Origin of the sequence: Desulfohalobium retbaense DSM 5692 (assembly GCF_000024325.1) — a bacterium.
GTDB classification, from domain to species: Bacteria; Desulfobacterota; Desulfovibrionia; order Desulfovibrionales; family Desulfohalobiaceae; genus Desulfohalobium; species Desulfohalobium retbaense.
Genome location: NC_013223.1, coordinates 1901707 through 1958602, shown reverse-complemented (window position 1 = coordinate 1958602; position 56896 = coordinate 1901707). Strand labels below are relative to the sequence as shown.

55 protein-coding genes (2 of these 55 running past the window's edge) are annotated in these 56896 nt (G+C 58.4%); 38 read left to right on the top strand and 17 right to left on the bottom strand.

The genetic code is table 11. From position 1 onward, the window contains the following. From DRET_RS08480 to DRET_RS08470, 3 genes are all read right to left on the bottom strand, one after another. Position 1, bottom strand: partial view of a bifunctional ADP-dependent NAD(P)H-hydrate dehydratase/NAD(P)H-hydrate epimerase gene (locus DRET_RS08480; RefSeq protein ID WP_015752129.1) — a 1-nt sliver only. Its footprint begins 1550 nt before the window's first position; only 1 of the gene's 1551 nt is visible here; the start codon is cut by the window's left edge — 1 of its three bases falls inside, at position 1; the stop codon falls past the left edge of the window. Positions 2-99: 98 nt separating this feature from the next. Beyond that, positions 100-483: a holo-[acyl-carrier-protein] synthase gene (locus DRET_RS08475; protein WP_015752128.1), complete on the bottom strand. Its 384-nt coding sequence runs from the start codon at positions 481-483 to the stop codon at positions 100-102. Positions 484-811: 328 nt separating this feature from the next. Continuing rightward, positions 812-1537, bottom strand: a complete 726-nt coding sequence (locus DRET_RS08470; RefSeq protein WP_015752127.1) for a pyridoxine 5'-phosphate synthase — start codon at positions 1535-1537, stop codon at positions 812-814. Positions 1538-1837: 300 nt separating this feature from the next. Between DRET_RS08470 and DRET_RS08465 the strand changes: the two genes are divergently transcribed. The 7 genes from DRET_RS08465 to DRET_RS08435 all read left to right on the top strand — a co-directional run bounded on the left by DRET_RS08465 (position 1838) and on the right by DRET_RS08435 (position 9981). Then, positions 1838-2308 carry a GspH/FimT family protein gene (locus tag DRET_RS08465; protein ID WP_041281971.1) on the top strand — a complete coding sequence of 157 codons (471 nt, stop codon included), beginning with the start codon at positions 1838-1840 and terminating at the stop codon, positions 2306-2308. Between the two features lie 3 nt (positions 2309-2311). Further along, complete coding sequence (locus DRET_RS08460) at positions 2312-3211, top strand: PilW family protein (RefSeq protein ID WP_015752125.1); 900 nt, start codon at positions 2312-2314, stop codon at positions 3209-3211. Next, positions 3184-3600, top strand: a complete 417-nt coding sequence (locus tag DRET_RS08455; RefSeq protein WP_015752124.1) for a type IV pilus modification PilV family protein — start codon at positions 3184-3186, stop codon at positions 3598-3600. Before DRET_RS08460 ends, DRET_RS08455 begins: the two co-directional genes overlap by 28 nt. A gap of 71 nt (positions 3601-3671) precedes the next feature. Beyond that, positions 3672-4244, top strand: coding sequence for a hypothetical protein (locus tag DRET_RS08450; RefSeq protein WP_167317799.1), 573 nt, complete (start codon positions 3672-3674; stop codon positions 4242-4244). 20 nt (positions 4245-4264) lie between these two features. Beyond that, positions 4265-4600 (top strand): hypothetical protein, encoded by a 336-nt coding sequence (locus DRET_RS13815; protein ID WP_015752122.1) that lies wholly within the window; start codon positions 4265-4267, stop codon positions 4598-4600. Positions 4601-4625: 25 nt separating this feature from the next. Further along, positions 4626-8516, top strand: coding sequence for a pilus assembly protein (locus DRET_RS08440; protein WP_015752121.1), 3891 nt, complete (start codon positions 4626-4628; stop codon positions 8514-8516). Between the two features lie 127 nt (positions 8517-8643). After that, positions 8644-9981, top strand: coding sequence for a UDP-glucose dehydrogenase family protein (locus tag DRET_RS08435; protein ID WP_015752120.1), 1338 nt, complete (start codon positions 8644-8646; stop codon positions 9979-9981). 339 nt (positions 9982-10320) lie between these two features. Here DRET_RS08435 and DRET_RS08430 read toward each other — a convergent pair whose 3' ends face one another. Then, positions 10321-10557: a hypothetical protein gene (locus tag DRET_RS08430; protein ID WP_015752119.1), complete on the bottom strand. Its 237-nt coding sequence runs from the start codon at positions 10555-10557 to the stop codon at positions 10321-10323. A gap of 651 nt (positions 10558-11208) precedes the next feature. Here DRET_RS08430 and mfd point away from each other — a divergent pair. From mfd to rpsT, 7 genes are all read left to right on the top strand, one after another. Beyond that, entirely contained in the window at positions 11209-14670 is a 3462-nt protein-coding gene (gene mfd, locus DRET_RS08420) for a transcription-repair coupling factor (RefSeq protein WP_015752118.1), read from the top strand. A gap of 111 nt (positions 14671-14781) precedes the next feature. After that, positions 14782-15717, top strand: coding sequence for a SurA N-terminal domain-containing protein (locus DRET_RS08415; RefSeq protein WP_015752117.1), 936 nt, complete (start codon positions 14782-14784; stop codon positions 15715-15717). Positions 15718-15813: 96 nt separating this feature from the next. Continuing rightward, a complete protein-coding gene (locus DRET_RS08410; protein ID WP_015752116.1) occupies positions 15814-16842 on the top strand; it encodes a helix-turn-helix domain-containing protein in 1029 nt (342 codons plus the stop codon). 65 nt (positions 16843-16907) lie between these two features. After that, entirely contained in the window at positions 16908-17666 is a 759-nt protein-coding gene (recO, locus tag DRET_RS08405; RefSeq protein ID WP_015752115.1) for a DNA repair protein RecO, read from the top strand. Positions 17667-17882: 216 nt separating this feature from the next. Then, entirely contained in the window at positions 17883-18755 is an 873-nt protein-coding gene (gene glyQ, locus DRET_RS08400; RefSeq protein ID WP_015752114.1) for a glycine--tRNA ligase subunit alpha, read from the top strand. A gap of 44 nt (positions 18756-18799) precedes the next feature. Beyond that, a complete protein-coding gene (gene glyS, locus DRET_RS08395; RefSeq protein WP_015752113.1) occupies positions 18800-20890 on the top strand; it encodes a glycine--tRNA ligase subunit beta in 2091 nt (696 codons plus the stop codon). A gap of 234 nt (positions 20891-21124) precedes the next feature. Further along, positions 21125-21388, top strand: a complete 264-nt coding sequence (gene rpsT / locus DRET_RS08390) for a 30S ribosomal protein S20 (RefSeq protein WP_015752112.1) — start codon at positions 21125-21127, stop codon at positions 21386-21388. 122 nt (positions 21389-21510) lie between these two features. On the opposite strand, the gene DRET_RS08385 is transcribed toward rpsT, so the two are convergent. From DRET_RS08385 to DRET_RS08375, 3 genes are all read right to left on the bottom strand, one after another. After that, positions 21511-22365: a menaquinone biosynthetic enzyme MqnA/MqnD family protein gene (locus DRET_RS08385; protein ID WP_015752111.1), complete on the bottom strand. Its 855-nt coding sequence runs from the start codon at positions 22363-22365 to the stop codon at positions 21511-21513. A gap of 120 nt (positions 22366-22485) precedes the next feature. Next, positions 22486-23160 carry an adenylate kinase gene (locus tag DRET_RS08380; RefSeq protein ID WP_015752110.1) on the bottom strand — a complete coding sequence of 225 codons (675 nt, stop codon included), beginning with the start codon at positions 23158-23160 and terminating at the stop codon, positions 22486-22488. Positions 23161-23249: 89 nt separating this feature from the next. After that, positions 23250-23627 carry an NFACT RNA binding domain-containing protein gene (locus tag DRET_RS08375; protein WP_015752109.1) on the bottom strand — a complete coding sequence of 126 codons (378 nt, stop codon included), beginning with the start codon at positions 23625-23627 and terminating at the stop codon, positions 23250-23252. Between the two features lie 74 nt (positions 23628-23701). On the opposite strand from DRET_RS08375, the gene DRET_RS08370 reads away from it, so the two are divergent. Next, complete coding sequence (locus tag DRET_RS08370) at positions 23702-24559, top strand: pseudouridine synthase family protein (protein WP_015752108.1); 858 nt, start codon at positions 23702-23704, stop codon at positions 24557-24559. 197 nt (positions 24560-24756) lie between these two features. Here DRET_RS08370 and ftsY read toward each other — a convergent pair whose 3' ends face one another. Further along, a complete protein-coding gene (gene ftsY, locus DRET_RS08365; protein ID WP_015752107.1) occupies positions 24757-26091 on the bottom strand; it encodes a signal recognition particle-docking protein FtsY in 1335 nt (444 codons plus the stop codon). A gap of 169 nt (positions 26092-26260) precedes the next feature. Then, entirely contained in the window at positions 26261-27088 is an 828-nt protein-coding gene (locus tag DRET_RS08360) for a Smr/MutS family protein (RefSeq protein ID WP_015752106.1), read from the bottom strand. Positions 27089-27420: 332 nt separating this feature from the next. Between DRET_RS08360 and DRET_RS08355 the strand changes: the two genes are divergently transcribed. The 7 genes from DRET_RS08355 to DRET_RS08325 all read left to right on the top strand — a co-directional run bounded on the left by DRET_RS08355 (position 27421) and on the right by DRET_RS08325 (position 34383). Then, entirely contained in the window at positions 27421-28377 is a 957-nt protein-coding gene (locus DRET_RS08355; protein ID WP_015752105.1) for a GGDEF domain-containing response regulator, read from the top strand. Next, the gene (locus tag DRET_RS08350) at positions 28374-29990 is read left to right on the top strand and encodes an MBL fold metallo-hydrolase RNA specificity domain-containing protein (protein ID WP_041281967.1); all 1617 of its coding nucleotides are present in this window, start codon (positions 28374-28376) and stop codon (positions 29988-29990) included. The genes DRET_RS08355 and DRET_RS08350 overlap by 4 nt, the downstream gene beginning before the upstream one ends. A gap of 285 nt (positions 29991-30275) precedes the next feature. Further along, the gene (gene rsmD / locus DRET_RS08345) at positions 30276-30836 is read left to right on the top strand and encodes a 16S rRNA (guanine(966)-N(2))-methyltransferase RsmD (RefSeq protein ID WP_015752103.1); all 561 of its coding nucleotides are present in this window, start codon (positions 30276-30278) and stop codon (positions 30834-30836) included. Next, positions 30821-31318, top strand: coding sequence for a pantetheine-phosphate adenylyltransferase (gene coaD / locus DRET_RS08340; protein ID WP_015752102.1), 498 nt, complete (start codon positions 30821-30823; stop codon positions 31316-31318). Before rsmD ends, coaD begins: the two co-directional genes overlap by 16 nt. 30 nt (positions 31319-31348) lie before the next feature. Continuing rightward, entirely contained in the window at positions 31349-32293 is a 945-nt protein-coding gene (miaA, locus tag DRET_RS08335; protein ID WP_015752101.1) for a tRNA (adenosine(37)-N6)-dimethylallyltransferase MiaA, read from the top strand. 211 nt (positions 32294-32504) lie between these two features. Then, positions 32505-33431 carry a hypothetical protein gene (locus DRET_RS08330; protein ID WP_015752100.1) on the top strand — a complete coding sequence of 309 codons (927 nt, stop codon included), beginning with the start codon at positions 32505-32507 and terminating at the stop codon, positions 33429-33431. 10 nt (positions 33432-33441) lie between these two features. Next, on the top strand, positions 33442-34383 hold the full coding sequence (locus tag DRET_RS08325) for a hypothetical protein (protein ID WP_015752099.1): 942 nt from the start codon (positions 33442-33444) through the stop codon (positions 34381-34383). A gap of 380 nt (positions 34384-34763) precedes the next feature. Here the strand turns inward: DRET_RS08325 and DRET_RS08320 are convergent, their stop codons facing one another. Next, complete coding sequence (locus DRET_RS08320; protein WP_015752098.1) at positions 34764-35003, bottom strand: twin-arginine translocase TatA/TatE family subunit; 240 nt, start codon at positions 35001-35003, stop codon at positions 34764-34766. Between the two features lie 294 nt (positions 35004-35297). On the opposite strand from DRET_RS08320, the gene DRET_RS08315 reads away from it, so the two are divergent. The 13 genes from DRET_RS08315 to DRET_RS08255 all read left to right on the top strand — a co-directional run bounded on the left by DRET_RS08315 (position 35298) and on the right by DRET_RS08255 (position 48183). After that, positions 35298-35672: a hypothetical protein gene (locus DRET_RS08315; protein ID WP_041281964.1), complete on the top strand. Its 375-nt coding sequence runs from the start codon at positions 35298-35300 to the stop codon at positions 35670-35672. Between the two features lie 481 nt (positions 35673-36153). Further along, positions 36154-36948, top strand: coding sequence for a hypothetical protein (locus tag DRET_RS08310; protein ID WP_015752096.1), 795 nt, complete (start codon positions 36154-36156; stop codon positions 36946-36948). A 137-nt stretch (positions 36949-37085) separates the two neighbouring features. Then, positions 37086-37652, top strand: a complete 567-nt coding sequence (locus DRET_RS08305; RefSeq protein WP_015752095.1) for a helix-turn-helix domain-containing protein — start codon at positions 37086-37088, stop codon at positions 37650-37652. Between the two features lie 55 nt (positions 37653-37707). Next, positions 37708-39357, top strand: coding sequence for an AMP-binding protein (locus tag DRET_RS08300; protein ID WP_015752094.1), 1650 nt, complete (start codon positions 37708-37710; stop codon positions 39355-39357). Positions 39358-39373: 16 nt separating this feature from the next. Next, complete coding sequence (locus DRET_RS08295; protein ID WP_015752093.1) at positions 39374-40084, top strand: HAD family hydrolase; 711 nt, start codon at positions 39374-39376, stop codon at positions 40082-40084. Positions 40085-40211: 127 nt separating this feature from the next. Continuing rightward, a complete protein-coding gene (locus tag DRET_RS08290) occupies positions 40212-40511 on the top strand; it encodes a YggT family protein (protein WP_015752092.1) in 300 nt (99 codons plus the stop codon). A 50-nt stretch (positions 40512-40561) separates the two neighbouring features. Then, a complete protein-coding gene (locus tag DRET_RS08285) occupies positions 40562-40879 on the top strand; it encodes a DUF167 domain-containing protein (RefSeq protein ID WP_015752091.1) in 318 nt (105 codons plus the stop codon). A gap of 11 nt (positions 40880-40890) precedes the next feature. Then, on the top strand, positions 40891-41121 hold the full coding sequence (locus DRET_RS08280; protein WP_015752090.1) for a DUF465 domain-containing protein: 231 nt from the start codon (positions 40891-40893) through the stop codon (positions 41119-41121). Between the two features lie 2 nt (positions 41122-41123). Then, positions 41124-42818 carry a biosynthetic-type acetolactate synthase large subunit gene (ilvB, locus tag DRET_RS08275; protein WP_015752089.1) on the top strand — a complete coding sequence of 565 codons (1695 nt, stop codon included), beginning with the start codon at positions 41124-41126 and terminating at the stop codon, positions 42816-42818. Between the two features lie 37 nt (positions 42819-42855). Beyond that, the gene (gene ilvN, locus DRET_RS08270) at positions 42856-43344 is read left to right on the top strand and encodes an acetolactate synthase small subunit (protein ID WP_015752088.1); all 489 of its coding nucleotides are present in this window, start codon (positions 42856-42858) and stop codon (positions 43342-43344) included. Positions 43345-43514: 170 nt separating this feature from the next. Beyond that, positions 43515-44504 carry a ketol-acid reductoisomerase gene (gene ilvC / locus DRET_RS08265; protein WP_015752087.1) on the top strand — a complete coding sequence of 330 codons (990 nt, stop codon included), beginning with the start codon at positions 43515-43517 and terminating at the stop codon, positions 44502-44504. A gap of 499 nt (positions 44505-45003) precedes the next feature. Beyond that, entirely contained in the window at positions 45004-47361 is a 2358-nt protein-coding gene (locus DRET_RS08260) for a GspE/PulE family protein (RefSeq protein WP_015752086.1), read from the top strand. Between the two features lie 3 nt (positions 47362-47364). Then, positions 47365-48183, top strand: a complete 819-nt coding sequence (locus tag DRET_RS08255; protein WP_015752085.1) for a glycerophosphodiester phosphodiesterase — start codon at positions 47365-47367, stop codon at positions 48181-48183. Positions 48184-48343: 160 nt separating this feature from the next. Here the strand turns inward: DRET_RS08255 and DRET_RS08250 are convergent, their stop codons facing one another. The 6 genes from DRET_RS08250 to DRET_RS08225 form a co-directional block, all read right to left on the bottom strand. Beyond that, positions 48344-49057 (bottom strand): energy transducer TonB, encoded by a 714-nt coding sequence (locus DRET_RS08250; RefSeq protein ID WP_015752084.1) that lies wholly within the window; start codon positions 49055-49057, stop codon positions 48344-48346. After that, positions 49054-49482: an ExbD/TolR family protein gene (locus tag DRET_RS08245; protein WP_015752083.1), complete on the bottom strand. Its 429-nt coding sequence runs from the start codon at positions 49480-49482 to the stop codon at positions 49054-49056. The genes DRET_RS08250 and DRET_RS08245 overlap by 4 nt, the downstream gene beginning before the upstream one ends. Then, positions 49469-50125, bottom strand: coding sequence for a MotA/TolQ/ExbB proton channel family protein (locus DRET_RS08240; RefSeq protein ID WP_015752082.1), 657 nt, complete (start codon positions 50123-50125; stop codon positions 49469-49471). Before DRET_RS08240 ends, DRET_RS08245 begins: the two co-directional genes overlap by 14 nt. Then, entirely contained in the window at positions 50115-51557 is a 1443-nt protein-coding gene (locus tag DRET_RS13035; protein ID WP_015752081.1) for a MotA/TolQ/ExbB proton channel family protein, read from the bottom strand. Before DRET_RS13035 ends, DRET_RS08240 begins: the two co-directional genes overlap by 11 nt. Further along, positions 51557-52390, bottom strand: coding sequence for a DUF3450 domain-containing protein (locus DRET_RS08230; protein ID WP_015752080.1), 834 nt, complete (start codon positions 52388-52390; stop codon positions 51557-51559). The genes DRET_RS13035 and DRET_RS08230 overlap by 1 nt, the downstream gene beginning before the upstream one ends. 65 nt (positions 52391-52455) lie before the next feature. Further along, positions 52456-53619 carry a tetratricopeptide repeat protein gene (locus tag DRET_RS08225; RefSeq protein ID WP_041281962.1) on the bottom strand — a complete coding sequence of 388 codons (1164 nt, stop codon included), beginning with the start codon at positions 53617-53619 and terminating at the stop codon, positions 52456-52458. A gap of 227 nt (positions 53620-53846) precedes the next feature. Here DRET_RS08225 and DRET_RS08220 point away from each other — a divergent pair, with 227 nt between their 5' ends. Further along, a complete protein-coding gene (locus DRET_RS08220; RefSeq protein WP_015752078.1) occupies positions 53847-54224 on the top strand; it encodes a pyridoxamine 5'-phosphate oxidase family protein in 378 nt (125 codons plus the stop codon). A gap of 154 nt (positions 54225-54378) precedes the next feature. On the opposite strand, the gene DRET_RS08215 is transcribed toward DRET_RS08220, so the two are convergent. Next, positions 54379-54849, bottom strand: a complete 471-nt coding sequence (locus DRET_RS08215; protein WP_015752077.1) for an SRPBCC family protein — start codon at positions 54847-54849, stop codon at positions 54379-54381. A gap of 371 nt (positions 54850-55220) precedes the next feature. Here DRET_RS08215 and DRET_RS08210 point away from each other — a divergent pair, with 371 nt between their 5' ends. Both DRET_RS08210 and DRET_RS13030 read left to right on the top strand, forming a co-directional pair. Then, positions 55221-56045, top strand: a complete 825-nt coding sequence (locus tag DRET_RS08210) for a DUF169 domain-containing protein (RefSeq protein WP_015752076.1) — start codon at positions 55221-55223, stop codon at positions 56043-56045. A 723-nt stretch (positions 56046-56768) separates the two neighbouring features. Then, positions 56769-56896: the start of a PAS domain S-box protein gene (locus DRET_RS13030; RefSeq protein ID WP_015752075.1), read on the top strand. Its footprint extends 3403 nt past the window's final position; the window shows 128 of its 3531 coding nt (coding positions 1-128); it begins with the start codon at positions 56769-56771; its stop codon lies off the right edge, out of view.

The window sequence follows — 56896 nt, the reverse complement described above, 5'->3', positions numbered from 1 at the left end:
TAGTCAAAGACTCCTTGTCTGACCGCTGGAGCAGTTCCGGAACAGAGGGGTTTGAGCCATCGCACCGTCAGAATCACGGCATGTCGAACACAATCGGGGTTACGGCGATGTCTTCGTTTCTAAAACCACCACAGCCACAGCGTTGTCGCGGCCATGCGTCATGCTGACATGGCAGGAGACCACACCGAGGACGTCGGCCTGAATACGGGCCGGACCGAAAAAGGCTATCTGGGGCTTTCCGTGCGCGTCGGAAAGAATTTCCAGGCACTTCGGTGTGATGCCGTGACTGAATCCTGTCCCGAGGGCCTTGACGCCGGCCTCTTTGGCCGCGAAACGGGCGGCGAGCGCCGGAACAGACGGCGTGTCCAGGGCGTGTCGCTCTTTTTCGGTGAGGATCTTTCGGGTGAAATGGTCACCGAACCGATTCCAGATGCGGGCGATGCGGTCGGTTTCGACAATATCAATTCCTAACCCGACGATCATGACGTGTCCTTGGCAGCTAGCGAATGGTGCAGCAAATTGCTGATACAGAGCCCCGGCAGGAGCAAGGGGCAAAACCCTCGGACGCTCACGTCTGGGAATATACCTTCGCAGCAGGAATAGCGCGCTGGGAAAGGTTCCCGGTCGTGGTCTCCCTCTCGGGACCGTTTTTTGTCAGGAATCGGGATGGTTTGAGGTGCAACCGGTTCGATACCGATCCTTCTGGCCAAACGCAATCCAAAGGGATTTCAGGGTTACCGGGAATTGTATCGTTATGCCGCAGCCTTTGAGGTTTTTGGGCGGTCTGCTTTGGGAGTGACCATTGTACCGCTTAAGGGGCAAAGGTCTTGATAATGGAGACCATATCCCGGACTGCCCGGTCCAATCCGCTCAATGCCGCCCGGGCGATGATGCTGTGCCCTATGGAAAATTCGTGAATTCCCGGGACAGTGGCAAACCCATAAATATTCGTGTAATTCAGGCCGTGGCCCAGATTGACTTTCAAGCCGAGATCCTGGGCTTGGCGGATGCCTTCGAGCAGCCGGGTCAATTCCTGCTGTTGCGCGGTCCTGCTCGTGGCGTCGGCAAAATGCCCGGTGTGGATTTCGACATAGGGCGCCTGGATCGCAGCGGCGGCCTTAATTTGTTCGGGTTCGGCGTCGATAAAAAGGCTGGAGAGGATCTCGCGTTCGTGGATGGGGGCCAGGTAGTCCCGCAATTCGGTCTCCCGCCCCCGGAGATCGAGACCGCCTTCAGTGGTAAGTTCCTGGCGCTTTTCCGGGACCAGGCAGACCATGTGCGGGGCGGTATTCAGGGCGATCTTCTGCATTTCCGGGGTCGCGGCCATCTCCAGATGGAGATTGGTCTTGACCGTCTGGGACAACAGAGCCACATCGCGGTCCTGGATATGCCGCCGGTCTTCGCGCAAATGGACGATGATTCCCTCTGCCCCGGCGAGTTCGGCCATATGGGCGGCTGTAACCGGGTCCGGTTCGATACCGAGACGGGCCTGGCGCAGGGTGGCTATATGATCGACGTTGACAACGAGTTTGGGCATTTTTTTCTCCTTAAATTTGAAATTCTTGATTGGACTTAGCTGTAAAGTCAAGGCTTGGGAAAAGGTTCACGAGCTATCTGTCCAGGCCTGTTTGTTTTTTTGTGGCAAGTTTGGTGGTCGTTGTTCAACTTGCCGGAATTGTATGGAAAATAGATTTGAGAAAAAAACTTGACCAAGTACAACGTGACAGGTCATGTAAGTATTGTACTTTAATGAAGTTTTGTTTTGATGGTTTGAAAATGTTCACGTTGCGCGAAGTCTGAGGTCGTTATTTGCAGATATTTTGCCGAGGAATGCCGAATGCCATGTTTGGATCAAAGTAGCGGAAAGGCCTCTGGCCAGCATGGGCTCACTCTTTTAGAGGTCCTTGTTGTTGTAGGGATAATTGCTGTTATCTCGGGTATAGGATTTGCGATGATTTCGAGTCAGGGTGCTGAACTCCGTTCAGCTGTACGCTCCACTCGTTCCCACCTCATGCAGGCTCGCCTTGAGGCCTTGAAGCGGTATTCGACCATCACCTTTTCTTTGTCCCAGAATGGTTATAATGCTACTAACAGCGATGGCAATGTGTTATTGTTTTCAAAAAAATTTCCACGAGGCGTCTCAGCTGTTGTAAGTAGTGAGAATGAGGAATTTAATTTTACCCCTTTAGGGGTAGTTAAGAATAAAAATGGAAGAGCAAAAAGTTTCGTTTTTGATGTTAAAAATAATAAAAATGACTCGGTTAGAATGCGCATAAGCGCTGCCGGAAATATTAAAGTGATGGATTAGCTCATGAGCGAAAAAGGTTTTTCTCTTATTGAGATGCTGGTTTCTATGTTTTGTGTCGTGATTATTATGGTTTCGGTTTATGATGTTTTTTCAAGGCAGTCCGGGATAAATACTGTAGAGCAAGGCATATTGGATTTACAGCTTAATAGTCGCATCGCTATCGATAGATTGGATTTTTTGTTTTCTCATGCGGGGTTTGGGTGCGCTGATTCTTTTGCGGACGGAGATAGTTTACAGGGTGAGGATGATGTTGGGGACTCTGTTGTTATTGAGAATGCTATCAGTACGATCGTCGATTCCAATGCATCAGCAGGATCAGACTCCGTTGTCGTAAGCTATGGATTCCAAAAGGTGGGTGAAATTGAAGATATGCCTTCCTCGACCCAAATAAATGTGGAAAATGAAAAGGGTCCTTCTGTAGACGAAAATGCAAATTTTAAAAATTATATTTCCTTCTATCCGGATATAGCAGGAAACGTTTTTTATGAAGTCGGTGGCTCATCAGAGCCTTTTTCTGTGGATAGGAGCTTGGATACCATAGCTAAAAATGGGACTGTAAGTATATATATGGTTGGCCCTGTAAAAGTTTTTCTGGAAAATAGCGTTTTGCAATTTCGAAATTATGCATACAACAGTACTGCATGGAATGCCACAGAGCATGTGGAAAGAATTCAGTTTGAGTATAGCACTGATGGGCAGTCATGGGAATCGAGTCCTACCGATTTAGAAGATATACAAGCTGTTCGTGTTTTTCTTCTAAGTCGTTCGTCACGAAAGGATCCAGGGTATACCGACACCAAGACCTACGATATGGGGGATGCGACGGTTGGGCCATTCAATGACCAGTATCATAGAGATTTAGCCAGGAAAACCATATGGATTCGCAGTCAGTTAGAAGACTAGATCGTGGCGCCGGGTTTACATTGTTAGAGGTGTTGGTCGCCATCGTGATTCTGTCCGTAGGTATTATGGCCTGGGCCCTGGCGCAAAATCAGCACATTCAGGGGCGTGCGTTGAGTGGCGGACTGACCAAAGCGACGGAACTGACCCAGTCTGTTCTCGAGGCGAATGCCACAGAGGTTGCCGGCTGGGATGCGAGCCGTTCCAGCACCAACGGAACCGTACAGTATACATTCGCCAACCTCACCTTCACAACGTTTTGGGAGGTGATTGAAGGGTCTGCTCCCTTCGGGAGCGCGAATCTTTCGACATGGCAGGTTCACTGTGAAACGACATGGACGCAATACGGGGAGCACCGGGTTGCAATGGAACGCTTGGTGGTGGGGCAATGAAATCTTTGTCGCGTATGTGGAAGTACCGTAAGAGCCCGTTTTTTGGAGCATCTGGCGTGTGCGAGCGCGTGTTGTCCACGTCGTGTTGGACCCGGACCCGGTCTCGATCTGAATCTGGGGCTGTGCTCGTCCTGTCGCTGATCGTTCTGGCTGTTTTGAGTATCCTCATAGCTGGGTTTGGCCAGGACACGAAGGTCGATCTCTTTTTGTCACGTAATCTGCGGTTGAAAAATATCGCTCACAATTGGGGAGAAGCGGGGCTGGATGTCACCCGCGAGGTCATCGCCCACGCCGGAGATACCCGTGGCGGGGATGCCAACGCCACGTTCCCCATCGTTATCGACGGGGAGACATTTAATGTCGAAAATCCCGGCGACACGCTTTTTTGGGGCAATGGAACCGTCTTGCTCAGCGACGCCGAAGATACCTTGCGGGCCCGAAGCCGGGTTCGCTTCCAGGGGACGCAGCAGCAAGAAGGGAATTCGATAATTATCGCTGCTGGTTACGAAGGGATCGGCAAAGGCGCCGGTTCTGGAGGGGCTTTGGCCCTGATCTATTCCATCCAAACGAACAGTACAGCACCAGACAGCAACGCCCGTCAGCGGATGGCCGAGATCTACCGCTTCGCCTTCGGGGGGATGTGAGTTTGCTACAGGAGCCGAATATGAATGTAACGTTCCAGCAGTTCGGAAGAGTGTTTGCCTTTCTAGTTGTCCTTGTTTTTTTAGCCCTTCCTGCAGGGGCTTTGGACGATGAAAATGGGACGTCTTCTCCGTGCCAAGGCTCCTGGGAGTTGGTCAAGGAGGGTGACTGGTATATTGAGCAGGGAGATGTCCAATTGCCGGTAAGCGATGCTGTCCGTATTCTTGGGTGTACCGGAGATGCGATCAAGCTGAGTAAGGAACTGCACGGTGTAGATGTCCAGGTCAAATGTCGCGTTATTCAACGTGGCGAAGAGAGAATACGAGAAGTTGTCCAGCTACATCTCATCTGTTGGTAACTGGTGGATGGATAAGGAGATGGTTATGTCATTGCCCTCGATCGTTTTTAAAGCATCGCGGTGGACAATAGTCTTTGCATTGTGGGCTATGATTTTAGGTTTCGCCTCGGTTGCTTTTAGCGACAATGGCGATCCAGAATTGCTGTGTTCCAATTACGAAGCCAACCCTCCGTTCATTGCCTCCGGGGTCATGCCCTCGACGCATATTATTCTGGATAATTCGGGTTCTATGCATGAGTTTGCGTACCAGGAAGAATTGGCCTGGTTTGATTACAGTTCAACCACTAGCTTTGCGGCTCGGTCCGGATTCAACGCGACCCAAGCGTATACGGGCTATTTTGATCCGTACGAGTATTACAGTTACAATTCCACGGAAGGGTATTTTTCCGTGGACACCCAAAATGGCCCCTGGAGTGGGAACTTTTTGAATTGGGTGTCCATGCACCGGATCGATATTGCCAGGCATGTCATGACCGGGGGGAAATACAATTCCACCACAAATACCCTCGAGGTTCAGATTTCGGATTCCTCCGATAGGGGCCGTTTCAAGGTTTTCGACGATAGCGAAACACGCCTCGATTTGAATGGGCAAAACCGGCATATGACGCCCCACACGGAAGAGATCGTTTTCAGTTTGCCGGTTAGCGGCATCCATACCGATTGGTATGTATACAGCGCTACCTCATCAGGAGATGACTGGTCCAATGATGGTCATATTGCCACGTACGAGCATCTGCAGGTACACCAGGCACAGGCACCAAAAGGTGTGCTGGATAATATTAACGACCGCATGCGTTTGTCCTTATTTGTTTTTGACCGTACCGGGGACACCAAGGACGGGGCGCATATGCTAGAACCCATAGGGGCCAACGCCACGGCAATAAAAGAAGCGATCAATGGGATATATCCGAGCACATGGACGCCACTTGCCGAATCGTTACGCACTGTGGTGGGGTATGTGCAACAGTCTGACACCGCCACCGCAAGCACCGGACCATACTATGAAGGCGACGATAGTTACAGCCTGAGCCCTGAGGACGATCCGTTTTATTTCCCCTCCGAGGCGCAGGACATCTATTGCTCCCAACAAAACGTCATCCTCATCAGCGATGGCGAGTCGACCATGGATGAGCAAATCGCTGAGAATTTGCATGACTATGACAGCGATAACAATGATCCGGGCGACTATCTCTCCAGCGGCACCGATTACCTCGACGACGTGGCCCTGTGGGCGCACACCACGGACTTGCGCTCGGATCTGGCGGGCAATCAGACCGTGGATTTGTATACCATTTCCATATTCGGCGGCGGGGAAGACCTGTTGCGCGACGCAGCCGTGAACGGTGGCTTTGTGGACCTGGACGGCGGTGGCCAGCCCACGGCCTCGAGCAATGGGACCTCCGAATTCGATCGGGACGGCGACGGCGAGCCGGATCATTTTTTCCGCGCCGAAACCGGGGAGGAGTTGGAAGGGGCCTTGATCCAGGCCTTTTCCTCGATTTTGAACCGATTGTCCTCCGGCTCCGCTGCTTCCGTTATTTCAACGTCCCGTAAGGGAGGAGGGGCTATCTTCCAGGCGGTGTTCTGGCCGAACCTGATCGACGAGGAAGGCAACCAGGTCTCCTGGGTGGGTGATGTCCATTCGCTCCTTGTGGATGATTACGGCAATCTCTACGAGGACGACGGGTCGGTTGAATTCGGTCTTGATGACGGGGACTCGTCCGTTATTTTGTACTACGATCCCAATGCTGAAAAGACCAGGGCGTGCTCCGACGGCAAAGTGCTTAACGGCATCTGCAACGGCACGGCCAAAGACATCAACGAAGTGGAGTTCTTGTGGTCGGCCATGGATTGGCTCAATCGGGGCGGAACGCTCTTTGATGCTGTGAATCAGCGAACGGAGTATACTGTCGACAGTACAACCGACAATGAGCGGCGGTATATGATGACCTGGGTCGACGCAGATACCGATGGTGTTGTCGATGACGGAGAGTACCAGCCTTTCACGACTGACCTTGATGTGGATTATTGCAGCAATGCGACTATCAATTGGGTTCGCGGACTGGACCAGGACGGTTTGAAAAGCAGAGAGTTCTGGTTCGATACCAACAACGACGGGGTGGCGGACGATCTTGGGACATGGCGTCTCGGCGATGTGGTCCATTCCTCGCCCACCGTGGTCGGTCCGCCCATGGAAAATTATGATTTTTACTGGGGGGATCGGTCCTATTCCGAGTTTTACGGAAAGTACCGCGACCGTCGTTATATGGTCTATTTTGGCGGCAACGACGGCATGCTTCATGCCGTGAACAGCGGATTTTACTCCTCCAACGACAAGACCTTTTATAAATCCCACAATCCCGGGACCGATTCCTATTCCCAGTCCGGCGCTGCGGCTGATCTTGGTGCTGAGATGTGGTCCTACGTACCGTACAATTTGCTGCCCCATCTCGAATGTCTGACGAAAGACGACAGCAATCATGAATATATGGTCGACCTCCGGCCACGGGTCTTCGACGTCAAGATTTTCTTTGATGAAAACGGCGATCCCATTGACGCCGATCACCCCGGCGGATGGGGAACGATCCTTGTCAGTGGTATGCGCTTTGGCGGGGCGGGCACACCGACCGAATTCGACCAGGACCGTTTTTTCGGGTCTTCGTATTGTATTTTTGATATCACTAACCCGGAAAAAGCCCCGACATTTTTAGGTGAAATCACCTACGATGGAGACGACAGCCTGGAAATGGGCTACTCCATTACCACCCCGACGGTGGTACCGGTGAAAAGTGGTTCTGGTCTGCAGTGGTATCTCATTCTGGGAACCGGACCGGATAGCCTGGAGGGGACGAGTGAAGAAAGTGCCCGTGTTGTCGTGATTCCCCTGTTAGAAATCGTGGATAACAACGGCGGACCGGATTCCGATTTTTCCTGGCAATTGCCCGGATGCTCCAGTTGTGATCCCAGCCCCACAGAGGCTGGCTTTATCAAGGTTACGTCCCAAGGGGGGGCCGTCGGGACCGATTTTGTCGCTCTGGACTATGATTTCGACTTTTTTACCGATATTTTGTATTTCGGGACTGTCGAAGAGAAAAAAGGGGATTGGAGCGGCGGCCTTTGGCAATTGAAAATTGAAGATGAGCCAGACCCCGGTAAATGGGAAGATAAAGAAAAAATCCATGTGGACAGTCCAATAACAGGGGCTCCAAATATTGGTTTTTATGGCGAGAACGTCTGGGTCTATTTCGGAACAGGAAAGTTCTGGAATGTAGCTGATAAAACAGATACCGATACAAATGCGTTTTACGGCATCATAGAGCCAAAGCAAACAACAGGTCCTGCTTATAATTTTAGCACTATTACAGATTCAGGACTTGTGGATGTGACTGATATACGTGTTGAAAATGGGTCTTCAGATTTATTGTGCGTTGATGGTTCTACAAACTGCCTGCCAAACAATGGGGCCACCGACACGTTTTACGAACTCGTTGACCATATTACAAATACGAGCAATGTGGATGGATGGAAGCGCACATTGACCGGTGATGGGGAGCGAGTCATTGGTCAGCCCACGCTTCTCGGTGGAGTTGTGACCTATTCGTCGTATTTGCCGAATGATGATGTCTGCCAGGCGGAAGGAAGAAGTAATCTTTATGCCCTGTATTATTTGACAGGGACTTCTTGGGTTGAAAATGTCTTTGGTGATCAGGATCCCAATGAGCCATATATTGGGTTTATCAAGAGCCTGGGCAAAGGCATGAGTATCACGCCGAATCTCCACCTGGGGAAAGAAAAGGGGACGAAGGTTTTTGTCCAGTCGAGTACCGGAGAGATTCTCGAAATCAATCAACCGAACCTTCCGATCAAGGATTTTCGCTCCGGTTCCGGGGGCTGGCACACCCATGATCTGGAATAGGGTCTGGCGTCACCAAAGCGTCGATTGACGGCCTGATTGTTCGCCAGTACAGTTTGCTCGGCCTGGGGCCGCTTTTCCGCCAGGGGAAAGCGGTCCTCTTTTTGTATTTTTCTTTCAAGGAGCGGATATGAATATATGTATTGTCGGAACAGGGTATGTCGGGTTGGTTACCGCGGCCTGTTTCGCCGAGATGGGCAACCATGTGACCTGCGTGGATATCAACGCCGAGGTCGTCTCCAACCTGCGCCAGGGGCAGGTGCATATCTACGAACCCGGTCTGGAAGAGATGGTCACCCGGGGGACGGCTGAAGGGCGGTTGCAGTTTACCACCGAACTGTCTGAAGGGCTTCAGGACGCGCTGTTCGTCTTTAATTGCGTCGGCACGCCGCCCCGCGAGGACGGCTCCTGCGATTTGGGCTTCGTGCACCAGGTGGCCCGGGAAGTCGGCCAGCTCATGGACGGCTACAAGATCGTGGTCAACAAATCCACAGTCCCGGTGGGCACAGCGGACACGGTCCGGCAGCTCATCCAGGAGGCATTGGACCAGCGTGGCGTCGATCACGAATTCGACGTGGTTTCCAACCCGGAATTTTTGAAGGAAGGCGGGGCAGTCAACGACTTCATGAAGCCCGACCGCGTCGTGGTCGGAACGGACAACGTCCGCACCGCCGAACTGCTCAAGGCGTTGTACGGCCCGTTCGCCCGGAGCCGGGACAAGATGATGGTTATGAGCGTGCGTAGCGCGGAGATGACCAAATACGCCGCGAACTGCATGCTGGCGACCAAGATTTCGTTTATCAACGAAGTGGCCAATATCTGTGAAGAAGTCGGCGCAGACGTCCGTGAGGTGCGCATGGGCATTGGGGCCGACCACCGTATCGGCTACCAGTTTATCTACCCCGGGGTCGGCTACGGCGGGTCCTGTTTCCCCAAAGACGTCAAAGCGTTGATCAACACCGCCAAGGAAAGCGCCTATACGCCGCAACTGCTTGAAGCCGTGGATGAGGTCAACGATCGCCAAAAGCAGGTGTTGGCCAGGAAAATCCTCAGCTATTTCGATCCACAAGGTGGAGTCGCCGGCAAGACCCTGGCTTTGTGGGGCCTGGCTTTCAAGGCCAATACCGACGATATGCGCGAGGCCTCTTCACTCGAAGTCATCCGGGAACTCACGGAGCAGGGGATGCGCATCCGCGCCTTTGATCCGGTGGCCGGAGAGAAGGCCAAGGAATTGCTTGCGGACAACGATCTGGTGGAGGTGGTCGACGACCAGTACGCGGTCCTCGACGACGCGCAGGCCTTGGCAGTGGTCACAGAATGGAATCAGTTCCGCAATCCTGATTTCGAGGGTATCAAAGCCAAGTTGACCGCTCCGGTGCTGTTCGACGGACGGAATCTGTATCCCCCGGAACTGCTCGGCCAAAGCGGTTTTGCCTATTTTTGTATCGGACGCCAGAGCGCTTCGTAGTCCGCTGAAGATTCTCCACTGGCAGCAAAACGGCAAAAAAACAGACACCTTTTAGACTAAGTGCCTGTGTTGTTGGTTTTTTTGTGTCTGCGAACTGGTGTGCGGGCTGTTGGCGACAGCGGCCGTTCGCTACCAGGGCCGCAGGACAATCCAAACATAAAAGGCATTGTCCACAGGTTTATCGGCACCCAGAAGGGGCACGTGGGGGAGGCGGGACGAATCGGGCAAGGCAATACCGAGAGGAGTGGAAACCTATGCCGGTTCTCGTGGACGTGGTCTTGCCCCGTGAAGAGATGCTCAAAAAAAAGCCCCGCCGAAAGGCGGGGCTTTGCATCCGTGTCAGTTTGCCGCTGGCGCTTGCTTGCTCAAGCTTCCCTGGCAACTCCGAAGTTGGAGTTCTTGGAGAATGGCTCGTTCATATTGCATGGACGGAGGAATAGAAGCGGGTTCTTGCTCCTGTACGGCGGAGTCGATGACATGGGCTTCTTCCCAAAAGTCGAGCAATTCGTCGTTGCCCAAGGTCTTGATTTGTTCTTCCAAGGCCAGGCCATCAAAATAAGGCGCAAATCGGGCCATAGATTGGTATCCCTCCTTGATATGGTTCCGTTTGGCTCGGTAATTGAGAGTATGGTATAAGGTTGCCTATTTTGCAAGTCCGGGACCAATTGGGGTTCAGACCGTGGCAAAAGCCGGCAAGCGCCTGTTTTTTTTCGATCAGTCGCCTCAGAGAGGCCGGGGGCAACCGCGACGGGGACTGGGCGATTCCAAGAAAATGGTGACTGACCCGTCAGTCTGTAATTTCACAATGGATTCCGGGGCCGGTTTTCTCGTGGGATTTGTGTTCCAGGGGATTGACTCCAGCGGTCCGCGGCCCCACATGTTTCCTGTATTCGGGCACGTCCAGCGCGCTATTTGACCGCGCTGCCGACCCGGCTTATGGACCGTCAGGGCTTCAAGCCTGTTTGCAACAGGGGCCAGGAAATCACGCATTGAGCGCCGGACGTCTTGGAAAGCCGCCCCGTCGTATTGAAGGGGCGGCTTTCGGTGTTGGGGAAAGCACCGAGCTTTCGGCTCCCGGTTTTAGGGCCGGCTGAATACAATGCCTGCCCTCCAGACTATGAGGCCCCGGGGCAAGTGATTGTTGTGGGCCTGCCCATACCTGAGTCAGTTGGGGACCAGTTTTCATAACCAAGTGGTGCGGTGCTACGTTGCCCAGAGGAAAAATACGTGCGTATTCCAAAGGAAATCCAATCTTTTTTAGCTAGTGATAAACGGGCCCTGCAGGTCGGAAAAAGCGGTATCGGCTCCCAGGCCTGTGTGGCGCAGGGGATGCTGGCCAAAGGCCGGAACGTGGTCGCCGTGTTTCCCGGCCAGAAAGAACTGGACCGGTTCTGGAGTCTGGTCACCCTTTTTTCCGGCCAATCCGAGCAGGAGGGGGTGTTGTGGGAGCGGCCGTGGGTCAAGCTGGACGCGTTTCGCCCCGGTTCGACCCGCACAGAGCAATGGGGAGCGCGCTGGGCCGCCTTGTCGCGTTTGAAATTGGGGAGTCAGCCGTGCGGTCTGGCGCTGACGGCGGACAACTTTTTGCCCTATTGGCCGCCCAGCGAGCTTGTGGACCAGGCCTATTTGTACCTGGTGCTTAACGAGGACATCGAGATCGAGGACATCGCCACCCAGTTGGTGGCCTGGGGGTATGACCGGGTCGGCATGGTCACCCGCTTCGGCGAGTTCGCCGTGCGCGGAGATATCCTGGACATCTATACTCCGGGATACGAATCCCCGGTGCGCCTAGAATTTTTCGGCGACACGCTGGAGGGAATCCGTCTTTTCGAACCGCTGAGTCAGCGCTCAAAACAGTCGATGACTGAAGTCACCGTCATGCCTGCGGCTCCGGCATTGGGCGGGGGGCATGAGCGCGATCGCATCCGGGACAAATGGCACCATCTCTGGACTACCGGCGCATTGGACAAGCAGGTCAAAGCCCGTCTGGAACAGCATCTCGAGGACGGTGAGGCCGGATTCTGGCCCGGTCTGTATTACCAACGCCCGGTCCTTTTAGAGGACTGGTTGCCCAGTGATCCCGTTTTTATGCTCTGTGAAGCGGATACCTTGCGTTCCTATCTGGAGGAAGAGGCGGGCCGCTGGCAGACCGTGCAGCAGGTTTTCGCCAATGGGGAGCAGGCGGAAATCCCCAGTGAATTGGTGGTCCGTACACCGCACAACGCCCGGCAGGCCTGGTTGGAAGGGACGCAGATCCTCTTTGAGACTCTGCCCGTGGAGCCGGGAGACAGTGCGGTCGCCCTGCCGGAGAAACGGTACACCCGGTTTGAGGACCTGTTTTGGCGGCCGGACCAGAAGCGGCGGCCCTGGCACACCCTGTGCGAGTCGCTCAAGACCTGGCGCCGGACGACCCACCAGACCATCTTGTTGTTCGATTCCGTCAACGCCCAGCGCAAATTTCTCTCCCTGATCGAAAAAGAGGGTGTTCAGTTCCAGACCTCCTTTGTCCCCGACCAGAAAGGACTCTACGCCCTGGTGATGCCGTTTGATGGCGGCATGGAGCTGCCTTGGCGGGATATGCTTGTCCTGGGAGAGGAGGTCCTGCAACCGCGCCAGGAACGGGCGGTGGCCCAGAAACAGACAGCTCGTGATTTTAAGGGCTTATCCAGTTTTGACGACCTGCAGACCGGCGAGTTGCTCGTGCACCGCGATTACGGCTTGTCCCGGTTCGGAGGCTTGCAGCGGCTGCAAGCCGACCAGGCGGGGCAGGACTATCTGGTCCTGGAATACGCTGACAGCGACAAATTGTATGTCCCTGCCGACCGGCTCAATCTGGTCCAGCGGTACCAGGGGGGAGAGGGGGCCGCACCGGCGCTCGACCGGCTGGGCGGGACCTCGTGGCAGAAGACCACCAAACGCGTGCGCAAGGCCATTGAGCAGATCGCCCACGAACTGGTCCGCATGTACGCCTACAGGCGGGTTGCCAAAGGATTTGCCTATTCCGCGGCCGATGAGTTGTACCGCGAATTCGAGGCGTCTTTCGGCTTTGCCGAGACCCCGGACCAGGAAAAAGTGATCAGCGACGTGCTCGAGGATATGGACAGTCCCGAGCCCATGGATCGGTTGGTCTGCGGCGACGTCGGGTTCGGCAAGACCGAGATTGCCATGCGGGCGGCGTTTCGGGCCGTGGCCGACAGCAAGCAGGTCGCTTTGCTCTGCCCGACAACGGTTCTGGCCGAGCAGCACTATCAGAATTTCCGTCAGCGCATGGAGCCCTTCGAGGTCCGGGTTGGACTCTTGAGCCGTTTTGTGCCCAAGGCCCAGCAGCGTAAGACCCTGGAAGCAGCGGGCCGGGGAGAAATCGACATCCTGATCGGCACGCACCGGCTTTTGTCCCAGGATGTGCGGCTGCCGCAGCAAAGTCTGCTCATCCTCGACGAGGAGCAGCGTTTCGGGGTCAAGCACAAGGAAAAGCTCAAGGAAATCCGGAAGACTCTGGATGTTTTGACCCTGACCGCCACGCCCATCCCCCGCACCCTCCAGCTCTCCCTGTCTGGAGTGCGCAGTCTCAGCGTCATCGAAACGCCGCCGCCGGAACGCAAGGCCGTGGAGAGTTCGCTGATCGAACGCGAACCCGGCCGATTGCAAGAGATCCTGCAGCGCGAAGTGGATCGTGGCGGGCAGGTCTTTTTTGTTCACAACCGGGTCCGGGGGTTGGCTGAGGTGCGGGACATGGTCCAGCATCTCGTGCCTGAGGCCCGAGTGGGCATGGCCCACGGCCAGATGGCCGAGCGGCGCCTGGAGGAATCCATGCACCGTTTCTGGCACGGCGAACTCGATATCCTGGTCTGCACCGCTATCATCGAATCTGGTCTCGATTTCCCCCGGGCCAACACCTTGATCGTCGACCAGGCCCACATGTTCGGCCTGGGCCAATTGTACCAGCTGCGGGGCCGGGTCGGTCGCTCCAAGCGCCAGGCCTACGCCTATTTCGTCGTTCCCTCTCTGGACAACCTCCCGGCTGACGCCCGGAAGCGGTTGCAGGCCATCCTGGAGGCGGACTATCTGGGGGCGGGAATCCAGGTCGCCATGCGCGATCTGCAACTCCGGGGAGCAGGAAATCTCCTCGGGGAGAGCCAGTCAGGACAGATCAGCAAAGTCGGTCTGGACCTGTTTCTGGAAATGCTGGAGGAAGAGGTCCGCAAAATTCGGGGCGAAGCCTTGCCGCCGCAGACCGATCCGGAACTCCAGATCGGGTTTGCAGCCCATATTCCCGAGAGCTTTGTCCCGGACACCGGCGAGCGTCTGCGGTATTACAAGGCGCTGTCCTCGGCCGGTTCGCAGAAGGAGCGCGAGACGCTTTTGGAGGAACTCCAGGACCGTTTTGGGGTGCTGCCCGAGCCTCTGCTCGCCTTTGCCGCTGTGCTGCAACTCAAAGGGGTTTTGGCCCGCCTTCAGGCCGAACGGGTCCAATTGTATCCGCAGCGAGTGGTTGTTTCCTGGTCTGAAGAGGTCCAGGCCGTGGATCCGGCCAGACTGGTGGCCTGGGTCGGAGAGCAGGGCGACCGGGCGCGATTGCAACCCCCGGCCAAATTGGAGTTGCGCTTGCCGGAAAAGCAAAGTATTGCCGATGCAGTCACGGAAATCAGCCGTGAACTGGAAGGACTTCTTCCTTCTCAGACAAAATAAGCTTTCCCTGGCGCTCCCCTCCCAATCAAGTTTTTCCCCGCCTGTAGCCGGGTGAAGCGGCTGGACGGGTGCGTGCCGTGGTATACAAAAGGAATCGTGTTGAGGAGAACTATGCGGAAAAAACTTCTCGTGCTGGTGCTGGCTTTGGTCTTTTGCAGTGCTGTTCCCGCTACCGGCGAACAGGTCGTGGACAGGATCGTGGCTGTGGTCAACGGAGAAATCATCACCCTGTTTGAACTCAACCAAAAGGCCGACCCGGTCGTTGAACGTTTCCGAAGCCAACAGCCCGGATCGTTGACCGAGGATCGGATCGAAGAGATCAAAAAGCGCGTCCTGCAGACTATGGTCGACAATATGCTCCTGCGGCAGGAGGCCGAACGTTTGGAAATGGAGATCGAAGACGCCGAGGTCCAGGATCGGATCGAAGAGATGAAAACCCAACGCGGCTGGGACGACGAACGCCTGGACCAGATGCTGGCCAACGAGGGGCTGGACAGGTCCTCGTTCGAGAAAAATATCCGTGAAGATCTCATGCGCCGCAGGCTTGTGGGAGCGATGGTCCGGCGCAAAGTCGTGGTCACCAATGAGGAAATTCAGACCTTCTACAAGGACAATCAAGAGCAATTTGCCCAGGAAAAAAAGGTCGATCTCCGTTTGCTGGCCGTGCCGTCGGTAGACAAGGCGAAACAGCTCCGCCAGCGCATCACTGATGGAGACCTCGATTTTGCCCAGGCGGCCAAGCAGTTCTCCCAAGGGCCAGCTGCCGGACAGGGGGGCGATCTGGGCTGGGTCAAATGGGCGGATCTGGCTCCGCAATGGAAGGAAGTCTTGCGCTCAACCTCCCCGGGGAGTATGACAGAACCGTTTTCCCTTCAGGGGCAGACAGCCATTTTATATCTTGAGGACATGCAAAAAGGGCAGGTACAACCCCTTTCCGCGGTCAGGGACCGCATCGCTGACACCTTGCGGGGACCGAAGTTCGAGAAGCAATTGGAAACCTACCTCCAACGGCTGCGGGACAAGGCGGTTGTCGATATACGGCTCTAGTTTTCCTGCGCAGGCATTGTCTTCGGCGTCGTCCGGACGCGGGGAATTGACACCTGGACAAGCGGCAGGAAGGATGCGGGCCGAGGAGAAAAGTCTATGACATTGCAAGAAATAGGTGCCCTGCTGCGGCAGGAACGGGAACGGCAAAATCTGGCCCTCTCCGATGTTGTCGAACGCACCAAGATCAGCCGCAGTTGTATCCAGGCCATTGAGAAAGGAGACAGCGAGGGGCTGCCGCATCCGGTTTACGCCCGCGGCTTTATAAAAAATTACGCGACCTTGCTCGGATTGGACGGGGCCAAACTGGCTGAGTCTTTTGACCGGCAATACGGCCTTGAAGAAGAAGGCGTGGTCCTGGAATCCGGGGATGCCGCAGCCGAGGAGGTCATCTCCAAGCCCGAAGCCAGCCGTCATTCCGCCTTGGCCGTTGGTCTGATCTCTCTGAGCTTTTTCATCCTCCTGGGAGGGGGGTGGTTGATTTACGATATCTATTTTTCGTCTCCCACGGTGCCAATTTCGGAGCCGCAACCGCCGCTCGGTCAGGATGAATCCGAGGGACTGGAAATGGAATCAGAGAGCGCCTCGGCTCCAAAGCCGTCGGTGCCGGGAGATGGTGGTGACTCCTCTTCTTCCGAGACCGGGGCAGCGATGGACTCGGAACCGGTCCGGGCTCCGGGCAACGCGACCAATGCGTCACTGCAGCCGGTGAACAGCACTACCTCCCCAACGAACGGGCAAACCAATGCAACGCCGGCTGTGGCAACCAATGCCTCCTCTGCCTCGTCTTCCCAGGCCCAAGCGACGCCGACCCCCGAGGTCGAGGAGCCAGAGGCCACTTCGGTCGACACTGCTGAGCAAAGCGGGCAAAACACCGCTGCCCCGTCCGCAGAAGTTGAGGACAAGGTCTTGCAGATCGCCGCTTCCGAGGCGTGCTGGTTTCGCGCCGAGGTCGACGGGTCTACCCGGGACGTCTATCTGCGCCCCGGAGAGACCATTGCCCTACATTTCGACGAATCCCTTGAACTCCGCCTGGGCAACGCCGGAGGGGTCTCCCTCATGTATAACGGGGAAAGCGTGGCTGTGGATGCCTCATCCGGTGAGGTCAAGACCCTGCGTTTTCCCTAGGCCTGCCTTTTGCTGGACTGTGAAGCACGGCCTGTTTGCCGTGCTTTTTTTCGTCAGCCACTGCCATGTCAGAAGAATTTACTGAACCTGTCGTGGTTCTCCATGTTGGGCTGTTCCGGGAAGCGGATTGCTGGGTACGCCTCTTGTCGCCCTCGAAAGGCGTGGTCACGGGATTTGCTTTCGGCGGTATGCGCAGTCGTCGGCGGTTCTGCGGCTGTCTGGACGCGGTGAGCAAGGTCCAGTTCCGTTTTCAGCGCAGCAAGCGCGGCGAATATTTGACCCTCTGCGAGGGAGCGCTTTTAGACCGTTTCACAGGCGTGCGGCAACGCCCCGGGCGTTTGGGGATGGCGGTCAACTGCCTCAAATTTGTTGAAGCGGTGCAACTGGGAGAGCATGGGGCACCGGAAATTTTTGCGCTGTTGACGCAGACATTGCAACTCCTGGACGAAACTCCCGCCTTGGAGCCCGTGGTGCCGCTTTTTTTCCGGGCCAGGGTCGCTTTCGAGCATGGCTACCAGCCTGAGCTCGACCAGTGTCTGCTCTGCGGCTGCGATTTGGAGCCCGGGCGCAACGCTTCCTTTGTCCTGGAACGCGGCGGCCTCGTTTGCGGGGCCTGTCAGGGCCGAGCTCCCGGTCCGCTGGCGGCACTGGAGCGTGGACAATGGGAACTGTTGCGGCGGGTGCTGCTCGCTCCGCCTGAGCAATGGCCCGTTTTTCCCGAGCGTGCCGATCAGGTGGTCCAGGCCACTGCGCGACTGCTCGACCAATATGTCCAATACCACTTGGGCGTTCAATGGGACGGCAATCGCTTTGTCCGCAGTTGAAACCGTGTTGCCCACTGCCCGCAGTCCGCAAAACGGTCAAGCGGTCTGCTCCTGACATCCAGGCATGGGCGCTGGAATCGGGAACCAGTTGACGCCGTTTTCTGGGGCAATACCCTGCGGGAGAAGCATTTTTCTACCAGTTCGTGACGGACGCGCCGCTGCGCCTGGACAGGGCCGGCGGCGGTGACAATTCTAGGTCCTAAGGAGAAGACCTGCATGCAGTTTCAGGACGTTATCTTGCGTTTGCAACAATTTTGGTCCCAATACGGCTGTGTTCTCCAGCAACCGTACGATATGGAGGTCGGCGCCGGAACCTTTCATCCGGCCACTTTTTTACGGGTGCTCGGGCCCGAACCGTGGAAAACCGCCTATGTCCAGCCCTCACGGCGCCCGACAGATGGCCGTTACGGGGAAAACCCCAACCGGTTGCAGCACTATTACCAGTTCCAGGTCATCTTGAAGCCCGCCCCCGCTGATGTCCAAGACATCTATCTCCAGAGTCTTTATGAACTCGGTGTCGATCCCAATGAGCACGATATCCGTTTTGTCGAAGACGATTGGGAATCCCCGACCCTCGGTGCTTGGGGATTGGGCTGGGAGGTCTGGCTTGACGGGATGGAGATCACCCAGTTCACCTACTTCCAGCAGGTCGGCGGCATCGATCTCGAGCCGATCAGCGTGGAATTGACCTACGGGCTGGAGCGGATCTGCATGTATTTGCAGGAGAAAGAGTCGGTCTACGATCTGGCCTGGAACAATGAAGTGAGCTACGGCCAAGTCTACCACCAATCCGAAGTCGAACAATCGACCTACAATTTTGAGGCCAGCACTCCGTCCATGCTCTTGTCGTTTTTTGACGCCTGTGAGGCGGAAGGCCATCAGCTGTGCGAAAAGGGGTTGCCCTGGCCAGCCTATGACTATTGCCTCAAATGTTCGCATCTGTTCAATCTGCTTGAGGCTCGCGGCGCCATATCCATTACCGAGCGTACCGGCTATATTGCCCGGGTTCGCCGTCTGGCCTCGGCTGTAGCGGCGTTGTATGCCCAACAGCGTGAGGATCTCGGCTATCCCATGCTCGACCAGTCCTAGCCACCTGTCGCCTGTAGATTTCAAGCAACCGGAGAAAGCTGAGTATGCCTGATTTTGTTTTTGAAATCGGTACGGAAGAAATACCGGCGCGGTTTTTACCGCGCCTGCGCGACCAACTCGTGGAAACCACCGGGCGCCTTTTGCAGGAGCAGGAACTCTCCGCAGAGGTGACGAGCTATGCCACACCGCGGCGGCTTGTGGTCTATGCGTCCCAATTGCCCGCCAAACAGCCTGTTCGTGAAGAACTCGTCACCGGTCCGCCGGTGGCTATCGCCTACGACGACAACGGAGAACCGACCAAGGCGGCGCAAGGGTTTGCCAAAAGCCAAGGGGTGGAGGTGGACGCCCTGTTCAGCGAACAGACCGAGCGCGGCGCTTACCTTGCTGTGCGCAAGACCGTGGGGGGCAATGATGCGCGGGAGCTGTTGCCCCAGTTGTGCCAGGAACTCCTCGCTGCCTTGTCGTTTCCCAAAAGTATGCGCTGGGAGGCCTCCCAGGCGACTTTCGCCCGCCCTGTGCGCTGGCTGCTGGCGTTGCTGGACAGTGAGATCGTGCCCGTGGAGGCCGTTTCCCTCACAGCCGGACGGCAAACTTTCGGACACCGGACGATGGGAGCCGGCCCCTGGGAGGTGCCTGAGGCCGCTTCCTATTTCGAGATCCTTCGCGACAAGGGGCGGGTTATTCTCGACGTGGCCGAGCGTACGCGCCGGATTCGGGAGGAGGCGGAAGCGCAGGCCTCAGCCCACGGCGGTCGGGTGGCCTGGGATGAAAGCCTGTTGGGGGAGGTCGCCGACCTGGTGGAATGGCCCCAGGCCGTATTGGGGGGATTCGACGCCAGTTTCCTGGAGTTGCCCCGGGCCGTGCTCCTGACCAGTATGCAATCGCACCAGAAAAGTTTCGGGGTCGAGAACGACGCCGGGGAACTCTTGCCGTACTTCGTGTGCACCTTGAACCTTGTGCCCCAGGACCTGGATCTGGTGCGCAAGGGTTGGGAGCGTGTCCTGCGGGCCCGGCTGGAAGACGCCAGATTCTTTTGGCAGGTCGACGGCAAGGCCAGCCTGACGACTTGGCTGGACCAACTGGACAAGGTTATTTTTCTGGGGCCGCTTGGCAGCATGGGCGACAAGGCCCGGCGCCTGGAGGGGCTCGCCGGAGAGATGGCCGCCCGCGTCGCCCCGGAGGCGGCAGATTCCGCACAGCGGGCCGGACGATTGGCCAAGACCGACCTGGTCAGTGAAATGGTTGGGGAGTTCGCCGAACTGCAAGGGTTCATGGGCGGGGTGTATAGCCGTCAGAAAGGGGAAACCGCCTCTGTGGCCCAGGCCGTGGCCGAACACTATCTGCCCACCGGACCGGAGAGTGCGGTCCCGTCAAACGCGGAAGGGGCGGTGGTCGCTCTGGCCGACAAGGCCGATACCCTTGTCGGATGTTTCGGGCTGGATATGGTCCCTTCCGGGGCCAATGACCCGTACGCCCTGCGCCGTCAGGCCCTGGGCATCATCCGGATTTTGCTCGAATACGGCTGGCGCTTGTCCCTGCGCGATCTCCTGAGTTGGGCCCAGCAGGCCTACGCCAAGGATGTGCAGTGGAAAAGCGAACCTGGTGTCGCCTTAGAGACCCTGGAGACGTTTTTCGGTCATCGCCTCAAAGCGTATTTTCAGGGCCGCGGCTACGGTACGAAAATTGTGGATGCCGCCTTGGGAGCGGGATGGGACGATGTGCCCGCCCTGGCCCAACGTCTCGATGCCCTGCACGGTTTTGCGGCCGAGGAGGATTTTGAACAGGCGGTGCTGACCTTCAAACGGGCCGACAATATTATCCGCAAGCAGGGCACACAGATCGATGGCGACCTGGACGGAGGGTACAGCGCAACCGCGTTGCAAGAAGAGCAGGAAAAGACTCTGGCCGCGGCCCTGGAGGACCTGGCGCCGCGATGGGCCGCGCTGTGGGAGCAGGAGGCCTTTGACGATCTTTTTGGCCTGCTGCGGGAATTGCGCCCGGCCGTGGACGGTTTTTTCGATCATGTCATGGTCATGTGTGATGATCCTGAGCTGCGACACAACCGGTTGAATCTGCTCAAGGCGTTGACCGACCGGTTGTCTTTGCTGGCCGACTTCAGCAAGCTTCAAGTCTAATTGAAGGGTGAGGCTGAACCGGTATCCGGGATCGGTTTGGGCTTTGAGCAGTGCAGCCCCAGGGGCTGACAACATCTGGTTCGGGATTTCGGTCTTGACAGAGCGATCGGAGTCGGTATATAGACCTTTGTTTCTACTACGGGGCACGTGCCCTGATGCGAGTGGCTTTCCCCATGGTGCTGTTCTGCAAGGGCGCCATGTTTAAAAAATTGAGATATTCGAGGAGGTGTGGTTGTGGCTAACCATCGTTCAGCTCTTAAGCGGCATAAACAGAGCCTGATCCGGCGTGACAGAAACCGGGCCGTGAAGACCCGTGTCAAGAACGCATTGAAGACCGTGTATTCCGCTGTGGAAAACGGGGACAAAGGTCAGGCGGAAGAGGCCTTGAAGCAGGCGTCTTCGGTGTTGGACCGCGCTGCCACCAAGCGGGTCATCCATTGGCGTAATGCGTCCCGCCATATATCCCGGTTGACGAAAAAGGTGAACGCCCTCGGCTAGTCACCGCGTCACAGGAAAATTTGCAAAAGCGCTTCTCCGTTTTCGGGGAAGCGCTTTTTTTCGCATTCCAGAAGGCGTGTCCGGCCGGGAGACGTCTTGGCCGTTGGCGCTATGGGGCCGGGTCAGGCGGTGGGGGAGTCCGGCGTCAGGGCCCAGTTGAGCCCTGGAGTACCGGGCAGCAGCCCCAGCTCGGTGGCGTACTTGGCGAAAAGGAGCAGGCCAGCCTGTTCCTCTGGGCCGAGGCAGGGGACAAGGTTGCGCCAATAGGCGCGCAAGCTTGCCGCGTCGAGCCAATTGGGGCGGGTGGTCTGTTCGAGCAGGGTCTCAAGCGGCCCCGGCCAGTGTGCGCTCACATCGGCAATGGTTCGGGCGACCTGGTGCAACATCGCATTGTGGCTCGGGTCCAGGCCGCTGCGGACAATCCAGACGGCAAAGACAAAAGGCAGGCCTGTGAAACGGTGCCAGGCCTCGGCGAGATCGTAGACGTACCATCCTGCAGGTGGGTTGCAAAAAAGGCGCAAAGCAGCGTCCCCGATCTCCAGAAAGGGCGTGCCACTTGCAATGCCTTGGCCGGGATCGACGGTCCCCCATTGGGGAGGCTCCAATTCCCAGGCAAAATGCCACAAAATTTTGAGCAAAGCCACAGAAGAGGCCGAGGCCGTGGTCAGAAGCACTTTCTGGCCGCCCTGTATTTGTTCAAGAGGAATCGGGGAGACGAAAAGGACGCTTTGCACGGCGCCCCGGGCGCTGACGCTCGCCCCAGGCAGCAGAGAGTAGTGCTCGGCATTTCGGAGGTACTCGAAACTGGAGGAAGGCGCGAGGTCCAGGGTCCCTTCTTTCAGTCCGGCGTTGAGTTCCGAAGGATGCCCCCGGTGGTAGGCGACTTCGTTCGTCTGGGAGAATTGGTGTTCCAGCGCGGCAAAAAAAGGTTGGACGTTGAGGTAATCGATGCGTCCAATGCGCAATGCGGTTGGCATGCCCTGATCCCTTTGGGTCGGTGTGCGATATGAAAAAGCGGACGACCCCTGGATAAGGATCGTCCGCTGCCTTGCGGTGTGGTCCGCCGCGCTGGGCGCGGCGGTGACCAGACGCCTGTCTTACTCGGAGAGTTGGGCGAGCAAGGTTTCCTTGATGGAATCGATATCGCCCTCGCCGTCGAGTTCAATGTACTTTGTCTTGCCCTGATTGGCCAAGTCTTTGAAATAATAGGCAGCAGCCAATGTTCCTGTCTGATCATCATAGTAGATGTCATGGCGCTTATCAATGGCCGCTTCATCCTGGTCGTCGGCGCGGGACTTCAATTCACCGCCGCAGACCCGGCACTTGTCGCCGTCGGGCTTGATGGCGTCGATGTAGACGTTGTTGGGGTGGTTGTTGTCGTTGACGCACAAGCGGCGGCCCATGATCCGGTTCTTGGCCACTTGGCGCGGCAGAAGGATCTCGATGACGTAGTCCAGGTCCATCCCTTTTGCTTGCAGGGCTTCCCACAGCTTTTTGGCTTGTTCGATGTTCCGCGGAAAGCCGTCAAGCAGCCAGCCGTTTTGGCCCTTATTTTCCAGGGTTTCCAGAACCATGGGGATGGTGATTTCATCAGGGACCAGGTCACCGCGATCGATGTACGCTTTGGCCTGTTTGCCGAGATCGGTGCCACCGCTGATGTGTTCGCGAAAGATCGCACCGGATTCGATGTGTGCGACGTCAAATTTCTTTTTGACCAGTGAACCTTGGGTTCCCTTTCCACTGCCGTTCGGACCGAAAATCAATATGTTCATGTCATCCTCCTGAAGAAAAATTTCACAAAGTGATAGACCTGTCTGGCAAGCCTGTCAATGTCCGGAATATATTTCCTTTTGTAGCGGTCTCAGCCACTGGAGTCAGGCAGCCTGGGCCGGACCTTGAGAATTTTTTCCTTTTTGAGGGACACGGTGCCGGGGGGAGCGCCCTTGGGCTTGCTGACATATTTGGCTTGTGTGTACACCACCGGGACGACGCCCCCGTTGCGGGCCTTGCTGTGGTAGGCGGCGATGGCTGCAGCAGCCTTGAGGATCTCCCGGTCCGGCTCACCGCTCTCGTGCGCCTGGAGCAGGACGTGACTGCCGGGCTGGCCTTTGACGTGGAACCACCAATCGTTGGCAGCGGCATCTTTCAAGCTCAGCAGATCGTTGTCGGCGTCGGTCTTGCCCGCCAGCACGGTCCAGCCGTCTGGAAGGGTGTAGGTATGCGTCTTGGCGCGGGGCATAGGGTTCCTTTACTGCAGTTCTTGGCCTCCCTGGCGCAGGGAGGCTACATTCATAACCATGTCAGGAAAATACAATGGGCAATAGTGAGCAAATTGAGCGGATCGCAGTTCCCGAAGAATGGCACGGGGTCCGAATTGACCAGGGGTTGCGCCTGCTGGCGCCCGAAAGCGGCCTGCGCCAGCGGCAACAATGGTGCGCTTCCGGCCGTGTGCGTCAGAACGGAAGGACCGAACGCAAGGGCGGTCGTCTGGAGGCGGGAGCAACGTTGGAATTGCTCCCGGAGCCTCTTCCCTCGAAACCGCAGCCCGCGTCAGGGGTGCGCGTTGTTTCGGTGGTCAATGCCCTGGCTGCGGTCTTCAAACCCGGCAATGTCCATTGCGAAGCCCAGTCCCACAATCCTGAGCCAAGCGTGGAGTCTGTCCTGCCGAATCTGTTTCCCCGCCAACGCCCACGTCTGTTGAACCGTCTCGATTACCCCACCTCGGGGCTGGTGCTGGTGGCCTTGAGCCAGGGCGCGTTCGATCAGTACCAAATCTGGCAGGATGAAGGCCGGGTGCGCAAGACGTACTGGGCGGAAATCCACGGGGAGTGGACTGGCCCGGAACTGCTCAAATGGCGGATCGAGACCGCCAAACGCAAGAGGGTGGCTGTTGTCTTTGAACCTGACCCTGATCCGCTGCGGTGGACCCATGTCCGGGCCCTGTATCGCATCGCCCCAGGGCGCACCCGGGTAGAGGTGGTCATCGCCAAAGGGCGGCGCCACCATATCCGGGCCCATCTGGCAGCGGCAGGGACCCCGATCCAGGGCGATTCGCTGTATGGCGAGGACTCCCCGTCCGCTCCGCTTTACCTGCACCACCTCCGGGTCCATATGCCTGGATTTACCGCTGAAACTCCCCCGCCCTGGAGTGAAAACTCAGCAGCCCGCTGAAAATTCCCCAATGGCGGCGTTGCGGCAAAACGTTCAAACTCTTACGTATCCCAATACGCTGCGACCTTGAACGTTTTTTGCGCCTTGCCCTTAGGTTTTTTGAGCGGGCTGCTGGATACGGTATGGTGTTCCGTTCAGATAGCAGCCCGCTGAAAATTCCCCAATGGCGGCGAGATGAGCTGTATTGCCCTGTCCCGTTAGAGATCGAGAAGGGCCTGGGCGAAGTCGGTCCCGGAAAAGGGGCGCAGGTCCTCCATTTTTTCGCCGAGTCCGATAAAAGTGATGGGGATTCCATATTCCAGGGAGACGGCGACCACCACGCCGCCTTTGGCAGTGCCGTCGAGCTTGGTCAGCACGATTTCGTCGATGTCCATGTCCTTGGCGAACAGTTTGGTCTGCGACAGGGCGTTCTGGCCGGTGGTGGCGTCCAGGACCAAAATGGTGCGGTGCGGGGCACCGGGGTGTTTCTTGGCCAGGACCCGCTTGATTTTGCGCAGCTCTTCCATGAGGTCGACATTGGTGTGCAACCGTCCGGCGGTGTCGACAAAAAGGGTGTCATAGCCTTCGGCCTGGGCCGTATCCAAGGCCTCGTAAGCCACGGAGGCCGGATCGGAAAACGGGGCTTTGGCATAAAAACCGGCTCCGACCCGTTTGGACCAGATCTCGAGCTGTTCGATGGCTGCGGCGCGAAAGGTGTCTCCGGCGGCGACCATGACCTTTTGTCCCTGCATATGGGCGCGGTGGGCCAGTTTGGCGATGGTCGTCGTCTTGCCCACGCCGTTGACGCCGATCATCAAGACGACCTCCGGAGGCTGTGGTTTGATGCGCTTGGCGGGCTGGGGAAACAACGCGGCCAATTCTTCCTTGAACAAGGTCTTGAAGGTCTCGCTGTCGTTGCATCCTTCCTGGCGGACCCGGTCCCGGAGGCGTTCGAGCAGGGTCGTGGTCGCTTTGAAGCCGACATCGGACATGATCAGGATCTCTTCGAGGTCCTCCCAGAAGGCGTCGTCGAATTGTTTGTTGAGCTGTAAAAGTTGATCGACCTGTTTGGACAACTGTTCTTTGGTCTTGGTCAATCCGCTGGAGAGCTTGATAAACAGCCGGCTGCGCTCGTCTTCTTCGTCTTCCAAGTCGAGCGCCAGAGCCAAACGGTACTGGAGTTCGGAGCGGAATTCCTCAACCCGCTCGTATTCCATCTCGTCCAGCCAGTTCCGAAAGTCCTGGATGAAGGCCGCGGCTTCGTCTTTGGGGACTTCCAGATTGTCCAGGAGGAAGGCCAGGCGTTGCCAGAGTTCGGGACTGGCTGAGCTGATACCGGCCAGAATGTGGTCGAGCCAGACACTGAGACGGGGTTCGGCTTCCTGCAGGGCCTGGAGCAGCTCGGTCTGCCAGGGCGCTTGTTCCATTTGCCCCTGCTCAACGGGACCCGGTGTTGGTTTGTGCTCCTGCCCGAGAGCATGTTCTTCAACTCCGGGGGCGGCTTCCTGGTCATTTTTACGCCAAATTTTTGATATCTTAGAGAAAAACCCCATCCTTCACTCCTCGTTTTATCCTCTTGCGGTGGATTGCAATGTCGTTTCGTGGGCGTATCGGCGGATCTGGAAGCGCTGGTTCAGTCTGGATTCGTGTCGTTGCTTGTGCACGGTTCAAGATGCCAGCAGGGTGGCACCAGAAATGGGGCGACCAGGCTCCGTTACGACCTCAGGTTTCGGAATTGAGCGGGTATTTTTGCCACAAAATCTTGCCGTGGGATTTTTTGTACTTTCGCAATAAGACATACAGGGCCCCGGCGCCTCCGTGGCGGGGCAAAGCGGTGGCAAAGGCCAGGACAACCCGTTTGAGCGGGTCCTGGGTCAGCCAGGCCTGAACTTCGTCGCGCAGCACCCCCCGGCCTTGGGGGGAATTGCGGCCCCGGCCCGGGATGATCAGCAGGCAGCGACGCCCCAGGAGGTATTGACTGCGCACGAATTCCAGCAGTTCGAGTTTAGCGCCGTCCGTGTTCGCCCCGTGCAAATCGAGGTGGGCTTCAAAACTGTATTGTCCGGCCTTGAGCTTGCGCACTTTGCGCTGGTCGAGCCCCCGGACGTGGCCCTCGATAAATTCCGAGGTGTGCTCCAGTTCGAATTCGACGTTGCCTTGGACCAGTTCCCGGAGATAGGCCTTGGCCTCAGCTTCGGACTGATCCGGAGCCGGAGGGTTGTGAACGTTTGTGGGGGCCGGGACCTGGCGTCCATTGGCCTTCAAAGGGCGCACTCCCTGCATGGCCTGCTGGAAAAGGCGCGACTCCTCATCCGGTTCCCGCTCCTGCGCCGGGGTATTGGCAGGGGAGCGCGAGCCCGACTGCGGGCGTGCAGGGCCAGTCCCCTTCTTCTGCTTCGAGGCAGTGGGAGGGGATTGGTTCGCAGGCCGTTGCTTGGAGCGGGGACTGGCCGGTTTGGTTCCGGCCGCTTTGGGATTTTTGGCCCCGTCTTTTTTCTGGCCCTGCTTTTCCATGTTCCGGGCAAGTTCTTCAAATGATGTAAATCGCATAGGCGTCACGCGGATTTGGCAGGCCGTTACAAATTTCCAGTGGCAGTCACGCGGCAAGGAGTTCAAAATGGAACGCAGGGATACGTCCGAGCTGGTGAAACACGAGCAGGTTTCACGGAGGAAATGCGGGCTTGAACGTGTTTGCGGCTTGCCCTTGTGGTCTTTGAACGGTCTGCGGGATGCGGTGTTGTTCAACTGTCAGTACGAGGGCTTAAAGCCAATGGCTCAGAGGATACCGGAATTTCCACTGCCGGGCAAAACTTGGAATTTCATGCCAAATGGGATAGTGCATTGGCTTTCTTGGCAGTCAAGCCGGATTGGAGAATATCTGTATGCCACAGTCATCTGCGCCCCCGACCATTCTGGTGGTCCTTTCGGATGAGCACCAGGCCCGCGAGGTGGAAGAGCATTTGCGTGCCTGGGGCTATGAGGTCCTGCGCGCCTCAGGGCATATGCGGGCCTTGACGCTTCTGGATGATGCCGTTGTTGATCTGGCGCTGGTCCAGGCGCAACGGACTGATCTGGAGGGCAAGGAATTCTGCCGCCTGGTGCGCAACCGGATCCGCCAGGACTTCTATCCGCCGTTGTGGCTGGTTTTTCTCGGCGCCGAAGAAGAACGGGTTCGCGTGGCTCAGGAAGCCAATGAGGCCGACGATTTATTGCTCAGTCCGTTTCATTGGACGGAATTGCGCTGGCGGGTGGAGCACGGTCTGCGCCATCTGCGTACCCTGCAACAGCTCCGTGACGGGAGCCGGAAAGATACGGGGACCGGGCTGTTCAGTCAATCCGGCTTTCGATCCCTGCTGCGTGAAGAGGTCAATCGACTGGCCCGGAAACAGGATTGGTTTTCGTTGCTCGCTTTGCATCTTTCCGGTTTGGAAACCGTCTACCGCGACCTGGGAGCGGCCTGGACCAAATGGTTCGTCGTGGATTGGGGCCGCCATCTGCTGACGCGACTGCGGGACTATGACAAGCTGGCCGAGGTGACACCGGAGCGGCTGTGCCTTCTGGCCCCAGAAGTGCCGCCCCAGGGAGGGGTGGCTTTGTGTCGGCGCATCCGGCACGACTTCGAGGACTATTGCCGCAAGAACCTCCCGGCTTCAGGTGGCGGCTTGCACCTTATTTGTCAGGGATTTTCAGTGCATATCGATGTGCCTGTGGACGGCCAACTCCAGGCCGCAGAGGAAATCATGCACTGGGCCGTCCAACCCTTTCCGCGTAACGAGGACAGGTGGCGTCAGGGCCGCCTGCACGCCGAGGGATTCGAATGGAGGGAAGAGGGGAGATGAAAGTTCGATTTCTCGGGGCCGCCCGGACCGTGACCGGCTCGTGTTATCTTCTGGAAACAGAACAGTACCGTTTTGCGGTCGATTGCGGCCTGCACCAGGGCAATCAGGAGATCGACGCCCGAAACTGGGATTTGAGCCTCTACACCCCGGCTGAGCTGGATTTCATGCTCGTCACCCACGCCCATATCGACCACACCGGGCTCTTGCCGCGCCTGGTCAAATTGGGATTTTCGGGCCCGGTCTATGCTACGGAACCCACCTGCGGCTTGATGGAGATCATGCTCCAGGACAGCGCGCACATCCAGGAGATGGAGGCCCAATGGCGCAACAGAAAACGACTGCGTCACGGCGGGAAGCAGCGTGAGCCTCTGTATGCCCGGCAGGACGCCGAAGCCGTTTTTCCCCTTTTGCGGCCGCAAGCCTACAATGAAATGTTCGAGCCGGTGCCCGGTCTGCGCGTCAATTTCAAAGATGCCGGCCACATTCTCGGCTCCTCGTTTATCGAGATCTGGGTGGACAGCGAGGCGCAGCGGACCAAGCTGGTCTTTTCCGGGGATCTGGGACGCCCCAATCAATTGATTGTCCGTGAGCCGAGCATCGTCGAGACGGCCGACTATCTCTTTATGGAATCGACCTACGGGGATCGCAACCACAAGGATGAAGACACCAGTCGGGAGGAATTGGCAGAGGCGATCGGGTATAGCTACGGCCACGGGGAAAAGGTCATTATTCCAGCCTTTGCTGTCGAGCGGACCCAGGAGATCATCTATACCTTGTATCTGCTGCACAAGGAGGGCAAACTCCCGCCGGACATGCCGGTCTATGTGGACAGCCCCCTGGCGACGAAAGCGACCGAGGTCTTTCGGCGCAATCCGGAATTTTTCGACCGCACCACCCGTGAATTGCTTGAGAATGGCGAAGATCCCTTCGGATTGCCCCAATTGACTTTCACCCAATCCACCGAAGAGTCCAAGGCCCTGAACACTTTGAGCGGACCGGCCGTGGTCATTTCCGCCAGCGGGATGGCTAATGCCGGACGGATCAAACACCATCTGCGGCATAATCTCTGGCGCCGTGGAGCCAGTGTCGTCTTTGTCGGCTTTCAGGCCAAAGGGACCACGGGACGGAAGATCGTCGACGGGGCTGAAACGGTCCGTATTTTCGGGGAAGAGGTCGCTGTTAGTGCCCGGGTGTATACGATCAACGGTTTTTCCGCCCATGCCGGACAACAGCAGATTCTGGACTGGCTCGGTCATTTCCGGACCAACGGGATGCAGGTGTTTCTGGTGCACGGGGAATACCAGGCCCAGCAGACGTTGGCCGAATTGATCGAGGGGCAATACGGACTTCGGGTCGCGATTCCCGATTATCTGGAAGAAATCACCCTCCATCCTGGCGGGGAGAGTGAATGCGACACCTCCTTGCAGCAGCGCTTGCCCCAAGTCGATTGGGATTGGCTGATCCAGCAGGCCCAGACCCAACTCGACGAACTCCATTCCCGCCAAACGCAATTGGCCCGCCACCCGATGGAAGAGCAATGGGAAATCCGGGACCGGCTCCAGGAGATCACCAGCCAATTGACCAAGTTGATTTCCGGCCTGGCAAACACATAACTGTCTTGGGACAACCGCTGCTGGCATTGTGTGGGGGCACGACTGGCGCAGCAATCGCGCCCAGTCCGGCCGATTTTTTTTGCCGTGAATGCCACTTGAGCAGGGGAGGGCAAACGCTTCGCGCAACCGAATCTCTGCGGGGCGGGAAGCGGATGTTGGCTGTCGTGCCCCACGGGGACAACGGGTATTGTCGTAGCTTTTTTCCGGATGCAGTGAGCCAAATGAGAGCAGGGCGCCTGAAGCGCAGTCGTTTTCCAACGGGCAAACAATCAGAGTGGCAGCACCATGCGTATAATCAGCGGGATATATAAGGGGCGGCAGATCGCGACCACGTCGGGGCCCGGATATCGGCCGGCGACGCTCAAGGTCCGTGAAGCGCTGTTTTCCATGCTCGAAGCCCGCGGCGTGACCTGGCCGGAGGCCCGGGTACTGGATCTTTTTGCCGGTAGCGGCAGCCTCGCTTTTGAAGCATTGAGCCGCGGGGCGGCAACGGCCTGCGTGGTGGAGAAAAACCGGCGCGCTGCCGGCAGCATCAGCAAGACCGCCCGTTCTCTCGGCCTGGACCGGGGCCAGTTTCAGGTGGTCACCGGCGATGTCCAGCGTTTCCTGCACCGTCCGGTCACGACACGGTATGACGTCGTCTTTGTTGACCCCCCTTACGGTCAGGGGGTATTGCTCCCTGCGCTTGAAACATTGACCTCGAGCGGGTGGCTGGCCCCTGAGGCGTTTGTGGTTGCTGAGGTTGAGGCCCAGCTGAATCCCGGCCCAAACACCCCGGCCGGACTTGTGATGGAAGTGGATAGGTTGTACGGTCAAACAAGGATTTGCATATGGCAGGCACAATAGCCCTGTACCCCGGTACATTCGACCCCTTGACCAATGGGCACGTCAGTCTCATCCGGCGGGGGTTGAAGGTCTTCGATACCGTTATCGTCTCCGTGGCCAAAGATACGTCCAAGGTGCCTCTTTTTACCCTGGAGGAGCGCGTGGAAATGGCCCAGGAGGTCTTTGCCCACGAGCGCCGGGTCGTGGTGGAACCCTTTGAAGGGCTGCTTGTCGATTATGCCGAAAGCCGTGAGGCCACAGTCATTTTGCGCGGATTACGGGCCATCTCGGACTTTGAGTATGAATTTCAGATGGCGCTTATGAACAGACGATTGAACCGCGACATCCAGACCGTGTTCATGATGACCGACTACACCTGGCTGTATATCAGTTCGACGATCATCAAGGAAAGCGCCCGGCTCGGGGGAGATGTCAGGGGACTGCTTCCGGAACCGTGTTGGGACCGGCTGCAAAACAAGCTGGGCCTTCCCCTGGGGCGGTGATGTTCCGGCAAGAGCTTTGCGGGGCGATACATGACCATGGTTGACAGACCGGAGCCACCACCGATTGTGTGTGTTGTCGGCCCTACGGGGACCGGAAAGAACCGGCTTGCCCTGCATTTGGCCCAGTCCCTGGATATCGCGATTGTCAATGCCGATTCCCGCCAAGTGTATCGGGATTTTCCTGTCGTTACCGCCCAGCCTGATGCCCAGGAGCAGTCGGTGTGCCCCCATTATCTGTACGGATTTCTCCCGACCTCGGACAAGGTCGATGCCGGGTCGTTCGTGCGCATGGCCCGGGAGGTCATTGCCGAGGTCCTCGACAACGGCCGTCTGCCAGTGTTGGTCGGAGGAACTGGGCTGTATTTGCGGGCCCTGGTCCACGGTTTGGCACCGACCCCTCCCATACCCGAGTCCATTCGCAAAAAAGTTGCTTCTGTGGTCAGGCATCGAGGGCGGCAATGGGCCCATCGGGTCCTGAGCCGGCTTGATCCCGAGTGGGCGGCCAAAGTCCATCCCAACGACCGGCAACGGGTGACCCGGGGGCTTGAGGTCCGTCTGGCCACAGGGACGCCGTTGAGCCAATGGCATCGGCAACAGACTCGAACCCCGCGCTACAATGCCTTGACTTTGGGGTTGGATACGGATTTGGCCGCTTTGACCCCGCGGCTGGAAAGCCGCATCCGGCGTATGCTTGACGCCGGGGCCGAGGATGAGGCGCACCGGGCCTGGGCCCGTTGTCCCGACCCCGACGCTCCGGGGTGGACAGGAATCGGCTGCGCCGAACTGCTGGCCATGATCCGCGGCCAGTTGTCCCGTGAAGAGGCCTGCCGGCTCTGGTTGCAGAACACCCGCGCCTATGCCAAGCGTCAGATGACGTGGTTCAGGAAGGAGTCCGAGGTCTTCTGGGTCCAGCCCGACGCCAGGCAATGGCCTTTGGAATTGGTCAGCGATTGGCTGCAATCGGCCCGGGGTTGATCTCCAGGCCCGCGACACCTGAATACGGCGTTGTCAGTTGGGGCTGAGCGAGTTGCGGGGGCGTTGCCAGTGGTGCGTTTGTCTCCGGGATCCTTGTGGAAGACACTTTTCAAGCCTGTGATGCGAACACGTCCTGTTTCAGGGACCTGAAGGACCCAAGCGGGCGGCCGACTGAATAGACAGCGTCGCCCTTTGTCTGGAGAACCGTTTCATGCACCGATACCACCTACGCGCAGTGATTCGTTGTTTTGCGCTGCTTCCCGTTTTTCTCCTGCTCCTGCCCTCCGTGGTCCCGGCGAAAGTGCTGGAGGCAGTCGGTCCCGGCCGGGTGGATTGGACGGCGCAGCGCCTGGAAGCCACCGGCCGATCCTCGGCCTGGAGCTATACCGGTGACAATGCCACGGCTCGAATTGATCCGGCCGTGCTCCAGCGCGGGGCGGCCATCCAGGCGAGACGCCAGCTGTTCGAGGCCTTGAAAGAGGTGCGTGTCGACCGCCAGTGGCGTGTGGGGGATCTGCTCAAGCAGCGGCCTCAGCTCCGGGAGACTCTCTCGGGGCGGGTCCACAGCCCGGCTCTGGCCGATGGGGCGAGGGACGATACCCGTCAATCCGTGCGGCTGACGCTGACTGGGACGCTTCTGGAAACGCTCATGCCCCCGAAAACCCATTTCAACGGGCAGGCCGCCGCGGCCAGCGAAGGGAGCAACGGGACTGCCGAATACACCGGGGTCGTTATCGACGCCAGGAATATCGCCCTCGAGCCGGCATTATTCCCCCGGATCTATGACGACCGGGGAGAGCTTATTTACGGGCCCGCCGCAGTTCGCGCTCAGGCCGCACGCCAGTCAGGCCTCGCGGTCTACGTCAGGAGTATGGCGGCTGGATTGGCACACCCGCGCGCCGGGCAGCGCCCCGTTGTGCTGGAGGCTTTTTCCGCGCAGGGCAGGTTGGGCACGGACGCGGTGGTTCTGCATCAAAACGAGCAGCTGGATCAGCTCGCCTCAGCACTGCGTCACGCCCGGGTGATCATTGTCCTGGGCAACACTGATTCCCAGGGCCAGAATACCGCTGCACAAACGGGTGCCGGCAACGGCTCGGAAAAAGGCCAAAGTGAGGTACAGGAATTTGAGCTCCAATAAGCAGAGTCGCATGACGGATCTGATGGGGGTGCTCGCGGCTGGAATCCTGGTGGTATTCGGGGTCCTGATTGGAGGGACCGCCAACGCTTTGGCCGGGATGCAACAGGTGGTCCTGGAGCAAAATCCAGCGGATCACAGTCCTCGGGGGCAATGGACCACAGCCGACAAGGCGCGCAACGTTGCCTTCGTCAAGGCCGTAGTCCAGGAAGCCGAGGCCATTGTCCCGGGGCGGATGGACCCGGCCCAGCGAGCGGCCGTGCGCAAAGAATTGGCTGGGGCCGCCCGATCGCTGGTGCTGAGCTACGCCGGGGAACGGTACACGCGTTCGCCAGGTCGTATTCGGTATCAGGCTGAAGTGGCGGTGAATACGCCGCAACTCAAAGCGCGTCTGAAGAAGTGGGGGACGTTTTATACGGCGGGCAATGCTGTTGGGTTTCGTCTGGAAACCCAGGGCCTGACCGAAGAGCAGCGGCGGGAGGTCTCGCATTGGCAGGCTGTGAGCGGGGTCGCGCCCCGTTCAGTGGATGCCCCGGCATTGCAGATCGTTGCCCGGGACGGTCTCTGGCGTTTGGAACTGCGCACCCAGGGGCAGCGGTGGAGTCATAGTGCACCTGGGGTGGCCACGGCGTGGCAGGAAGTCTGGAGCCGGTATTTTGCTCAGTCCGCTATTCAGGCCAGGGTGGTGGACAGGATGCGTCTTGAGGTCTCGGGTTGGCCTACCGTGGAAGGCGTCTCGGGCTGGTCCACACTTTTGGGCGAATGGGATGCGAGTGTCGATGAAGCGGAATTGGTCACCATGCGTCTCGACGAAGCGGGGGTCCAGGCCCGGTGGGTCTTGCGCGTGCTCGATGCCGCACGTCTCAAACAACAGGTTTCCCGGGCGGCTTCACGACAGAAGCTGGATTTTGCCCTCGAAGGGCTGGACGCCCAAGGGAGTTTCCAGGCTCCCTAGCAGGCCGTTGCCAATCCCCCAATGGCAGCAAAGCTGTACTCCGTTCAAACTCGTACGGACGGATACGTACGTTGCGACCGTGAACGTGTTGTCGGCCGTCCCCCGGGATGGTTGAACGATCTGCGCTAGAAGAATTTTGGAACGGTTAGTGAATGGGGCCAGCCTTGGTGCCAGAGGCCGCCAGAAAGCGAACAAACAGATTGGAGCCGGGGCCCAAGGCCTCAGGCAGCGAGTGGGCCATAAAAAAGGCGGGAGAAAATGTCCCGCCTCTTACGTATGCTGTCGCTGACTGTCCCCTGTGGCGCCAGAAATGGCGTCGGGGCACCTGTCAGCCCAAGGCTCGCGGCTTCGGCCTGACTCCTGTCGCGCAGGGAAGACGGCTATTTTGAGGAATTGGCTGAATCGCTCTTGTTGTCGTCGTCTTGGGTCTTTTGTTCGGAATTGATTTGTTCTTTTTCGGAAGTGACATCGATTTCTTCTGGCTCGCCAGTGGCCTTTTTGAAATTTTTGATCGCCCGACCCATGCCTGAGCCAATTTCCGGGAGCTTGTTCGCACCGAAAATCACCAGGACAATGGCCAGGATAATAAGCAGTTCTGGAATTCCTATGCCGCCAATCATTGTTTGCAAGCCTCCTGAGATGCCAATGGTTTGGTGCGGATACGCCGCTCAAGCGGGGGGCACGACAGAACACCTGCCTGCCAATCCCCTGAAGAGAAACAAAAACTGAACTCTGTGTACCTGCTTTGTCACGGTTATGCAATGCTCTGCGCCATTGATTCGGCAGGCTTCCGGCGGTGTCCATGAGCGGCATCCCTCAGGGGCGGTCTCCAGAATCGATTTACGGGTCGAAGCGCTTTCCGGGCAAGCGGTTTCTCTGGTTGATGGGTATTTTTGTGTAAAAGGGCCCTACCTATGGACAGTTTTTCCCCCCTGCCTGGCACCGGGTGCCGTTTTTACCGGCACGGCGTCTGTTTGTACGAGGAATGCCGCAATCCCGGCTGGCAGACGGCGTGGCGCTGTCGGGCGCTGGACAAGCTTGAGGACGATTTTACTGCGTATATGGACCGTGCGGAATGTTTCGGCCTCTCCGAGGAACACGCCCGTCATTTGTGGGAACGGCGATGGGAATCGGTCTGGATTTTGCCGTTTTTGTGTCCTGACTTTGCCCCTGCCCCGTCAGACGCCCAGGAATGTTGCTGGCTATGGGGTGATGTGTGTCTGCGAGCATTGCCTCCATGCCCGGGACGGTGCAGGGAATTTATTCTCGCGGGACCATTGGATCCATAGCCTCGCGGTACCTTCGGGGGCGCCCCGTTTTGGAGTTGCAAATCCCTTTTCCAGCACGCAGCGCTTCAGCACGTCTTGTCCTGGACGACACAGGGAAAGACAGGGTCTGCGATTGCGTGTTGCGCGGAAAAGTGGCACTATTTCACCACCCCTTTTTCAAAGGGAGGGGGCTGCGTTGTGGATCCCCGTGGAGTGTCTCGCGGCGGTAGCAGCAGGATAGACTCAGATCTCAAAGCTCGGGGCCCTTTCCCGTCTCCTGTGTGGCACCGGCAGGACTGTGGTTTTGTCGCAATGCCCGCTCCCGGAAGATCATTCCTGGCGGTCCTGGCTTGGTTGTTCCCCGCCGTAGGCGTCCCGCTGACCCCTCGATCCTTGGAGTCCCCGGAAGACGTGTCCCGACATTCGTGTGACTGCCCGGGCTCGAAGAGCCGGGAACAGCGGCCCCAAATCCTTTGCACCAGTTGTCTACAAGGCGGCAGAAGTGAACCAGACACCATCACGACAATTCCTGTATTTTCCCGACCTCCATTCCTCGCTTGGGCCAGCCACTCTGCCAAGCGAGGTCCGTTTTTTGGACCCCGGTCTCGCTGAGGCTGAGGATGCGCGTTACTGGCGTCCGGAGGGACTGGTTTTGGAACCGGAGCAGGCCCGTCGTGCCCTGGGTGACCTCCTGGCCTACGGAGAACAGTTCTCGCCCCAGGATCTGGCGGCATTGGCCCTGTCAGATTTCGGTGATGACCCCGCCCAGAGCTCTATGGCTATCCAATCTGATTTGCGCCGGATGCTCAAAAAGGAAACACCAGATCCCCAAGCTGTCCAACGCCAAGTCCGATTGCAGGGCCAGATGATGCTCATTCTGGCCTGGGCCTTGGAAGAACGGTACATGGAACTCGATGAGTTGGAGCGGGGATTTGCCGATTCCTGGAATAAATTTTCCGAAGAACTCGGGTTGGACGCGGCTGAACGCCAAGAAGCCGGCCTGTCTGACGACCTCCTGACCCCGGTGCGGCACCGGGATATCTCCTGGCGCCGGCTGCTCGGGCCGTTTGCCCTGGTGACGCCGGCCGCAACCTGTCTGGTGACTGGTGATGCGGACATTTACGAGGAACTGGCCGACACCGGGGTCCGGTTTCATGAGGTCCCCGAGGACTCTGCCTTAGCTGGAGGGCAATGGGGGACGTTTTCATTGGCGAGTATTGTCTCTAGCCGGGAATGGGACCGTCTCAACGGGTTTGTTGTCCCCGAACAGGAGATCATTTTTTGGGCCCCGCGCTGAGGCGGGGCGACTCGATCGCGAATGTGCCGGCTGACCGGGTCCGCCGTGAACGTTGGATTCTCAGAGAAAAGGACCGCAGGCGGGGTGTAGGCCAGACCTGCGGTGGAGCAGAACACGAGCCCAAGGAGAGGGGAGATATGGCGAAGAGCAAAGTAGGCAAGCGGATCCGTTCTTTTCGAGAAGAACAGGAATTGACATTAGATGATGTGGCCGAACGCACCGGCCTTGAAGTCGCCTTTTTGCAGGCCCTGGAAGAGGACGAGGTCTATCCTTCCTTAGGGCCATTGCTGAAGGTCGCCCGAGCCCTGGGAACCCGGCTGGGGACCTTTCTCGACGATCAGATCAGCGAAGATCCGCTGATTGTACGTCAGACGGAGCGTGCCGAGGAATTGAGCATGCTCACGGGCAAGGACAAACCGGTCAGCCTGCGCTTCCACTCCCTGGGCAAGGGCAAATCCGACCGGAACATGGAGCCCTTTTATGTGGAGATTTATCCCGACTCCGAGCCGCAGAGCCTCTCGTCCCACGAAGGGGAGGAATTCATTGTCGTGGTCAAAGGAGAGGTGGAACTGGTCTACGGTGAGAATCGCTATGTCCTCGGGCCAGGTGATTCCATGTACTACAACTCCATCGTTCCCCACCACGTTGGGGCGGCCGGAGATGAAAAAGCCGAGATCTATGCTGTCTTGTATTTTCCGGAGTAATGCGCTTCTCGCCTGAACCGGCTGCGAGCACGAACTACTTTGAGAGGTTTTGTCTATGGCGGAGAGACCGTTGCGTGAGATAACCCTGGGACAGATGCTTGATGAAGCTGTGGCCCAGCACCCTGATAATGAAGCCGTCGTTTACGTTGATCGCGATTTCCGGCTGACGTATCAGGAATTCGGAGATGTCGTCGATCGTTTGGCCAAAGGGCTCATGGCCCTGGGGATCGGAAAAGGAGAAAAGGTGGCCATCTGGGCCACGAATGTTCCCTATTGGATCGCCCTGCAATTTGCTACGGCCAAGATCGGGGCTATTTTGCTCACGGTTAACACCTATTATAAGCAAAGTGAGCTGGAATATCTCCTGCAACAGTCCGAAGCGGAAAATCTGGTTCTCATCGACGGGTTTCGGGACACGGACTATATCCAGGTGACCTATGACCTCATCCCGGAACTCAAGACCCAGCAGCGCGGGGCGCTTCGCAGCTATAATTTTCCGCATTTGAAGCGGGTACTGTTTCTGGGGCAGGAGAAACACCGCGGCATGTATACCATCCCGGAAATCATGGCCCTGTCCCAGACCATCTCCGACTCAGCCTACGCCGAGCGCCAAGCGACCCTGGACCCCCATGATGTGGTCAACATGCAGTATACCTCGGGCACGACCGGCTTTCCCAAGGGGGTTATGCTGACCCATTACAATATTGGCAACAACGGGTTCTGGATCGGCGAAAACCAGCGTTTTTCCCATGAAGACCGCGTCTGCCTGCCTGTGCCGCTCTTCCATTGCTTCGGCTGCGTCCTGGGCGTTCTGGCTGCAGTCGGCCATGCGGCGACGATGGTCGTCCTCGAAGGGTTCAATCCGGTGCATGTCATGTCCTCGGTGGAGCAGGAGAAATGCACCGCCCTGTATGGGGTGCCGACCATGTTCATCGCCATTTTGGACCACCGGTTGTTTCCCAAATTCGATTTCCGATCCCTGCGCACCGGGATCATGGCCGGTTCCCCCTGCCCAGTACGGGTCATGCGCCAGGTCATCGATTCCATGCACATGGACGAAGTGACGATTTGCTATGGCTTGACAGAGGCCTCGCCGGTGATGACCCAAACCCGTGTGGACGACGATTTGCGCAAACGTGTCGAGACGGTCGGCCGGCCCATGCCGGAGATCGAGGTTCAAGTTGTCGATCCCGAGACCAATACCCCGGTGCCGGCAGGGGCGCAGGGTGAAGTCTGCTGCCGGGGGTACAATGTCATGGCCGGGTACTACAATATGGAGGAGGCCACAGCCGAGACCATCGACGCCGGCGGATGGCTGCATTCCGGCGATCTCGGAGTCATGGACGAAGACGGCTATCTGTCGATCACCGGCCGACTGAAGGATATGATCATCCGGGGTGGAGAGAATATCTATCCCCGCGAAATAGAAGAATTTCTCTACTCCATGGACGGAGTGGCCGATGTCCAGGTCGTCGGAGTACCCAGTGAGAAGTACGGGGAACAGATCGGGGCGTTTATCATCCCCAAATCGGATTTTGAACTCGCCCCCGAGGATGTCCGTGATTTTTGCCGCGGCAAGGTCGCCCGGTACAAGATACCCCGACACATCACCTTTGTCTCCGAATATCCGATGACCGCCAGCGGCAAGGTCCAGAAATACAAACTGCGGGAAATGGCCGCTGACATTTTTGATACCAGCAAATAAAAGGTGTTGTTGATCCATGCGTGCTTATGCTGCTCAGTCCTGTGGAATGGATCGGTTGCGTCCGACCCTGTATTGCAATCCGCTCTTGCCCGAGAGCTATTTCGCGCCGATCCGGGGCATCATTTTCGACTGCGACGGCGTGCTCATCGACTCCAAACAGGCCAATCTGGCCTTTTACAACCGCTTGCGCCATGCAGTGGGGCTGCCTTCGATGTCCAAGGCCGAGGAGGAATATGTCCACAGCCACACTGTGGCCCAGTCCCTGGCTCATATTCTGCCCCCCGAAGCCCAGGACCACGTCGCTGAACTGCGCAGCCAGATCCGGTACAAGGATCTCGTGCCGTACATCTCCATCCAGCCCGAGCTGATCCCCTTTCTCGAGTTCCTGGCCTCCCGCGGCATCCGGATGGCGGTCAATACCAACCGTACGGACACAATGGGTCTTATCCTGCAACTGTTCGACCTGGAGCGGTTTTTCTTTCCGGTCATGACCTCCAGCCAGGTTTCGTGGTCCAAGCCGCACCCTGAGAGCATGTACCGCATCCTCAATGATTGGCGATTGGGGGCGAAGGACGTGGTCTATATCGGCGATTCCGAGGTTGACGCCCGGACTGCCCACGCCGCCTCTGTCCCGTTTTGGGCCTATCAGGACCCGACACTGCCCGCAGATATGTATGTCCCGGATTTCGGGTGCCTGCGTCAGGTTATGGCTCTGAATCTGTCGTAACGAAGGTGGCCATTTCCCAATGGGGGACCGCGGCGCAGACAGGCCCTCGGACGCAGGGCTATCGATGCAAAAATGTGTCGCGGATTGCGTGGAGGACATCCAACCCGCTAGAAGATAAGGAGTTCCAATGTTTGTTGTGGCCAATTTCCTGCAGGCGTTCGCAGGGATTCTTGATACCGTTTTGACCCTGTACTTTTGGGTAATCATCGTTTCGGCTGTCCTGTCCTGGGTCAATCCCGATCCGTACAATCCGATCGTACGCATTATCTATAACCTCACCCAGCCCGTCTTTATGCGGGTGCGGCGCTGGCTGCCGTTTACCTATTTGAGCGGGATCGATTTTTCCCCTGTCGTCATCCTGTTGGCGATTCAATTTGTGAAAATGTTTGTGGTCAGAACCCTCTATCAAGTGGCAATGACCATGTAAGACACCCCTTTCGGGGTCTTGCCGTCCTTCGCGGTGCAGCGGAACTGGGAATGGGAAAAAACGACACGGTTTCGAAATCGCCTCCCTATGTGGAGGCTGCCGGCGAAGGCAAGTGGCGCTTGCGGCTCTGGGTCCAGCCCAAGGCCAAGAAAACGGCAGTGGTTGGGGTGTATCAGGATTGCCTGAAAATCAAACTCCAGGCGCCTCCGGTAGACAACAAGGCCAACCAGGCCGTGTGCCGTTTCGTGGCCGCCCGCCTGGGGCTCAGGCCGGCGGACGTGGATCTTGGCAGTGGACAAGCAAGCCGAAAGAAGACAATAGTTATTGCAAGTAGGGATGAACCCGATTGGACGTTATTGACCGACTAGGAGGCAACGTCATGGAGCAGTACGAACTGGATCTCATCACCAAGTATGGGGATCAGGACCCGCAGATCAAGGAGCTCTGGGAAGAACACCTCTCCTTGGAACGTGAATTGGAGCGGTTTGCCAACAAACCGTTCCTGTCGCCCCAGGAAGAGAGCCAGATGAAGGAGATCAAGAAGCGGAAGCTGGCTGGCAAGAGCAAGCTGCAAGATTTATTGGAAGAGTATAGAAAAAGGGAGGCTTGATTATGGAATTGAGCGGGGCACAGATCTTGATGGAGAGCTTGAAGTGCGAAGGCACCGATGTGCTGTTCGGATTTCCCGGGGGGGCGGTGATTGATATTTACGACATCCTTCCCCAGTACGATCTCCATCATGTTCTCGTCCGTCATGAGCAAGGCGCGGTCCATGCTGCAGACGGCTATGCACGGGCCACCGGTAAGACCGGTGTCTGCCTTGTGACCTCCGGCCCGGGGGCCACGAATACAGTGACCGGTATCGCCACGGCCTATATGGATTCCATTCCCCTAGTGGTCTTTACTGGCCAAGTACCGACCCCGCTCATTGGTAACGACGCTTTCCAGGAAGTAGATATTGTCGGTATTACCCGTCCCTGCACCAAACACAATTTTTTGGTGAAGGATGTCCGGGATTTGACAAAAACTATCAAACAGGCCTTTTACCTGGCCCGGTCGGGACGACCGGGCCCGGTATTGGTCGACCTCCCCAAGGACGTCATGCTGGCCAAGACGGATTTCCAGTATCCGGAATCCATCTCCATGCGCAGCTACAATCCGAATATTGAACCCAACGTCAAACAATTGCGCAAGGTTGTCGATCTGCTTCAAAAGGCGGAGCGACCCCTGCTCTTTGCCGGGGGCGGCGTCATTTCGTCCGGGGCCTCTGAGGATCTCCAATGGCTGGCCACGACTTTGGATATCCCTGTGACCTCGTCGCTGATGGGGTTGGGCTCCTTTCCCGGCAATCATCCCCATTGGCTGGGTATGCTCGGGATGCACGGCACCTACGCCGCGAATATGGCCGTGAACAATGCCGATCTGATCATCGCCGTTGGGGCCCGCTTCGATGACCGGGTCACCGGGAAGTTGGACGCTTTTGCCCAAAAGGCGAGCCTGGTCCACATCGACATCGACCCGACATCCATCCGGAAGAATGTTTCCGTCCATGTCCCTGTGGTGGCCGATTGCGGGCTGGCCCTGAACAAATTGCGCCGTGAACTCGCCCCGATCGTCGAGGATGTTTCCTGGAGTTCCAAGCACGATCAGTGGCTGGAGCAGGTCCGGTTCTGGCGAGAGGCCCATCCCCTAGGATACCGGGATAATGGGGATGAGGCCATTAAACCGCAGGCCGTGGTGGAAAAAATTTATGAGATTTCCGGCGGGGAGGCGATCATCGCCACTGAAGTGGGGCAGAACCAGATGTGGGCGGCCCAGCACTTTTTGTACAACAAACCCCGTACATTACTGACCTCCGGCGGGCTCGGCACTATGGGCTACGGATTTCCCGCCGCCATCGGCGCCCAGGTCGCTTTCCCCAACCGTCTTGTCGTGGATATCGCCGGTGATGGCTCCATTCAGATGAACATCCAGGAGTTGGCCACAGCGGTGAGTTACGACCTGCCGGTCAAGATCGTCATCCTGAACAACAGTTATCTCGGCATGGTCCGGCAGTGGCAGGAACTTTTTTACAACAAAAATTATTGTTCGACCTGTCTGCACACGAACCCCGATTTCGTCCAACTCGCCCGGGCGTACGGCGCTGAAGGCTACCGCATTGAGAAAAGCGCGGACCTCGACGCCACCTTGCGACAAGCGCTGGCTTCGCCGAAGACAGCCGTGATCGATGTCCGGGTGGCTGAAGAGGAAAATGTCTATCCCATGGTTCCGGCAGGGGCCTCACTCACGGATATGTTGCTGGTCTAAACCCGCGCAGGGGCAGAGAAAGGCAGGAGAAGAACACATGCGACACACCTTATCAGTGCTGGTGGAGAATGAGCCCGGAGTCTTGTCTCGCGTGGCCGGATTGTTCAGTGGCCGAGGGTTTAACATCGAATCGCTGAACGTGGCCCCGACCCTGGAAGAAGGGATTTCTCTTATGACCATCACCACCCGGGGTGATGAGCAGATCATCGAACAGATCATCAAGCAGTTGCGCAAGCTGGTCACGGTCATCAAGGTCGTCGACCTGGCCTTGGAGCAGGCTGTGGACCGGGAGATGGTCTTGTTGAAGATCAACGCCGAAGGCCAGTCCCGGCCAGAGATCTTGCGCATCGTCGATGTTTTCCGGTGCAAAGTCGTTGACGTGAGCCCTACGGAACTCGTCGTCGAGGTTACCGGAGACCAGGGCAAGATCAAGGCCTTGATCAACCTTATGCAACGTTTCGGAATCAAGGAGATTGCCCGGACTGGAAGCGTGGCCATGCGCCGCAGCATGCAACTCGAGGATTAGCGGGGCAAAGACGTTTTTGTTCGTTTTTCGGCCACCTTTCCCCGTTTACGACCCGTCCTGAACGGCTTTGTTTTGTGCACCGTCGAAGCGCCCCCGCCGCAGCAAGCGCCTGCCTTGACTCGGGGCGGGGCAGACCATTTCCATTATAACCCCAGAAATGAGGAGCATAAATGCAGATTTTTTACGAGAATGACGCTGATCTGAACGTCTTGCAGGACAAGACCGTGGCCATCATCGGCTACGGCAGTCAGGGACACGCCCACGCCCAGAACCTGCGTGATTCCGGAGTCAATGTGGTCATCGGGCAGCGTCCCGGGGGCAGCAATTACGAGTTGGCCAAGGAGCACGGCTTCGCCCCGGTCAGCGCTGCAGAAGCCGCCCGCCAAGCGGATATGATCCAGATCCTGGTCCAGGACCAGATCCAGCCCAAAGTTTACACCGAGGAAGTCCTGCCCAACCTGACCGCCGGTAAGACCCTCGTTTTCAGCCACGGTTTCAATATCCATTACAACCAGATCGTGCCGCCCGCAGACGTCGACGTGGTTATGGTCGCGCCCAAAGGGCCGGGGCACCTCGTGCGCCGGGAATACGAACGCGGCGGAAGCGTTCCGGCCCTGGTCGCCGTGGAGCAGGACGCCTCCGGTAAGGCCATGGATCGCGCCCTGGCATACGCCAAGGGAATCGGAGCGACCCGTTCCGGCGTTTTGGTAACCACCTTCGCTGAAGAGACCGAAACCGACCTCTTCGGAGAACAGGCTGTGCTCTGCGGGGGCGTGAGCGCCCTGATCAAGGCCGGGTTTGAAACCCTGGTTGAGGCCGGGTACCAGCCTGAAGTGGCCTTTTTCGAGTGCATGCACGAACTCAAGCTCATCGTGGATCTGCTGTATGAGGGCGGATTCAAGCGGATGCACTATTCCATCAGTGACACGGCCGAATACGGCGATTATGTCAGCGGCCCGCATGTAGTGGACGCGCAAACCAAAGCCCGGATGCGGGAAGTGCTGACCGCTATCCAGGACGGCCGCTTTGCCCGCGATTGGATCCTGGAAAACCAGGCCGGGGTGCCTTCGTTCAAGGCCATGCGTCGCAAGGCCCATGAGCATCAGATCGAGGACGTGGGCGACAAGCTGCGCCAAATGATGGCCTGGCTGCAAAAATAGCCCCTTGGCAGTTTCAGGGCCGCGCTTCGGGCGCGGCCTTTTTTTTCGGGTTCTTTGACGGATCCTGTGGATTTTTGGAGTTTGCCGTCTCTTCTGTGTGCCCACTTTCGGCCCGGTATTTTCTCAATCCCGCCAAAGGGGGATCCTTGCCCCCTCCGGACTCTCAAGAGGAACAGAACTCCAGGTGTCGAAGATGGCCCTTGTTGCACCGGAATCCGCCTGGAGCATTCAGTTCGCGGTCCGGTTTCCCCCTTTTGGCGGGACCAAGAAAATGTGCGGGCCTTTCGCTCGAAGCACACAGAAGAGACGGCAAACTTTTGCGTCTGAAATTCCATGCCCTGTGACGAAGAGCCTTTTTTCGGCACCGGGGCTGGCACCCAGCGGGACCGTCCAGCCCCGGCCGGGCTTGCCCGGTGTGCGGGAAAAACGTACCCTCTGCCCCAATCCAGCAATCAGGACGTTCAGTCCTGGAAAATATCGAGGTTGCAACAAGCCATCTATGAGTTGGGAAGGGTTCCTCTCGTTTCTCCGCCAGCGGCGCCGGCTCGTGCAGGAGACTGCTGAGCAGGGGGATCTGCGTTCCAGCGCCCGCGCCGCGCAGCGAACCCTTTTTGTCCTCAGGCAGACCAGACCCCTGGCCGCCCGAAAGGGATTGACCAAGCAATGGCGCAAAATGGAGGACTATTTTGCTGGCCGCAGTGAACCCGGCCTCGGAGCGGAGGAACCCGCAGGAGGCGAAGTGGCCTTAGGCACCGGCCAGGGTGTCTTGGAGCGGGCTCGCAAGCGGTGTGCCAATGGTGATTATGAAGGCGGCCTGACGGTATTGTTGCACGAGTACCGCAACGGCAAACGGGATCCGGTGTTGTTGCGCTTTGCCGCTGAATGTTTCGAGCACAGCAATCGCTACCAGGAGGGGGCGGATTTTATCGCCAGCGCCCTTTTGGAGCAGGAATTCCCTCCCGCCGACCAAGCCCATCTCCAATTCGTCTTGAGCGGGTGGTATCTCCAACTCGGCAAGACGAATGAGGCCCGGCAGGCGTTGTGGAAGGTCCAACGCCTCGATCCCCATTACCCAGGACTGCAAGGCCGCCTCCAGCATCTTTTGCCCGCCCAGACCGAGAAGCCGAAAAGCCGCTACGGGCTGCTGCTCGCCTCGGGCCAGCTCAGTGAAGAACAACTGCAGCAGGCCACCGAGGAAGCCAATAAGCGTGACGGTGATGTGGACCAGGTCCTGCTTCGCGATTACGGCATCGACCGTGACGTCCTGGGGGCCTCCCTGAGCGCTTTCTACGATGTCGATTTTGTCGCTTTTGACCGCGAGATTGACCCGCCGTTCGGGCTCTTTGAAAAACGGAGTCTGGACCCGGACTTCCTCAAACGCTACGGCTGGGTCCCCTTTGCAGAAGAAGGGCAGGACATCGTGGTCCTGATGAGCAATCCTTTTGACCTTGGCCGCATGGATGAGATCCGGTTTATTCTGGGCACCAGCCGGATCGTCCCCAAGGTCGCCCTTCAGGCTGATATCCAGGCCTATATCGACCATTTCTTCCAAAGCTTCGGGCCTTCTGAAGAAATTTTTTCCTTTGATGAGGAGGTTGTTGCCCTGGACGAGGACGACAGCCGTTTGGAAGGGGTTGAAGAGGTCTCGGAGGAAGACAGCGAAGTCGTTCGGCTGGTCAATTCCCTGCTTATCGAAGCCTGGAAGCGGCAGGCCTCGGACATCCATATTGAGCCCGATTCCCGCAACCGGTCCTGCACGATCCGGCTGCGCGTTGACGGGACCTGCCATGAATTTCGCAAATTCCGCATCGGGCTGGCCCGCCCCCTGGTCTCGCGGGTCAAGATCATGGCCCATCTGGACATTGCCGAACGCCGCCTGCCCCAGGACGGCAAGATCAAGCTCAAATTGCCGGGGATGAACACGGTGGTCGAATACCGGGTGGCGACCCTGCCCACGGTCGATGGGCAGGAGGATGTGGTCATGCGGGTTTTGTCCTCGGGCAAACCGCTGCCTCTGGAGCAATTGGGGCTGCATTCCGGCGTCCTCGAGGCCTTTAAACGCATGGTCTATCGCCCCTACGGGCTGTTGCTGGTCGTCGGGCCCACGGGGTCGGGAAAGACGACGACCCTGCACTCTGCCGTCAGCTATATCAACAGCTCGGATCGGAAGATCTGGACCGCCGAGGACCCGGTGGAGATCACCCAGACCGGCCTGCGCCAACTCCAGGTCCAGCCGAAGATCGGTCTGACCTTTGCCGCGGCGCTGCGATCCTTTTTGCGCGCCGACCCGGACGTGATCATGATCGGGGAGATGCGCGACGAGGAGACCGCCCATATCGGGGTGGAAGCCTCGCTGACCGGGCACCTCGTCTTTTCAACCCTGCACACCAATTCCGCTCCGGAAACCATCACCCGTTTGCTGGACATGGAACTGGATCCCTTCAATTTTGCCGATTCCCTGCTCTGTGTGCTGGCCCAGCGGTTGGTCAAGACCTTGTGCCCGCGGTGCAAGAAACCATATACGCCGTCTGCCGAGGAGATAGAGGAGTTGCGTCTGGAATTCGGCACGAATTGGGAGACCGCGGTCCCCGAACAATGGCGGGCTGAACCGGTTCTTTACCAGCCCCACGGCTGTTCCTCGTGCCTGGGCGGGTATCGCGGCCGGACCGGCATTCATGAATTGATGCTCAATACCGGGGGGTTGAAGACCTGCATCAAACACCGCAAGCCCACGGAGGAATTGCGGCTCCAAGCGGTGGAGGACGGCATGCTCTCGCTCAAGGAGGATGGCCTGTTGAAGGTCATTGAGGGGTTGACGGATGTGAGTCAGGTCCGCAAAGCCGTCGGAGGAAGCTGAGCCATGGCCGGTTGGCGTGTTTTTGCCCACCGCGGGGCCAGGGCGCACGCCCCGGAAAATTCATGGATCGCTTTGCTCCTGGCCCAGCAAAGCGGGGCCCACGGCTGGGAGACCGATGTCCGCCTCACCCGGGATTTGATCCCTGTCCTGGTCCACGACCACACCTTGTACCGCACGTCTGATTGGGTTGCCCGCAGACCCGCAACGACCGGACTGCTTTCCCGCCTGAACTTTTCGGACTTGCTCGGCGCTGATTTTGGCTCCTGGTTTGCTTCCCGGGATCCCTTTGGGACCGTTGCCGCGGGAGAGATCGACGACACGGTTCTTGCTTCGTTGGCCGCGACCCGCGTCCTGCGCTTGGACACAGCCCTGGCCTTTGCCGCAAAGCATGATTTCCTGACGAATATTGAACTCAAGGATCAATACGGCGTGTTCGCAGACCGGACGGTGGTGAACGCCGTCCTCGAAGCCGTGCATCGCAGCGGCATCCCACCAGAACTGGTGCTTTTTTCCTCCTTTCGCCCCGCCTATCTCCGTCTTGTCCGTGATCTGGCCCCGCAGATGAAAACCGCTTTGCTGGCCGTTCGCCCTCCGCCGCGGGTCTTTGGGGTGTTGCGGAAACTGGGCGCCGCCGCCTACCACCCCCACCGGGATGGACTTTCCGGCGACCTTGTGCAGCAGCTGCGCGGCGAAGGATTCGATGTCCATGTCTTTACGGTCAATACTGCGGCCGAGGCACAGCAGTGGCACGCCGCTGGAGCCAGTGGCATCTTCACCGACTTTCCCCGGCAGATGGTCCAGACCTTCTCCTCTCCGTCCTGACCCCCCCGCTTTCTGCATGGTCCCACTTGCTCTTCGTTCCCAGGCTCCTGCCTGGGGATGTCTTCTCTTCTGGCTCCGGTCATAATGGGGATCCAGGCGTGGGCGGCGGGAGGCGCACGATCGTCCGTGACGAGGAACATTTGGCCCCCCGCTATCGGTTTCAAGGGTTCTGGTTTTCCAGTGAAAAACGGATCGGGATGCGGACTCTGGCCCGTACCGGTTTTCCGTTGGCTGTTGCCGGGGCAAACCGCCATTGCCGCACCGCCTTCAGGGCGCTGTCTTCAAAAACGTTCTCGGGAGTCGCCCGGACCACCCTGGCCTTGGCGACTCGGCCCTTGGCGGAGACGAGCACCTCGACAACAACCGTGCCGTTTAGCCCCTGGCGACGGGCCTTATAGGGATAGACAGGCCGGAGATGGCTGACCAGGCGCGGCTGCCGGTCCAGGGCAGGGGCCTCGAGAGGTGACCCGGAACCCGGCGATTTGGGGCCCCTTTCGGAAGGAGACGGCTTGGGGAGCGTGATTGCTGACGGTTCCCATTGCGGAGCGGGCAAGTCCAGCGCAGGACGCTGAATACGGGGCGAGGACTGCGTCTGGGGCCGGGGCGAAGGCGCGGCCTCAGGCATCTGGGGCGCTGGTGATGGGGCCGCAGCTGGGGAGGGAGTCTCCTGGGGCTTTGACGAGGCGTCCGGAGCTGGATCGGCCGGCTCGGGCTCGAGCGTGACCTGGTGGTGGACCTGGGGTGGGTCGTGGTGTTGCCGGGAGCGTAAACGTTGATCCTGGACCTGAGTCAAGTAGGGAATAGTCCCGAACAACAGGGCATTGACCGCCAGAGCCAAAAGGACAAGCCCGGTGCGGCGCGCCCAACCGCTCATGGTCCGCTTTCCTCCGGACGGCGGCCGGCGACGGTGACGTCGTCGAGTCCGCTCAGGCGGCAGGCGTCCAGGACCTGGACCAGGGTCCCGGATCGACTGGCTTCGTCTGCTGTGACCACGGCGGCCTGGAGTGGCTGGTCGCGAAGACGGCTTTCAAGGTGCTCTTGCAGGCGGCGGATATCGACATGCTGGCCGCGGATAAAAATCTGGTTGTCGGCCCGGATGGTGATACGCAGGTGTTGTGCCGGGGCCGACTCCACGGAGGCCGCCTCGGGACGGCTGACCTCGATGCCGGTTTCGCGGGCGAAATGCGAAGTGACCAGAAAAAATATGAGCAGAATAAAGACCATGTCGATCAGCGGTGTCAGATTGAGCTCGGTCTGCGAACGCTTGTCGCTTTGGCGGTAGCGCCTACCGGAGGCCATGCTGTCCCCCTTCCTGGTCGCCTGGACCCTTGTGCTTTGTATGGAACAAGGCCGCCTGTTCGCGGGAGAGTTGCAGGGCCAGATGCCGGATACGCCGTCTGGTTCCTTCGGCACGGCGCTGGAGAAAGGCCCCAAGGACCAGTCCCGGCACGGAGACCAATAACCCCGCCTGGGTCGAGAGCAGGGCCTCGGAAATGGAGCCGGCCATGGGGGAGGCACCGCCACTTCCGGCGTGGGCCAGGACAGTGAAGGTGTCGACCATGCCCTCGACCGTACCGAACAGCCCGAGCAACGGGGCCACTCCAGCCAGGACCAGGATGGTCTGGACACCGGCGCCGACGTTGCGTTCCAGTTTCCTGGCTGTCTTGTTCAGCGCGGCCGTGTAGTGCTGCCGAGGTTGGATATGCCACTTGAGGGCGGTCTGGAGCAGGGTCTTTTGCCAGACGGCGCCCACCGGTTGGTGCCGCAAAAGATTGTCCCGGCAGGAGGTCCAGGGGAGCAGGGCTCGCCGCTGACGGTAGAAAAAAGCAAGTTTGCCCAGGATAAGCCACCACATCCAGACGGACACGGCCAGCAAAGGCCACATGATCCCGCCCCCCGTCTGGAGAAATTCCCAGAAACGCCAGAGCATCTCATTGACCATCGCTGTCCTCCGCCAGGATGGCCCCGCCCTGTTGCAAGCCCAATATCAAGGTCGCGCCTGTTTCTTCGCAGTCGGCGACAATACGCTCCACCCTTCGATCAAAGAGGTGGTGCACCAGCAGCAGCGGAATGGCTATGGCCAGACCGAACTGGGTGGTCAGCAGCGCCTCGGAGATACCGCCGGCCATCATTTCGGGTTTCCCGGTTCCGAAAATGGTGATGGTCTGGAAGGTGCCGATCATGCCGGTCACCGTTCCCAGCAGCCCCAAGAGCGGGGCGATGGCCGCCAGGACCTGGAGTGTCGGCAGGAACCGTTCCAGTCTGGGCATGAGATTGAGAATCGCTTCGTGCTGGGCGTCTTCAATGGCCTGGCGGGGGGCCGGAGCGCGTTCCAGGATCCGTCCCAGGACCAGACAGGCCGGTTTGCCGCGCTGCTTTTGGCACAGCCGTATGGCTTCGTTGAGGCTGCCTCGGGAGGCGAGATCGGCAATTTCCCTGATCAAAGCGGGTGGGGGCGAGCCGAGGCGGAGCAGGGCCAGTCCTCGTTCCAGAGCCAGCAGGAGAGCTACACCGGCGACCGCCAGAAGGGGCCAGATGAACACCCCTCCCCGGCGGATCCAAGTGCGCCAGGAGTCTTGGTCTCGGAGGTGGTCCCTGGCCCGGCCGGTGAGATCCAGAGGCAAGACATTGGTCTCGTCATCGAAAAATTTCCCGATACGGCGGGCAGTGAACCAGGAGGGGCTGGCCGGGAGCGCTTGCAGGGAGGAGCCTTCCGATGCGGCGCCGCTCAAAAACCCGGTTTTCCCCTGGGCGGTGCGGTAGAACCCGGTCAATGGCCCGGCCAGGACGATATCCGCCTGTCCAGACGAGCCGTCGGAGGTGATGATCTGGTCCTTGAAACGCTGGACCTCGCCGGAGCGCTCGATATAGGAGAAGAACAGGGATACCAGGGCGTTGATGTCCTGCATGGAGGCCAGCGTCCCGTTTCCCTCCAACCGGTCGAGCAGTGGTCTGTTCCCTATCTCGGCGCCCAGGGCGGATTGATCGAGCTGCTGGCGCAGGTCGCCAGCTGCGGCAGACAAAGCTGATTTGATCTGGCGGATCGTTTCCTGCTCCCGGGATTGTTCCCGGCGTGCGGCTTCCAATTGGTCCTTGGCCCGGGTCAGGGAGGCTTGGTTGGCTTCAAGGGCCGCCTGTTCTTCACGCAAGCGTTTTTGCAGGCTCTCGAGCCGATTGTGCAGGGCGGTTTTGTCCTGTTGGACCAGTGTGCTGGTCAGCCGGGCCTGGTCCTCGGTCCGGTTTGCGGTGTCCACAAGGGTCTCGCGAACAGCGGTCCAGTTGCCTGCAGCAGCGCAGACAGGGATCCCTATCAGCACAGCAAGAAGCCCGAAGAGCGCCCAAGTCCGTTTGGCAACCGTTGGCAGTGGAGGCATTAGCGGTCCTCCTCGGTAGCGCTTCCTGAATGGGGAAGGGGCAAGCTGACGAATTCGGCGGCCGCCCTGTCCTCGGCGATGGCATAGGCGCGGCGCAGTTCGGGCAGAAGCGATCCTGGCAGGTCCCGCCATTGTTGCTCCCGGGCGTCCCACCACCCGCCGTGGCTGCCGTCAAGGCTCAGGTAGTATTTGCCCAGTCGTCCCAGCCGTAGCAGGCGCACCTGCAGCGAGGAGGTGCCGCGCTCGAGTCGAGTCGTGTGCAAGGCGATGTCCCCGGCGTAGCTCGCCTCGACCAGCAGCCCTTGCAAAACCCGATCAAGCCGGGTTGCCAGGTCGAGTTCGGCGTCGAGAACGCTTTGACGCAGAAAGGCGAGGCGGTCGCGGCGCTCTGATTCCAGAAAGGCGAGGTCGTTTTCGACCAGGGTGGCGAGTTCCTCAATCACGGTTTCCAGGGAGGGGGCCAAGTGGCGGCGGAGGGCCTTGAGATTTTCGTTTTCCTGGCGGACCCGTTCGAGTTCGAGGCGGGTGCGTTGTGTGCTCGCCGTCAGCTGTCTGTTCTTGAATTCCGTCCAGGCCAGCCGGGTTTTGAGGTCGAGCAGCTTTTGGATCACGGCCTGTTTTTCTTCTGTCCATCGGCCCGCTTGGCGTTGCGCTTCGATCTCCTGGCGTACGGCCTGGGAGAGGGCTGTTGCAGGCTGGGTCGCATTGGTGGCCTGGGCGGTCGAAAGACCGGGGAAAACTCCCCCCAGGAAGAGGAGCACCAGGACCAAGGGCGCGGCACTGCGCCGGAAGGACAGCGAAGCAGGACAAGGAAGCAAGGGCGATAGGGACATGCGGTCTCGCTTGGTCAGAGGACAGTGTCGATGCGCGGGCATCGTACTGGTTTGCCGGACAAAGCTCAATCTGTGGCTCTGCCGGGCTGCTCCGGACGGGAAGTCTCCTCCAGGGAATCGAGGACGGCCAGGGCGGAGGCGGCTTGATCGGCACAGGTCGCGTTGGGGCCGATGCGTGAGAGAAAGCCGCGGGCCTGGTCCCATTGTGTGCGGTGCCATGCGGCGTAGCCCGCCAAAAGACAGGCCCGCGAGTGGCGGCTGTCACAGATGGAGGCCAGCGTGGTCTGGGCCTGGGCAAAGCGGCCGCCACGATACAGGATTTCACCGCGGCGCAGGCGGGTTTGCGGCGTAGCCGGAGCCTGGTCAAGGGTTGCAATCGCTTTTTCTTGGCGCAGAGCCCGTTCATAGAGTCGGCTCAAGCGGAGGGTGTCCGCAGTGGTGCGGGAGGGCGTCGGGATGTCCTGGAGGAGGGCCGCGGCTCGAAGCGGGGCGTCCAGCGAGGCGTACAGGTCGGCGAGGGACCGTCGTTGATCCGGTGTTGGGGGGGAGAGCCGGGCGGCGGTTTCCAGACAGACGGCGGCTCGGAGGCGGTTGTCGCCTGCCCAGGCCACGTGTGCGGCTAATCGCCAGTAGCGGGCTTTGTCCGGGGCGCGTTCGAGCAGGGCATCGCTCCCCTCGCGGGCCTTGACCCTGTTCCCGGTTTCAAGGTTGGCGTGAACGAGCAATTCCAGCCAATGCTCCGGGGCCGGCCCGGGCTGTCGTTTCAGGGCGCCCTGGAGAAGCTCGCTGCAGCGCGCAGGACGTTCCAGCCGCCATGCGGCTACGGCTGCCTGGTACAGCAGCCGAGGGACACGCTGGGCGTCGGGATTGAGAGTGCTCGCCCGGGTCAGAGCGGTGAGAGCTTTGGCGTTGTCCCCGGCCTGGAGTGCGGCCTGTCCCAGACTGGAGCGCAACTGGACATGTTCCGGGAAACGCTCGCATCCCCGCTGCAGAAGTCGCACCGCCTCGTCGTAACGGGCCAAGGCCATCTGGCTGTGGCCGGCCAACAGAAAAACAGCCGCATGCCCTGGCGAAGCGTCGGGCTGGAGCAAGGGGGCCAGAAGGTCGAGCACGTTGTGATAGGCTTGGTTTTGATAGGCCTGGTCGGCCCGGTACAGGAGTTCCTCTTGTTGTGTGGCACTTTGCACTGTCCCCGTGTAGCCCAGGACTGCCACAACCAGGACGATCACAAGCCCCCAGCGGGCAAAGCAGTCCCTGGCAATACGGGGCGCCGTCCCCTGCTGACCGGAGGAAGCAAGAAATGCGAGAGTGTCCCTTGTCAATACGCTGCCTGTACTTATGTGTGTTGGGGTTCGAATTGTTCCGGTCTGGAACCATACAGTCAGATCGCGGGGCGGCCCCCTGATCTGACGGAGTCAGGTTCCAGGCCATATATCGTCAAGCCAAGGAGACGGACATGGAATTACGCGAGTACTTTGAAAACACCGAAGGGACCGGCGTGTTGTCCACGGCGGACAGTCAGGGCAATGTCGACGCGGCCATTTACGCCCGGCCGCACATTATGGACGACGGCTCCCTGGCCCTGATCATGCGCGATCGCCTGTCCCATGCGAATTTGCAGTCCAATCCCAAGGCCGTCTACCTGTTCAAGGAAGGAGGCAAGGGATACAAAGGGAAACGGCTGTATCTCAAAAAACTCAGTGAAGAAAAAAACACCGAGCGGTTGCAGGAGATGCGTCGCCGGACCTATGCCGAAGACAAGGACGAAGATCTCTTTCTGGTCTTTTTCTCCATCACCAAAGAATTGCCCTTGATCGGCTCTGGGGACAAATAACCTTCGCCAAATCTTTCTGGCACGCGCCCGGACAAAGCCATGCTTTGTCCGGGCGTTTTTTTTGAGGGCAGTACCCGCGGGTGGTTACCGCTGTCGCATGAGGGGAAAGCAGGGTGTTGTCGCGCGGCCAAACCTGATTGTGCCCTGCCGCCACTTAGCTTGCGATCTGGGCAACTCCAAACCGCTCGGCAAGCACATGGTAGCGGTGGTCGAAAATGGCTTCAAGTCTGGGGCGAACCATACGTTTGTGCCCCAGGCGGGCCAGCGGCCCGAAGGGCAGGGCGTAATGGACGGTGTCGCGCATCCGGACACCGCCGGGAAGAGGATCGAAAATGTGCTGGTGGTGCCAAAAGCGGTAGGGGCCCAGTCGTTGTTCGTCGACAAAAAAACGGGGTTCGCGGACGTGGGTGATCTCCGTGACCCAGTGCCAGGCCAGACCGGGAAATGGTTTGACTGTATAGGTCAGGATCTGCCCGGCGTACATGGGTTCGGGGGTGGGGCAGGTTATGGTGAAGCCGAGCCAGTCCGGGGTAATGCGGCACAGATTTGTCGGATCTGAGAAAAAGGACCAGGCGGAGTGGATATCCAGGGCGAGGTCCTGCGTCCTGTCGAGGCGGTAGAACATGGCCTTCTCCATTGTTTTTTGTCCACGACCACATGGTTTTCTCTGGTTCTGCACATGGGCCTTTGCCACGGAAAAAGAGCGCTGGTTTGTCCCCCGGGGGACAACCGTGAGGACCGGGGCACAGTTTGGCAACAGGCAGCGGTAGGTTGGGGCTAAACCGTTTCCAGGCCGGGCTCTGACTTCAGAACCGCGGGGGAGGTCGTCCGAGGGCGGGCAGGGGGAGAAAAAGGGCGCAAAATTTTTATGATTTCCCTGTGGTCCTTTTGTCTTTGTCCTGGATCTGGTATCCGGCAGGAGAATTCCTCCCCCGCACCCGGTGTCATTTTGATGCTGATGCGAGGGCAACCAGCCATATCCAAGGGAGTTTCGGCATGCAGAGTAAGATCCAGAATGTGCTGGCCCCTGCCTATGAACCCGTAGCCATGCTGTGGGCCGAGGACAAGCCCGAAAAGGCGCTGCAATTCAAAAAGGGACGCTTCAGCTGTGTCATGTTCGGTTTTGCCAATGCGGCCCGCGGCCGGGCCGCGGTCTTTGACAGGGAAACCTATGGATGCTGGGGCGGCGGTGTCGGATTGGGATTCGGCAATACCTATACGGAATTTCCCGGCGGTGAACAGGGATTCCACTACTTTTTGTCTTGCGGCAATGCCGAATGGGTCACGGGCCAACAGATCGGCGAAGGGATGCACCAAGCTGGGGTGGATAGACACTTTGTCGACGAATTTCTCCAGGGGGAGCGATACCGCAAAGGCCCCGGGGAAGTGGCTGACTTTGTCGATGCCCTGCCGATTCAGGACATCCCGGCCACATACGTGGTCATGAAGCCGTTGTCCCAGGTCACCCAGGGTGAGGTGCCCAAAGTGGTCACCTTCCTCGCCAACGCGGAACAGCTTTCCGCGTTGGTCGTTCTGGCCAATTACGGGCGGCAGTCCATTGATGCGGTGCGCATTCCGTTTGCCGCAGGGTGCCAAAGTGTCGGGCTCCTGCCCTTGGCGGAAGAGAACCAGGCCCACCCCAGGGCTGTGGTCGGCCTGACTGATATTTCAGCCCGGGCTCATGTCCGTAAACTCCTGGGCCGCGACCTGCTGACCTTTTCCATGCCGTGGTCCTTGTACCAGGAGATGGAAGCCAATGTAGAAGGGAGTTTTTTCGACCGTCCAACATGGCAGGGGCTGACTGGTACGCAAACCGATTGAAGCCAGCTCGATACCAGGCGGCGGTGAGTGACAACTGGTTGCATCACAGAGCGATGCGATTTTGTGGTCTGAAAAACGGTGGTTCTTTGACGGATCCTATGGATTTTTGGAATTTGCCGTCTCTTCTGTGTGCCCACTTTCGGCCCGGTATTTTCTAAATCCCGCCAAAGGGGGATCCTTGCCCCCTCCGGACTCTCAAGTAAAGCAGAACTCCAGGTGTCGAAGATGGCCCTTGTTGCATCAAAATCCGCCTGGGAGCATTCAGTTCGCGGTCCGGTTTCCCCCTTTTGGCGGGACCAAGAAAATGTGCGGGCCTTTCGCTCGAAGCACACAGAAGAGACGGCAAACTTTTGCGTCTGAAATTCCATGCCCTGTGACGAAGAGCCAAAACGGTTTACGAGAGGTTCTGGCAGCTTTGTTGCTTGAGCCAGCCGGCTGCTTGCACGACGATTCCAGAGTTGTGAACCGGTTCGTGGACCTGAATTTCGCGGATTTTATGCCCATGTCTGGAAAAGTCACCCCAAAAGGGTTTCTTTTTGGAGGTGGATCTGCTCAGATAATGCGCAGATCACTGTTTCCTTTCTTTCACAGTTCCGTCCTGTCATTTTTTCGTCAGTGGTAACAAAGTGGCAGAACAGGTTTTCCCGCTGATTGTCTCAACGCTTCCACAAGTAGCGACAATGAATACGACGTCTGCTCTGCCAGCTAAAGGAGCCCCACTCCATGGCCCGTGAATCGTTTTTGCCGAATACACCTGAGAAACCGGTTCGATTGTATGCCGTTCTCGGGCTGTGCGTGTTGGGCATTTGTATCGCTATTATTGTTACCTGGTCCACCGGCCGGCGGATGAC

Bases quoted from the DNA above. Each gene is read 5' to 3' on its own strand.
- DRET_RS08430 (WP_015752119.1), bottom strand. From the start codon at position 10,557: ATGGCCCGATTTGCGCCTTATTTTGATGGCCTGGCCTTGGAAGAACAA.
- DRET_RS08435 (WP_015752120.1), top strand. From the start codon at position 8,644: ATGAATATATGTATTGTCGGAACAGGGTATGTCGGGTTGGTTACCGCG.
- DRET_RS08385 (WP_015752111.1), bottom strand. From the start codon at position 22,365: ATGCCAACCGCATTGCGCATTGGACGCATCGATTACCTCAACGTCCAA.
- DRET_RS08475 (WP_015752128.1), bottom strand. From the start codon at position 483: ATGATCGTCGGGTTAGGAATTGATATTGTCGAAACCGACCGCATCGCC.
- rsmD (WP_015752103.1), top strand. From the start codon at position 30,276: ATGCGTATAATCAGCGGGATATATAAGGGGCGGCAGATCGCGACCACG.
- ilvN (WP_015752088.1), top strand. From the start codon at position 42,856: ATGCGACACACCTTATCAGTGCTGGTGGAGAATGAGCCCGGAGTCTTG.
- ilvB (WP_015752089.1), top strand. From the start codon at position 41,124: ATGGAATTGAGCGGGGCACAGATCTTGATGGAGAGCTTGAAGTGCGAA.
- DRET_RS08295 (WP_015752093.1), top strand. From the start codon at position 39,374: ATGCGTGCTTATGCTGCTCAGTCCTGTGGAATGGATCGGTTGCGTCCG.
- DRET_RS08350 (WP_041281967.1), top strand. From the start codon at position 28,374: ATGAAAGTTCGATTTCTCGGGGCCGCCCGGACCGTGACCGGCTCGTGT.
- coaD (WP_015752102.1), top strand. From the start codon at position 30,821: ATGGCAGGCACAATAGCCCTGTACCCCGGTACATTCGACCCCTTGACC.
- DRET_RS08245 (WP_015752083.1), bottom strand. From the start codon at position 49,482: ATGGCCTCCGGTAGGCGCTACCGCCAAAGCGACAAGCGTTCGCAGACC.
- DRET_RS08380 (WP_015752110.1), bottom strand. From the start codon at position 23,160: ATGAACATATTGATTTTCGGTCCGAACGGCAGTGGAAAGGGAACCCAA.
- DRET_RS08325 (WP_015752099.1), top strand. From the start codon at position 33,442: ATGACGGATCTGATGGGGGTGCTCGCGGCTGGAATCCTGGTGGTATTC.
- DRET_RS13035 (WP_015752081.1), bottom strand. From the start codon at position 51,557: ATGCCTCCACTGCCAACGGTTGCCAAACGGACTTGGGCGCTCTTCGGG.
- miaA (WP_015752101.1), top strand. From the start codon at position 31,349: ATGACCATGGTTGACAGACCGGAGCCACCACCGATTGTGTGTGTTGTC.
- DRET_RS08460 (WP_015752125.1), top strand. From the start codon at position 2,312: ATGAGCGAAAAAGGTTTTTCTCTTATTGAGATGCTGGTTTCTATGTTT.
- DRET_RS08290 (WP_015752092.1), top strand. From the start codon at position 40,212: ATGTTTGTTGTGGCCAATTTCCTGCAGGCGTTCGCAGGGATTCTTGAT.
- DRET_RS08455 (WP_015752124.1), top strand. From the start codon at position 3,184: ATGGATTCGCAGTCAGTTAGAAGACTAGATCGTGGCGCCGGGTTTACA.
- DRET_RS08375 (WP_015752109.1), bottom strand. From the start codon at position 23,627: ATGCCCCGCGCCAAGACGCATACCTACACCCTTCCAGACGGCTGGACC.
- DRET_RS08255 (WP_015752085.1), top strand. From the start codon at position 47,365: ATGGCCGGTTGGCGTGTTTTTGCCCACCGCGGGGCCAGGGCGCACGCC.
- DRET_RS08250 (WP_015752084.1), bottom strand. From the start codon at position 49,057: ATGAGCGGTTGGGCGCGCCGCACCGGGCTTGTCCTTTTGGCTCTGGCG.
- DRET_RS08470 (WP_015752127.1), bottom strand. From the start codon at position 1,537: ATGCCCAAACTCGTTGTCAACGTCGATCATATAGCCACCCTGCGCCAG.
- recO (WP_015752115.1), top strand. From the start codon at position 16,908: ATGTCAGAAGAATTTACTGAACCTGTCGTGGTTCTCCATGTTGGGCTG.
- DRET_RS08300 (WP_015752094.1), top strand. From the start codon at position 37,708: ATGGCGGAGAGACCGTTGCGTGAGATAACCCTGGGACAGATGCTTGAT.
- DRET_RS08220 (WP_015752078.1), top strand. From the start codon at position 53,847: ATGGAATTACGCGAGTACTTTGAAAACACCGAAGGGACCGGCGTGTTG.
- DRET_RS08330 (WP_015752100.1), top strand. From the start codon at position 32,505: ATGCACCGATACCACCTACGCGCAGTGATTCGTTGTTTTGCGCTGCTT.
- DRET_RS08320 (WP_015752098.1), bottom strand. From the start codon at position 35,003: ATGATTGGCGGCATAGGAATTCCAGAACTGCTTATTATCCTGGCCATT.
- DRET_RS08360 (WP_015752106.1), bottom strand. From the start codon at position 27,088: ATGCGATTTACATCATTTGAAGAACTTGCCCGGAACATGGAAAAGCAG.
- DRET_RS08465 (WP_041281971.1), top strand. From the start codon at position 1,838: ATGCCATGTTTGGATCAAAGTAGCGGAAAGGCCTCTGGCCAGCATGGG.
- DRET_RS08260 (WP_015752086.1), top strand. From the start codon at position 45,004: ATGAGTTGGGAAGGGTTCCTCTCGTTTCTCCGCCAGCGGCGCCGGCTC.
- glyS (WP_015752113.1), top strand. From the start codon at position 18,800: ATGCCTGATTTTGTTTTTGAAATCGGTACGGAAGAAATACCGGCGCGG.
- DRET_RS08410 (WP_015752116.1), top strand. From the start codon at position 15,814: ATGACATTGCAAGAAATAGGTGCCCTGCTGCGGCAGGAACGGGAACGG.
- DRET_RS08215 (WP_015752077.1), bottom strand. From the start codon at position 54,849: ATGTTCTACCGCCTCGACAGGACGCAGGACCTCGCCCTGGATATCCAC.
- DRET_RS08210 (WP_015752076.1), top strand. From the start codon at position 55,221: ATGCAGAGTAAGATCCAGAATGTGCTGGCCCCTGCCTATGAACCCGTA.
- glyQ (WP_015752114.1), top strand. From the start codon at position 17,883: ATGCAGTTTCAGGACGTTATCTTGCGTTTGCAACAATTTTGGTCCCAA.
- DRET_RS08355 (WP_015752105.1), top strand. From the start codon at position 27,421: ATGCCACAGTCATCTGCGCCCCCGACCATTCTGGTGGTCCTTTCGGAT.
- DRET_RS08370 (WP_015752108.1), top strand. From the start codon at position 23,702: ATGGGCAATAGTGAGCAAATTGAGCGGATCGCAGTTCCCGAAGAATGG.
- DRET_RS08285 (WP_015752091.1), top strand. From the start codon at position 40,562: ATGGGAAAAAACGACACGGTTTCGAAATCGCCTCCCTATGTGGAGGCT.
- ilvC (WP_015752087.1), top strand. From the start codon at position 43,515: ATGCAGATTTTTTACGAGAATGACGCTGATCTGAACGTCTTGCAGGAC.
- DRET_RS08240 (WP_015752082.1), bottom strand. From the start codon at position 50,125: ATGGTCAATGAGATGCTCTGGCGTTTCTGGGAATTTCTCCAGACGGGG.
- ftsY (WP_015752107.1), bottom strand. From the start codon at position 26,091: ATGGGGTTTTTCTCTAAGATATCAAAAATTTGGCGTAAAAATGACCAG.
- DRET_RS08440 (WP_015752121.1), top strand. From the start codon at position 4,626: ATGTCATTGCCCTCGATCGTTTTTAAAGCATCGCGGTGGACAATAGTC.
- DRET_RS08280 (WP_015752090.1), top strand. From the start codon at position 40,891: ATGGAGCAGTACGAACTGGATCTCATCACCAAGTATGGGGATCAGGAC.
- DRET_RS08230 (WP_015752080.1), bottom strand. From the start codon at position 52,390: ATGTCCCTATCGCCCTTGCTTCCTTGTCCTGCTTCGCTGTCCTTCCGG.
- DRET_RS08315 (WP_041281964.1), top strand. From the start codon at position 35,298: ATGGACAGTTTTTCCCCCCTGCCTGGCACCGGGTGCCGTTTTTACCGG.
- DRET_RS08305 (WP_015752095.1), top strand. From the start codon at position 37,086: ATGGCGAAGAGCAAAGTAGGCAAGCGGATCCGTTCTTTTCGAGAAGAA.
- DRET_RS08415 (WP_015752117.1), top strand. From the start codon at position 14,782: ATGCGGAAAAAACTTCTCGTGCTGGTGCTGGCTTTGGTCTTTTGCAGT.
- DRET_RS13815 (WP_015752122.1), top strand. From the start codon at position 4,265: ATGAATGTAACGTTCCAGCAGTTCGGAAGAGTGTTTGCCTTTCTAGTT.